Here is a 57,671-nt window from a genome sequence, read left to right as displayed (position 1 = left end):
ATGTAATTTTAAAGTATTAAAATCATATAGCTCTATATTTTGGGACTATATGATTTTTAATATTTACAACTTGGCAACTTTGTATTTTTTATGTTTTTATTTCATTTCATAAAATAATGCTTTAAAATATTTCATATTTTAAAAGTAAGGAATCATATGAAAGATAAAACCCCTATACAGAAGATTAAAATTTTATTTTGAAGTGTACTAAGTTTTATAATTGCTATAGTTTCTATCATATTAGTTAGTTACAAGTTTTCAAATCCATTTAAGCCTTCATTTTATAATTACAAATCTTACATGTCAAAAAATAATATAAACAAAATCGAAAAAGATTTTACTTATAAAGTATTTGATGAAATCAATGAATTTACTAATGCTTTAGTTAATAATAAAACACTAGCAGGAATCGGAAGTGATTTCCAAGCTGTTAATTTAATTAAAAAAGGATTAATTAAGGAAATAGATTTCAAGAAATTATTTAGAGCTTCTAATCCTAATGAATTTACTAATGAAATTTTAGCTAAATTGGATTCCAATGAATATTTAAAAGAAGTGTTAAAAAATACTTATACTCCAATTGTCTTTCAACATTTAGAATCTTACGATGAAGCTTTGAAAACTGATTCAAATGGAAAACCTTTTACACAACCGAAACATTTATGAAAATATTTTATTCCTTACTTTGCTCAAGATGGAATGGTAGCATATAATACTAACAAAAATCCTAATGTTAATCATGATATTTCGTATGAAGAACTCGAAGCAAATACTAAAAAATTAATGGTTAAATATGATTTAAATCAATCTTCAGAAGATAATAAAACTCCAGAAAACATTAATCCATATTCATTACTTAATGAACTAAATTTGTTACATGATAAAGGTTATAACAACTTCATTGTTACTGATGCAATTAGAACAAATATGCTATATTCATCAGGATATAATTTCCAAAATAATAAATTAGATTTAATACCTTATACTGGTCATACTACAGCACAAGATTACAAGAATCAAATTGATCAATTTGGGGAATTAATTGCTCATGCTACATCATTTCCAATTAAAGATTCTAAACATATTTCACTTGATGGTGATGGACAAGATATCGTATTTAAGATGTTAAATCCTAGTAATCATCAAACTGATGCAGCTATTGTTTATAATGGTGATATGTTAGATATGTATTATTCTGAAGATAATTTTGCTAGTGTAAAACAAGGAACTGTTAAAGGATTTAAAATTGCTCAAAATATCTTGCTTGTTGATGGATTAGTAGTAGCAAGTAATATTAATAAAGAGTATGAAGATAAATTATATGAAGTAATGAGTAAATCAATTTTTCAAAATATTCAATTACCATTTCTAAATATTATTAAAACAGATAATTTTAATGATGAAGATGGCTTTAAGAAATATGCTACAAAAATATATGAAGATTATTTAACTGAAGTGTTAAAAAGACCATATTTTAATGATATTAAGCTATACGAAAAATTATCTAAGAACTTAAGAGTATTATACGAAAAGACATTAGATGATATTAATGCTCTGGATTTATATAATGATTTTGTGCATCAAAATATTATTGAAAATGAAGAAATATATAATATTTTCAAAACTTATAGTCAGGATTTATTTGGTGATACAAATGAAGCAAATTTAAAGGATAATATTATTAATTTATTAAATCATGTTGATTTAGATAATGAAACTTTTAAACATAATGTAATTGATAAATCTTATAGTAATATTGATAATTTTACTTTTATCAATTACACGCCTTCAAATCTATATGATTATAAATTTATAAAAAGAAACTACTTTATTGAAAATAATGCTGTAAATCAAACGGCTTTAGGTATTTTTGAAATTGAAGATAATGAGCAATTAGGTATTCAACATAAAAGAATTGAATTTGTTGATGAAAAATTACTTTCATTAATTACAACCTATTACTTTATAAAATACAAAGGGTAAATATCATTAGCAATTTATTGCTAATTTTATTTTGCTTTAAAAATAGTAGATGATATAAAATTATTATATGAATTCAGCAAACAGAGATAAAATTGAAGAAAAAATAAAAAATATACCACATAAACCAGGTGTCTATTTATGAAAAAATAGTGCAAACGAAGTCATTTATGTAGGTAAAGCTAAAGATTTAAGAAAAAGGTTAAGCAATTACTTAAATGGTTCTTTAAACTCATATAAAACACCTAAAATGCTACAGGAAGCTATTGATTTTGAAGTATTTATAACTAATACAGAAAATGATTCTTTTCTGCTAGAAAATAATTATATTAAACAGTATTCGCCAAAATATAATATTAAATTACAAGATGATCGACATTATCCATATTTAGGAATAAAAATTCAAAAAAACGGACTATTAAGTATTGATAAAGAATATCGAATCAAAAATAAAACTAAGGATACTTATTACTATGGGCCATTTTCAACTAATAGCAATTTAGAAGATTTAGTTGATATTTTGCAAAGAAACTTTACTTATCAAGATGGGTTAGTTATTAAGCAATCTCCTTATGCTGAATCATTAAAAAAATATAAAAAAATAATTCATATTTTAAAATTCTCAGATAATGATTTTATTAATCAATTAACTGTTTTAAGAGATAAAAATAGTAAATTAAATAATTTTGAATTAGCACAGCAATATCACAATACTATTCAAACTTTACAAAAAATAAAACAATCTCAAGTTGTTGAATTAGAAACATATAAAAATATTGATGTATTTTCATTTAAAAAGATTAATGATGATTTTACAATTCAAATTGTATTTTATAGATATGGAATTCAAGTTGGTTCACTTCATTTCTTCTGCGATTCTCTAGATTTACAAATTCAAGATTTTATAGCTGAATATTTAAATAATTATTACCGAAGAAATATTGTTCCAAATAATATTTTGCTAGATGAAGAATATAGAGATTTAAATTTTGAAGATGCATTCATTAATAACATTATTATCTTTCCAAAAAGTGGTATTTTAAAAGAAGTAATAACACTTGCTAATATTAATAACGAAAACAATATTAAATTAAATTACAATGAATGAAAATACAAGCATTCAAATACTCAAGATGCTTGAGATGAATTAGAAAGTATATTAAATAATGGTAATCCTATTAAAGAAATATTTATATTTGATAATTCACATTCTGCTTTAAAAAGCTCTGGTGGAGTAGCTTGTTGCTGACAAAATGCTAAACAAATAGAATACAAATCATTTTCATTTAATCATGAAGTTGAGTTTGCTCAAATGAATAAACATTCTGATGTACAACTTATGTATTTAACTGTTTTTAAGTTTATTAATGAATATTCTTCAAATTTAGATAAAAACACCATTTTTATTGTAGATGGAGCAATAGCTCAAATTAATGAAGCTAAATATGCTTTAAAAGAAAATGAAATAGATTACATCAAGGTATATGGCCTAGTTAAAAATGATAAACATAAAACAAGTTATTTAATAAATGATGCTAATGAAATACTTGAAATATCCCCAAAAGTTTTTACTTTATTATCGCTAATGCAAAAAAATGTTGATGATTTTGCAAAAAGTGCTATGCATAAAAGATATAAAGCAAATTCTCGTAAAAATTCTTTACTTAATATAAAAGGAATAGGACAGCAAACTGAAAGTAAATTATTAAATGTATTTAAAAACTATGCTGATATTAAAAATGCTACATATGAACAATTAGCACAAGTGATTGATAAGAAAAAAGCAAAAATGATTTATGATGAATATCATAAATAAGTAATTTTATATTTATATCTCTAGTTGAATACTGGGGATGTTTTAAATAATAAAAAATGCAATAGTATAAACTATTGCATACAAAGTTCTCTTTATTATTTAGAGTTCTTTTTTTCAAGTCTTCTGTTGAATCTATCAATTCTTCCAGTTGCTTTAACTTGTGCTCTTGATCCTGTGTAAACAGGGTGGCAACCTGAACAAACGTCTAATGTAAAGTTTGGTTTAACAGATTTGAAAGTAAATGATTTTTGACATGTTGAGCATTTTGCTTCAACTGTGTGGTATTCTGGGTGAATGTTTTTTTTCATAATAATTCTCCTTATGCTTAGTTACTATTTTGAGTAGAACTCAACAACTAAAGCATCCTTGATTTCTGGGTGTAATTCATTTCTTTCAGGTAATCTATCTAATTTAACAGTGAAGTCTTTTCTTGTTAATCATGAAGCAGCTTCACGGTTTTCCATAGCTTCTTTAATTTGTACATTTGTTCTTGATTTTTCTTTAAGAGTAATTTCTGATCCTACTGAAACAATCATTGAAGGGATGTTAGCTTTTTTACCATCAACAACAAAGTGGTTGTGGTTTACTAATTGACGTGCTTGTCTACGTGTTGCAGCATATCCAGCTCTGTAAACTAAGTTGTCTAAACGTGATTCAAGTAATTGAAGCATGTTTGTCCCTGTAATTCCTTTAGCTTTAACAGCTTTTTGGAATACTTTATGTAATTGTTTTTCGTTAACACCATATAAATGTTTAACTTTTTGTTTTTCGTATAGGTGTAATCCATATTCTGAAAGTTTTACTCTTTTATTTCCGTGTTGTCCTGGAGCATAAGTTCTTTTTTTACCTTTAGCAAATTCTTTTCCTGATTCAAGAATTGAAAATCCTAAACGACGTGATTTTTTAAATACAGGTCCTGTGTATCTTGACATATGATTTTCCTCTTTCTGCATAATTTAGAGGGTTTATTTCTAATTGGTTAAGTTTAACTTAATGTTTTCAGTTAAGCAGCTAACCTACTTGCAAGAAATAAATTGTCAAATTTAATTCCAATCATAATAAACTGCTGTTTTTATGCTTTTTAATTTTAGCAAATTACTAAAATAACCATATTATAAAAAGAATTTTTATATGTCTTGTATATAGTAGCAAAAGTATTAATGATTATAAAGTATAGGTGAATAGAAAAATATTTTGAATAATTATTACAACTAAAAAATGTTATTAATATATTTAAGTAAAAATATATCTAATTTATAAAAAAATAAACAAATAATATAGATTTTTTAAAATCTTATTATTTGTTTATGACTTATTTATTGAGTTAAAAGAGCTTTAATTTAAGTTTTAGTTATTCTTATTTCTTTTTTTATTTGTATAAAAGTATGCAAACATTCCTGAGAATAATACAACAATTGAAAGGATTAAGAATGATAATCAATATCATAAAGTATTGTTTTTACCATTAGCCTTATTTACATCACCATTTAATGCTTTAACATCATTTAATAGTTTATTAGTCATAGCTTCAATAGTTTCACTTGAAGCATTTGCTAAACCATTTGTTAGTAATGCTTTGTATTCAACCAAGTCTTTTACAAGTTCTGTTTGATTATTTAATGTAGCATACTTGAAGTTATCTGTATCTTGTACATCTTTAGCTTGCTTCATAGCATTAATTAAGTTCATCATTGATGTATTAATTGCTGTAGCATTTTGCGAATCGGTTACTACTTGTTCTGATGTAGTTGCACTATTAATTTGGTTTGTTAATGCTTCAATTTGTTGTTCGGTTAAGTTTGTTAAGTTACTTAAATCTTTGATAGCTTTTTCTTTAGCTAATTTTAGAGCATAAGCTTTTTGTGCTTCAGCATCATTTCCATCTAAAACTTTTTCACTATTACTTAAAGATGTTGCTAATTGCTCAATTTGAGAAGCATTTAGGTTTTGGTAAGCATTTTTTACAGCATCCTTAGCGACTTGTAAAGCTGAATCAAAACTAGCTTTTGAATCAGGTGTTGCATTTGTATAGTCAGTTGAATTCATTTTAGCTTCAGCATTTTTAATAGCTGAATTTAATGATTCAATTGCATTATTAAGCTCGCTAGCTTGTGTTTGAATTTGACTTATAGCTTCTGGTGTAGTAGCTTGATTAATTTGAGTTACATAAGCATCTTTTTGTTCTTGAGTTAAGTTGGCAAGAGCATTAATTGCATTAGTTGCATTAGCTTGTGCAGTTTTTAGTTCGCCTATTTTTGCATTTAAAGCTTTAGCATCATCCAAAGCTTGTTGTACAGCTTCTGGTGTAGATGCAGAATTAATAGAGTCATCAACTTGTTTAACTTGTGCTGGTGAAAGATTTGTAAGCTTTTCTAATGCGTCTAAAGCTTTTCCTTTAGCTATATTTAATGCTTTATTGATTTCGTTTAATTTAGTTGCTTCTGTAACTATATTATTAATTTCTTCAATTGTTTTAGCTGAATTAATCGAATTAATGAAATTAGTTTTTTCCGCTTGTTTTAAACTTGATAATTTGTTAATTGTTTCAATAGCTTGTTGTTTCTTAGTACCTAATGTATTTTTTTCAATTGTTTCAATAGCACTTTGTAATGCTTTTGCTACTGTATTTATATATTCAGATGATGTTAGATCATCACTATTTGATTGCGGTGCAATTAAATGACTTGAATTTTCATTTACATTCATTATTTCTTTAGCATCTGTAAATGCTTTTTCAAATACTTTTTTATCTTCTTCACTAGCTAGTGAAAATAATGAATCATCTGATTGTAATAAAGCAGCATTTGTCATTACATCACTTAAGTCTTTTGCATCTTTATTAAGGGTTGGAAGAGTAGATGAAATATTATTTAAAATAGTATCAAAGTCATAATCAACTGTGTCAGTTCTATTTGCTATAACTTGGATAAAATCTTTTCCTACATATGGGTATTTAGTTGCTAAAGTATTAACAATGGTATTAGTTAAGTTATTTTGAATAAGATTTTTAGCCACAATTAATTTTGGTAATGATTCAATATTAGATTCATTTGGAGTTTTTAAATCAGCAAAATTATTTAATTGATTATTAAGGTCACTTACTAATTTATTTGCAACATCTTCATTATTATTAGCTTTTATATAAGCAATTAAATCATTAACTTTAGTTGTTTCTTTATTTCATGCGGTTCTAATACCTTGATTTAAGTAACCTAGATTCTTATTGTATTCGTTATATGCATCATTATATAATTTTGCATTATCTAAATTAATTACAGTAATTTCTTTTTGTCCTTCATCTTCTGAATTAATAGTTTTTGTTACTAATGGTGCATTTGATTTATTTTCTGCACTTAATTCAGGAAACATTTGTTGATTGAATTTATTATTAATATCTTCAATAGCATCATAGAAAGCACTGGTTTCTAAGTCTTGTTGATATTTTCTTAAATCTTTTTCAGATTCGATTGCAATAGAAGGATTTTGTTGATTTCAATCATTTTGATAATTATAATCATTTAATTTAGAAATAAATTTAGCATATGTATCACTAGAAATAATACTTACAATATTGTTTCTTGCATCAACTAAGGTATCAACCTTATTATTTAAATCAATTAAAGCTTGAGGTGAATCTAATTGCATCATTTGTTTTTGAATAGTAGCAATTAATGAATCAGAAAGCGCATCAGATACTAATGAATCACTTAATTTTTCTTTTAAACCTAAAAATGGTTCTTTACCTGATAAATTATTTTTAGCATTATTCATATTATCTAATAATAATTTCATTTGTTCAGGTGTAACAACTTGAGAACCAGCCTCTTTTTCAAACTTTGTTAATGCATTATATGCATCATTATAAGCTTTCTTACTTTCAGGTGATGAAACATTGAAAATCACTTTAGTTGATAAATTCTTTTTATCATCTAAATTATAAGTTGGTAAATTAACAGTTATTTTTTGTTGATAATCTAATAATTGAGAAACATTTTGTAATGTTGTCGTGTTATCAGTAATCAATTTACCTAATGAGTCAGCATTTAAATTAGTTTCTAAATTAGCTTTAGTTTGAGCTAAAAAAGGAGCTGTTAATTTATTAATTTCTGTTGTTAATGTATTTTTAGCAAGTTCAAATGCTTTATCATAAAAATTAGTTTTTAAAGTATTTAATGCATTTGAAATTTCTGTTGATTCTTGATTTTGATTTAAACTATTTTCTTTAGCTTGTTTGATAGCTTCTTGTAAAGAAGTAATAAATTCAGAATTTGAATTTTTAACTTCATCAGTTAATAAATTTGAACTTAAGTAAGTTTCTAATTGAGTTACATAATCATTATATTTATTGATATTTTGTTGATTTGTAATAAAATCATTTGTTTTCTTTAATGAATCAGTTATTTTAGTTAATGAATCAGTATTAGCTTCAGTTAAAGCATTAATAATATTATTTTGTTCTTCTTGGTTTGATGATGATAATAATTGTTCATTGTTATATGTGTTATTACTATTAACTGCTAATTCTTTTAATTTATTTAAGGAATCAGTATTTGATTTCTTAAGTTTGTTAATAAGATCGGTTAAACCGCTGTTTGTTGTTACATTTGCATCAGCAAAATTTGGAGTGTAAGTTCCATTTTTTAGTGCTGTTAATTCATCTTTTTGAGATGGATTAATGTTAATATCAATAGTTGATAATTCTTTTGCAAATGCAGCATTATTATTTAAGTTAGTTAAATTAGATAAATATGTTTCAAAATCAGATGCACTCATATCTTTAGTTGCATCATATGTAATTTGATTTAGAATGCTTTCAGGTAAGTTTGTAAGTTGTTTTTTAATTTCTGTTAATTTTTCTTCTCTATATGCTTTATTTGCATTTTCAGCATTTGTTAAAGCCTCAGATAATGAATTGTAACCTTCTAAAAAGTTATTATAAGATGTTTCAAAGCTACCTGGTTCAGCTTGATCAGCTTGCATACCATTTGTAATTAATGTTTGTGCATTTGCAATAGCATCATTTAAAGCTTTATTATTTTCATTTGCTTCTGTGTTAGCAAATTTTGGTTTATCTAATTCAGCTTTATTAATTAAAGCTTGCAACTTAGCTTCTTCTAAAATAGCTTTAATTGCTGATGCTTTTTTAGATGAATTACCTGTAAGTGCATTAATTTGGTTAGTAAATGTTTCTAGTTGTTCAGCTGTTAACTCTTTATTTGGTGAAATTACAGTTTTTAGTTCGTTAATTGCTTTGTTTCTAAGTCCATTAAGTTCATCTTCAGCTGTTTGCAATCTTTCCAATAATAATTTTGAATTTTCTGTAGTTAAAACAGGAAGTTCTGATGAGGTAGGAATAAATTGTTCTCTTTCTGTAGAAAAACTAATACCAGCATCTGTATATACTGTTTCACCTTCTTGATTTGAAACTATGAAATATTTTTCGATTTCAGTAACAACGGCATCATAGTTTTCTTGCTTGTCTTGAGAAGCTAAGGTATACAATTCTGTAGCTTTTAATTGTGCAATAGTTTGATATTTGTCAATAATACTCTTATAAGCATTTAATACAGGTGTAACATTATTCATTAAGTTAGTAATTTGTGCAGTATTTGTTTTTGCTTTTATTAATTTTTTAATAGCATCAATATCAGTTTGTGGTAAATTAACAAAGTTTTGATCGTTATTAATGGTACTTCTTTTTAAACTAGCTAATTTTTCATTTCCTATTTTTTGAATATTTTTAAATGAATTTAGCATTGCTGAAATTTGTGAGTTGTTAATTCCACCATTTTCAGTACCAGCTTTACCAAAATTATAAATAAAGTAATTTTTAGATTTACCTGATGTTCTGCTTAAACGTCATTCACCAGTATCCAAACCTTTAATTGTGTTAAATTTGTTACCAAAATCTGTAAATTGGGTAATTAGATTATCAATATCTTGATTATTTTCAGTATTATAAACATAATTAATGTAGTAATCAGTTGTTTTATAATCTACTGGATTTGATGATTTTAACACATCTGTGTTAAATACATAACTGTTATAGATTTCTTTTCATTGTTCAGCTGATGCTTTAATAGCTGTTGTAATATTACTACTTGTAATACCTTCAACATAAGCACCACCAATATTACCTTGCAATCCTAAAAACATTAATAAATACCCAATAGCATTACCTGATGTTGAGTGAAGTTCATCATCAACTTCTGTATTTCCGTTTGTGAAATCAGAATTAAAACTTCACATTGTATCTACAATATTGAAATATGTTTCACCATTATAATTAGCTGTTTGTTTTTTTAATGCTTTTTTAAAATCATCACCTAATGTTTTAATTGCTGTTTTTAAAGATTCTTCATCACTTGGTGATGTAGCGCTTGCATAAAAATAATCTTTATAAAGTTGGTAAGCTTAACCAGCAAATGATTGTGGATCAGTTAAGCTTCCTCAAGCACCAGCAGAATATTGCGGACTTTTTAGTTCATTATTTGGTGTTTTATTATATTCTGGATCACCAAATGAATTTACCCCAGCTATAAAGTAATATTTAACCATTCTTTGATAGTCTTGTTGAGCTTTATCATATGCTTGTTGCAATTTAGGTTCATTGTTTGATGTTGCATTTTCATCAAGACCTTGAATCATTTCTTGAATTTGTTGAACTTGATCATCTCTAAGACCACCTATACCAATTTGGAATTTATGAGATTCTAAATATTCTTGAATTAGTGCTGTAGTAACAGGAGTAGAAGTTTCGCTAGCAACATTTACATTGTCTTCTGTAGATGCTGAAAGCATAACTAAAGGTGCAGAAATAAATCCTGCTGAAGTTATTAAAGGTAATATAACTTTCTTTTTCATATTAATCCTCTTTTTTGTTATTTAATTAATTTTTAAAATTTAAGCACTAAAGAGTGCTTTTTTCTTGTGCTTCTATTATTATATTAAAAAAATATAGGTATTATATACCTATAATTTTTTGAGATTATAAAATTATTTATTGCTTAAAATAAGGTTTGCTATATAAAATTAAATTATTAAATTTAAGTAATTAATATCTATATAAATCTTAATTTAGATAACAGACTAAATCCGGTGTAAAAGCTCTTTCTGAAAAGAAAGGGTTTTTTGTTATGATTAAAATGAACAAATATTTTATAAGACAAATTGTTGAGCTAGGGATACAGATGAAAAGTATATTTGAAATAGTTGGACTTATACAAGAAAAGATATTTGAAAACATAAATAAAGCTTTAGAAAATGAAGTAGAAGCATTTATCGAAGAACAAAAAAGCGAAAATTAAAAACTTGATACTCCGCTAATTTGTGGAATATCAAGTTTTTTATAGTTCCTTATAGTAAAATTAATGTGCAAAAAACCAACGAAAGGAACCACTTTTATTATATGATAACTGTTAAAAAATTTCACAATAAAAACATAATTTGTATTCAAACAATTAGGAGAATCGACAAGGATTTTATAACAAAGAAACAAATTTCAAAATACCAACATTTTATTTTAAGACCTTATCAAGACAAGAAAGAACAAGCTAAACTGGAATCAAAATTAAAAGAACAAAGACATTTAAGTATTGGATTTTTCCAATTACAGGATCTTATTTATGTCTTTAATCTAATGATTGAAAAAGAAAGTCTAATTGAAATTTCAAAGCTAACAAATTTTCATATTAAAACTATTAAGGAAAACCTTTTCACAGCAACCGAACAAAGAAGTTATGGAGCTAGAATTACTTGTTCTAACTGCAACCACATAATTACAAACATTCATTATTTATCTATGCATGAATTTGCGATTAATAAAATTAATGTTTTTCAAAACATTTATGACGGACACTGAATAAAAAGAGAAAAAAGATTAAAACCAGTTGAGGATTTTATTGTTAACTGAAATCATAAAAGAATTAAGTTTAAACAATTGCTAAGAAATAATCGTAATATAGATTTAGGTGAAAATATTAAATATATTGGTAAAGTCTCAGATAGTCGTTTGTTAGATGAATACATCAAAGAAAATGAAGGTAAAAATGTGTTTATACCTACATTACAGACATTTTATAATGCTATCGAGAATTGTTTAGATAGAATTGATCATACGATGTTTGTAAGTAAAAGAGGTATAAAAGACTCAATGTTTAATAAAAATTATAAAAAGAAAAAGAAGAAAATAGCAAAACGAAAAATACCAGGATCTAAGTCAATACACTTTAGAGATGAAAACATTAATAACAGAAGTGAATTTGGACATTATGAGTTTGACACAGTAGTTTTCAACAAAAGCTCAAAGCTAATTTTGGTTACATTATATGAAAGAAAATCAAGACTAGGTTATGCGATGCTTTCAAAAAGAGACTCAAAATCAGTAGCGAAAACACTTGCCAAAATGGTTGTATTATATAAGTTAAACATTAAATCATTAACTATTGATAATGGCTTCGAAAATTATTTATTATACACTGTTTTAGGAGAGAATGTGATTTTCAATTGTGACCCATATTCATCTTGACAAAAAGGTGGAATCGAATGTTGACACAAAGAAATACGAAAATACATTCCTAAAGGTAAATTCTTTTCATTCATTGATAATAACTTCATATTCAGATTATGCGAAGCTATTAATAATTCAAAAAGGAATTATTACCTTCCTAACAGAAAATATCCAGTTAGATTAAGTCCTAACGAATATTACAATTTATATTCTTAATAATTTAGCGAAACTTATTATCACCATTTGAAAATAGTTATTTTTCTATTGCATTTTCAGAAAAATATTAATAAAATTTAATCAACATTAATTTCGATAAGGAAATTAAACATTTAGTGGAGAATCAATATTTTAATTACTAGGCATACATAAAATCAGATCGTGCATTTAGAGTACAATTAGCAATGGTTATAATGAATCTCGTTTGCATTCTTTCAGGAATAATATATGTATTTACATTATCAGCATCAGGATCTGTTAATGGAGCTACAATTGGGTTCTTAACATTTGAGGTATTGCAGGTTTTATTACATTTATTATTTGAGTATTATGTACAGTATTTACAATAATGGCCGTGATACAAACACCATATAACGAAATGCATAGATCTGCTATTACAGTGATTTGAATAGGTTTTGCTCTTAGTTTCTTTTTAGGAATAATTGACAACATAATAGCTATGGTAGGATTAGCTAAAGCTAAAAGGGCATCTCAAGAAGTTTATTCAGAATAACATATTCTATTATTATGTGCCAATTGGCACATTTTTCTTGCTTTTTGTGGTAAATTACTTTGCTCTATTTATATAGTTTCAATGGTATGTATAATTAAATTATATTTTAAGGAGTTAATATGAACGAAGCATATAAAAAATGTGATAGAGCTATGAAAACACAAATTGCTATGACGGTTATGAGTATTCTAATCATTATTTGTGCAATTGCATATTATGTTACAACTTTTGTGCAAATATCTGCATTAGATACAAATAATCCGAATTTAGATACCGAATCATTTACTTGATCATTGATTATTATGGGAGCAATATTTGGAGTTATAGGTCTTATTACTTTTCCAATAGCAATTGTTAATCTTGTTTTTACAATACAAGCTGCAACAGTTTCTGAACAAAATTCTGAATACAGCTCAGCTGTAACAATAATTTGAGTTGGATTTGCTTTAAGTTTTATTGTAGGATTTATAGGTAATATTGTAGCAATTGTTGGTTTAATTAAGGCTAAAAAAGCTGTAAGCAATACTTATACTGAATGATAAGAATAAAATAATGTGCATTATGCACATTTTTTCATGCTAAAACAAGTTATTTTAATATAATTTGAATAATATTTTAAACATCTAGGAGAATATATGAAGAAAAGATTAGTAAGTGGTATTAAACCAACAGGAGATTTGACATTAGGTAATTATATCGGTGCTATTAAAAACTTCGTGCAATTACAAGATGAATTTGAATCATATTTCTTTGTAGCTGATTTACATGCTTTAACCACCGGAACAGTTGATCCAATTGAACTAAGAAAAGCAAGAAAAACAATAGTAGCCTTATACATTGCTTGTGGGCTAGATCCTGAAAAAGCAACTATTTTTTATCAATCACAAGTGCAAGAACATGCAATGATTCAATGATTATGTGCTTCAGAAACAACATTGGGTGAATTGCAAAGAATGACTCAATACAAGGATAAAGCTACTAAATTAAAGCAAGATAATGGAACAACTAAAATACCTACTAACTTATTAATGTATCCCACATTAATGGCTGGTGATATATTACTATATAACCCAGATTTAGTACCTATTGGAGAAGATCAAACACAACATTTAGAATTGACTAGAAATATTGCGGAAAGATTTAATTCAAAATACAATACTTCATTTACGATTCCTGAAGGATATGTAGCTAAAGTAGGGGCTAGAATTAAATCTTTAACCGAGCCAACTAAAAAAATGTCAAAAAGTGAACATGGTACTAAATCAACTATTTACTTACTAGAAAATCCACAACAAGCTTACAACAAGATAATGAAAGCTGTAACTGATTCTGAAGGTAAAGTTTATATTTCTAATGATAAACCTGGAATTTTAAACTTATTAAATATTTATGCAGCTTTGAAAAATATCACACTAAAAGAAGCGGAAACACAATTTCTAGATAAAGATTACAAACAATTTAAAGAAGCTGTAGCCGCTGAGGTTAAAAACTTACTAATTGATATTCAAACTAAATACGAAGATGCTTTAAAAGTAGCGGATCTAATTACTGATCAAGGAGCATTAAAAGCTCAAAAAATTGGTTCATATAATCTAAATAAATTAATGAAAAAAATGGGATTATATGCTAAAAAATAGCATATGAATTAAGTTCTCAATACCATTTTAAAATGGTATTTTTATTAACTGAATGTAAATATACATATATCTTACTTAAAGTAAGATATACAAGCAAAAATGTAATATAATTTGCTTATCTTTAAGGAGAAATAATGAAAGCTAATAAATTATTAAATCATACAACAAGCCATTTGCTTGGAGCAGCTGTTGAAAAACTATATCCAAATGTTAAATTAGGATTTGGCCCAGCTACAGAAGAAGGCTTTTACTATGACTTTGAATTTGAAACACCAATTAGTGATGCGGAATTAAATAAAATTGAAAAATATATGAAAAAACTTGCTTCACGTAATTTGGTAATGAAACAGGTTTCAATTGATGAATATGATTTTACAAATAAACCTTATAAACAAGAACTTTATGATGAATTAGTTGCCAAAGGACAAGAAGTAACTTTTTATGCTTTAATTGATCCATTAAGTAAAGAAACAATTTTTGTTGATTTATGTGCTGGTGGCCATGTTGAAGATACTAAGAAAATTAAACATTTTAAATTGCTATCACTAGCCGGAGCTTACTGAAGAGGAAATAGTGATAATATTCAACTTACAAGAGTTTATGGTACTTCTTGAGATACACAAGAAGAATTAGATGAGTATTTAGCTATTTTAAAAGATAGAAAAGAAAGAGATCATAGAAAAATTGGTAAAGAATTAAAATTATTTATGTTTAATAAACTTGGTGGACAAGGATTACCGTTTTGATTAGAGGATGGAATGTATATTCATAATGAAATTCGTAATTTAGTTCTTAAAATGGACCGTAAATATGGATTTACAGAAGTGCTAACTCCGCATTTTGGTGACGAAGAGTTATACAAAATTTCAGGACACCTAGCTCACTATAAAGACGATATGTTTGCACCAATGGTAGTTGAAAACGAAAGATTAATTCCGCGTCCAATGACATGTCCACACCACATTTTATGCTACAATGCTGAAAAAAGATCATATCGTGATTTGCCAATTAGATATTCAGAACAATCACAGTTATATAGATATGAAAAATCAGGTGCTTTAACAGGGCTAGAACGTGTTAGAGGAATGCTTTTAACTGAAGGACATTTATTTGTTAGAAAAGATCAAATTGCTGATGAATTTAAATCAATGTATCAATTGATTAAAGAAACATTAGAAATTTTCAAAATCCAGATTTCTTATGTATCACTTTCTTTAAGAGATCCTGAAAATAAAGAAAAATACTATGAAGATGATAATATGTGAAACGAAGCAGAAGACCAACTTCGTAATGTATTAAATGAACTTGGTGTTAAATACGAAGAAAAAATTGGTGAGGCTGCATTCTATGGGCCTAAGATGGATATTCAGATTTTCACAGCTTTGGGACATGAAATTACTGTTTCAACATTACAATTAGATTTCTTACTTCCTGAACGTTTTCAAATAACATTTACTAATAAAAATAATGAAGAAGAACGTCCGGTTATGATTCACCGTGGACTTGTTGGGACATATGAACGTTTTGTGGCTATTTTACTTGAACAAACTAAAGGTGTTTTACCATTTTGACTAGCTCCAAAACAATTTACAGTAATTCCAGCAACTAATAATGAAGATGATGTAAATTATGCAAGAGAAGTAAATAAAATCTTATTTGATGCTGATTTTAGATCTAAATTAGATGATAGAGATGAACGCTTAGCTAAAAAAGTACGTGAAGCTCAAATGTCTAAATCTAAATTCCAAATTATTCTTGGGGAAAATGAAAGAGAAACTGAATCCATTTCTTATAGAGAATATGGAAAACAAGAAACAGTTACAATGCCACTAAGTGATTTCATTTTAAAAATGATTAGATTAAGAGATTCTCGTGAGTAAAATATGAAGAAAACAAATTTTTGACAAGCATTTAATTTAAAGAAAATGGATAAAAAGAAATTATCCAATTTATTATTTAATATTGGCTTTACCTTAATTAGCTTACTTTTAATTTTAATTAGTGGTACTATTGTTTCTTGAAAAACTATTGTTCCAAATTCAAATTATCATTTAGTTGTATGAGCTAGAATAGTAATTTCACTTATTTATGGATTTGGAGTAGTAATAGCAGTATTTTTAATGATATGATACGATAAAATGTCAATATATCGTTTCTCAAATTATGTATTTATAATGGGAATATTTTTAACTCTATTTTGAGTTCCTGAAAGTGTTTCAAAAGAAGTAACATCAGATACAGGTGAAAAATATAAATCATATTATGTAAATTGGTTAGTTTTTCCATATGATACTGTATTAGTATTTGGATTATGCGCAATCGGATATTTCGCTTCAATATATGTAGCTAATTCGACTAATTTAGCTAAATTACAAGATAGATTTAAAAATAAAAAATCAGTTCTATTAGATGAAGAGTTGTGAAATACATCTCAATATAATAAAACTACAGCCATTGTTCCAGTGAATGATAAGAAAAATGATAAGGATTCGCTTAAATAGGCGAATTTTTTTGTAAAAAAATTCCCAAATAGGGAATTAGAATTTGTAACCAGTAAAGATATCGTCTAAGTCCTAAGTTTCCAAGTTATAACGGAATAAAAACGAACATTTCTACCGTATAGACTTGTTCGTTTTTTCATGCTCTAAATTACTTGTACAAATTTATTAAATATCGTTTTTATTAGTTCAAAATCTTGTATTAATGAATTATTTTCACTATTTTTTATGTAAATTTCGTCTACAACATTACCATCTACAACTTTTACAAATTTTTGTGCAGATTTTATCGCTTCTATTGTTCTTTTATTTGTAAATTTATCTATAACACCATAATCATTTAATGATTTATTTATTGTATACAGCAAATATTTGAAAATAACTAATGAAATAAAACATAACAAGAAATGTCCATTTATATGTGCATCAGTTCATACATACATAGGTCTAACTTCAAGTGAATTTTTTAAAGTTCTAAAGTTTTCTTCTATTTGTCATTGCTTTGCATAAATTTCCACTATCTCTTGTGCTGATAAATCTCTTCTTGATGTTTCATAAATATAAAATCCATCAAATTGTTTATCTTCATTTAGCTTGATTAAATCTAATTCGTATCGTGCATCACCATTTCTTTTAAAGAATCTATATTTTTTGTGGCCTAATAACTTTGAACCTTCTACATAACCATCTTTATTTTTTAATTTATTGAAATTATTAATCAATATATCTCTATCAGCTTTATCTTTTAAAGCTCGTTTCCTGCTATATGTTATGATTTTTTCTTCTCTGATGACCATTAGGTCTCTTTTGTTATATAAAGATGCTACTGTTTGTTCCTTATATTTAAATTCTTCAGTTCCTATATAATCAGTTTCGTTTAAAACATATTCTTTAAAATCTTTTGGACCTGATTTTAATCTGTATGAAATAACATAATCTATACCTTTTTGTTCTAAAAATCTTAAATTTGCAGTTACAGACATTCCTTTGTCAGCAACTATTGTTACATTTTTTATGTTATAAATTTTGCTCATTTCTATTACAAAAGGAATAAATGTTTTTGAATCTGTTGTATTACCTTTAAATAATTTGTAATGAATCGGAATCCCATTTTCATCTGTTGCTAAACCAATAACAACTTGATCTTCTTTAAATTTACCATCTTTTGAATAACCAGGATATCTCAAACCTGTTCTTCTAAAACTTTCAAAATAAGCTGTTGAAGAATCATAAAAAACTAATTCAATATTTCTAGATGTATTCTTTGTTATTTTTTCGTTTAATTGTTTAAGAATTTTGCTTTCATTGTTGTTCAAAATATCAAGCAATGTGTAATAACTAGATTTTTTATAATCTGGTGTATTTTCGTATTGAAACTTATTTTTATATGTAGAAATTAAGCTATCTGCATTCAAAATTCTTGATGAAACTGTGTACTTTAGTAATCTGTTTAAATCTTTATGTCTTGTTTTTGGTAATGCACTAAATATTTCAAATTTATCAATTAAATCATAAAGAAGATTAATTCCGTAATTAATATTATATGTTTCAGACTTTGAACTATTTAAATCAAACATAATTGCTTGTTTAATTTTGTCTTTTGATTCACTTATTGATAAATTCTTTATTGAATTTTTAATTACATTAATAGGATCTGAATTTAATTCTTGTAATTTTTCCAATCTTCCTAATCCTATTTGATTACTATAACCTTTTCCATATCCATTTGATGTGGCTATCGAAATATATGTATGGTCTTTTCTTTTATGTTTTATGACTATAAATTTACTTTCCATACTCCTATTTTATCATATTATACAAGTAATACAAGTAAAAAAATGAATAATTTATGGGATATGAAAAATTCCATATACCAAAGGTATATGAAATCTTATTTAATTTCTAAAATCAATATTTTGAGTCCGTAACTTGGAAACTCAGGAAAAATGATAAGGATTCGCTTAAATAGGCGAATTTTTTTGTAAAAAAATTCCCAAATAGGGAATTAGAATTTGTAACCAGTAAAGATATCGTCTAAGTCATCTTCATCCAATAAATCTTCTTCAAGTTCTTTATCATGAGGTGAGTTCATTGAATCTGTAAAACTTCATGCATCAACTTGATATGCACCACCATTATTTGTGGTTTGGTATTTAATATTATTTTTATCTAAAAATGTTTCTAGTGCTGATTTAAGTGTTCCTGTCCCATTACCTGTAATAAATAAAACGGAATCAACTTTATTTCTTCTTAAATCATATAAATGTTTAACAACTTCAATCATTGCTTCTTCTGATGTTAAACCGTGTAAATCTACATTTCTCATTCTTTTATTTTAACTCCTGCATTTTTCATTAAGTTTAAAGCCATATCATGATACAGTTCTGCTTGATGATCTGGTGAATCATATGTTGCAACTGCATTGGAATAAACAATTATATTTTTATCAGCTTTAATGCTATTTAAATAAGTTCTTAGAGATAAAACTAATTGCAATATACAAATATCCGTACAACATCCTACTATATGAAATTCATCATACATATCTCAAGTTTTTATTGGTATAGCTCAAATAGAATCTGTCGTGTTTTTATAAACTATATTTTGCACAAATGGTTTTAATTCATCTACAATTTCGGATTCAGTATCATTACCTAAGCAATGCAAAGGATATATTTTCATTTCCAAATCATCTTCGTAATGATGATCGGCTACAAATAAATTGTGATCAAATTCTTGTACCATATTTGCAATAGTCGGAATTACTTCAGCAACTTTTTCACTAGCTAAAGGTCCTTCATAAGCAAAGCCTTTTAACATATCTACAACTATTAATAGTTTTTTATTCATTTTCCTCCGGCTGGCAGTTAGGACAAAAACTGGTGCCGCGACCATTTTGCTTATAATCTAATTTTACCTTTTTTATTTTTGATTTCTTACATGTGGAACAAAGTTTTCCACATTTTCCATATACTTTCAATTCATTTTGATATGTACCTTTTTGTGAATTAACAGATGTATAGGTATGAACTGAAGAACCGCCCATTTTAATAGAATTATTCATAATTTCACCTGCATATTGTAATAATTCCTCTAGTTGGTGCAAAGTGATTTTATTACATTTAATCATAGGATTAATTTTAGCTTTGTGTAAAGCTTCATCAGCATAAATATTACCTATTCCTAGTACTAATGATTGGTCTAGTAAAATTGATTTAATACTGATATTTTTCTTTTGAATTTTATTAAATAAAGCTTGTACATCAACATCTAAAGGCAGTTTTCCTAGGTTTTTAATTTGATAAATATCCCTATTATCATTAGCTGGAATTATTTCAAAAGATCCAAACATTCTCGAATCATTATAAATAAGTTTTAAAGGTTTGTTATAAATATTTAGTAAGTCAAAAATCATGTAATTATGAGTTTGCGATAAAAAGTAATTATCGTTTGAAGGATTTCAAACAAAATATTTACCCGACATTCTTAAATGTGAAATCATTCTTGAATTATCATTAAAAGTAAAAACTATAAATTTACCATAGTTTTTTACATTTAAAATTATTTTATTAATTAAGAAATTCTTAAATTCTTCTGCTGTAGCATTTTTAATTAATTTCTCTTTAATAATATTTACATTAGTTATTTTACAATTGCTTACTAATGAATTTAAGGTATTGGTTACAACTGTAACTTCAGGATATTCTGGCATTAAATCTCCTTGCTTAAATCTAATAGTATTTTTTCTACTTTATTAATTGTTTGAACTGGTTTTAGTTTAAATCCTAGTAATTCTAATGCTATTTTAGCAAGTTCATTATAACTAATTTCACTATTGAATTCTTTAGCTTTAGTTATAAAATGTTTTCATTCTTTTGGATGTACAAAAGTTATATCTCTTCTTTCATCATCATATGAAGTTTTAAATTCAATTTCCTTATCAATAGCATTTCTGTTTCATAAGAAACCATCTTTTGATAAGAATGTACCATTTTGAAGCACTAAATCCATTTTATTTTTAGGATTTGCAAAAACTTTAGATACTATTTTATTTAATTCTTTATAAGAAATAACATCTAAGTTATTTTGTAAGTAATGAGCCTTATCACCGATTTTGGTATTTTTTCTAAGCTCTTTCATATTTAATAAAGGTTTGAATAATGATTTAAAATCGATTTTTTCAACTTCTACAATATTATTTTGTAATAATTCTTCAGTTTCCTTAGTTACATCTTCTCTTGGAATTACTTGGCCATTAGGAGAAATATGTTTTTTAATAAATGTTTCTAATTGTTTTAATTCGGCTTCTTTATTTTTGAATCAATCAGCTGATCATAAGCGATATATGATTCAACCACGTGATTGAAGTACAGAACTTCTTAAGTAATCTCTATCTTTAGCTACACGAGAAGACATAAATGTTGTTCCATCACATTCAATTCCTAAAACATATTTATTTAATTTAGTATCATAAATTGCTAAATCAAGTTTAAAATCACTAGCACCAACATTAGCATCTACTTGATATCCTAAAGCTCTTAGAGAATCTTGGACATCTTTTTTAAATGTTTCTGAAGGTGTATTTTTGAGATTGATTATATTAACACCTAATTCAGCATTTTTGAGTAATTCTTTCAGAAACATTGCGCCTTTAGAATGAATTTTATTTATATTAATATCAGTATGTTTCATTGATGATATTATATACATAGCTTCTTTAGCACGCGAAGCGGCAACATTTAGTCTCTTGTATCCTGAATCTTTTCTATTTAAAGCTCCAAAATTATTTGATATTACACCTTTTTCATTTGGGCCAAAACCAATTACTAACAAGATAATGTCTCTTTCATCACCTTGTACGTTTTCAATATTTTTAATAAAGAATTTAGTTTTGCTTTTCTCTGATAAGAAAGAATTATATTTTGGACTTTTCTTCAAGAATGCTTTAAGTTCTTTTTCTAAATAATTAGCCATAGTGATATTCATTGTAATTACACCAATAGTTTTGCTATCTTGGAATTTATCAACGATTTCAGCTAATTTCTTAATAGTATATTTAGCATCAGCTTCATTGATTCTTTCGTCATATGTACCTTTGGTATAAATGAAGTTTAAACCTGTGTATTTAGAATCTGATTCAGTATTCGGGAATGAAACCAGAGATGAACCATATACATTCATATTTGATGAATAAATTAAAGATTCATATTTAGATCGATAGTGTCATTTTAATGAAATGGTATTTAAGAATGAAGCTGAAGCAGAAAGAATAGATTCGTATGCATTAAGATCATAAATTGCTTCATCATCAGTATCTTCAATATCAATTTTTTCTTCAAAGAATGTAGTAGGTGGTAATTGTTCAGTATCACCACAAACTATATATTGGTTTGCTCTAAAAATAGAAGTTAAAGCATTTTCGGTTTTAATTTGACTAGCCTCATCAAAGATTAAAACATCAAATTGTAATTCGGAATCTTGAAGGTATGTAGAAACTGATAGCGGTGACATCATTCAACAAGGTTTAATTCTAATTATAGCATCACCAGCTTGTGCAACAACTTTTTTAACAGGTTTATGACGTCTTGTTTTAGAAGCTTCAGCCTTAATTATTGAATATCCTTCTTCAGTACCAATAAACTTAGGTATTTGCTTGCAACATGCTTCATTAGCATATGTTGATGATAATTTATTTAAAGCAATAATATCATTTCTATAATCTTCGTGTAAGTCTTTTAATCTCTTAAAGTCAGAAATTAATCCATTTCTGTTTAAAATATCTCTGATATTTCATCTTGTATATGCTCATATAAATGATGAGGTAAATAAACTTGTGTAATTATTAGAATTGAAATGATCTAATAAACCATCAAGACCATATTCCTTAATTTTTAAAGTGTAATTATTTTTATTAACAATTACATAACCACTATTTTGATCATTTAATAATGTTCTAACAAAGCTAATTACAGAGAAATAATTTAAGTTTTCTGGATTTAATTTAAATAAATTGCTAATTAATTTATATGAATCATTTATTTCGCTTAAAGTAGTTTCTAATTGGTCAAAAGAAGTATTTTTAATAGGACTGCTATCTTTAGTGTAGTTAACTGCATAAACAAATGATGTTTCACTAAATTGTTTTGATAAATTATCAAAATTATTAATTAATTGTTCTAATAATGAAAGATTTTCAATATCAAATTCAAATGCTAATTTAGGTAAAATACCTTTTATTTCTTTAAATCATTTATCAGATTTTAATGCTGATTTATATAGTTTTTTAACTTTTGAATATGAAGATAAGTTAGCTTTAAATCCAAAATCATGATTGCCTAATTCCTTTTTGTTTTCTTTGTATTTCTTAGAAAACATTCTGAAAAATGGATTTTTATTTTGTTTAATTCAATTAGCAAGGAATTTAATATTTGTGTTATTTTGACTATATGTAATTTTGTTATAACCTTGTAATCTAATAACACGAGAATATAGTTTTAAAATATTTTTTAAAGTATAAATTTCTCCACTAAATGTAAAGTTAATATCCTTGTTTCATTTAGTATTTGTTAATATAAAAGCAATATTATCTATCTTATTTAATTCATCTACTAAATTATTATTTTTATCAAATATATATTCTTTATTTTCACCCATGAAGTAGTTTAATCTAGATAATGAACTGTCTAATGTTGTTAAAGCATTTAGTACTTGATCAAAGCTTATGGTGTCATCATCTTTAATTTCTAATCAAGATGAATTAGAAATGTTTTTAAATGAATTAAGAGTAAATTCATAGTTCTTTAATAAATTAGTTATATCTCTTATTTCATCTTCAGAATATGATCTAGAAAATGTAACTGATTCTAATCCTGGCAAATGGTTTTTAATATCAAGGTAATTATTAAATAATGTAAATAATGGAATTTTATTATCTGGACTATCAATTAATAAGTTTTCATAATTGTTAATAAAGTTAACATATTCATTAATTCTATTTGCGATTTCTGCTCTAGTTGAAGTATTCATTGAATCATATTTTTGTGTTGCTTCATAATCTTCAAGTAATTTCTTAGTAAATTGTTTATTATTATCATCGCTATGTAATCTAAGAATAAATTTATCAAATCCTTTAGCTTCAAGTGTATCATAAACTACATCAACAGCAGCTTTTTTCTCAGCAACGAATAAAACTTTTTTACCTCTAGACATTAATTCAGTAATTATATTAATAATTGTTTGAGATTTACCTGTGCCAGGGGGACCTTGTAAAACAAAACTATGTCCTTCAATAGCTGCTTGAATAGCTTTTTCTTGTGAACCATCTGATTCTAAACAGTGGTAAAAGTTAGAATAATCAACTGTTTCATCAATATCTTTATCATTTGTCAAGTTAAAATTAAAATTACTTGTTATTCCATTAAGTTGTTTATAAAATGCTGAACTTTCTAATTTATCTTTATTTTTAATTAAATCATTATAAATAGAGATTTTAGAATAGGTAAATACTCCAAAATAAATACTATTGTTAATTGTTAATGTATTATCCATTTTAGGTAATTTTTCATACATTGATTTAAGTAATTTATCTAGATTTGCAGTAACTTCTTGAATATTGTTTCATTGTTCCAAATATTCATTTAATATAGCTAATAAATCAAAATTATATTCAGTTTTAAATTTAAAAGCTAATGTGTAATTAGGTTCAATATTATCAATTGAAGCATCTAGATAATATTCATCTTTTTCGGATGTTAATGTAGAGTTGATAATGAAAAGTGGGGATAATAAATCATTTTTATCTTTATCTTTTCATCTTAAAAATCCAATGGCTAAATTTAAAATATTTACACCTGTTTCTTCTACAGACAAGCGACCTATTTTGTTATATTTCTCCATTTTCTTTTTAAATTCATCATCTTTTTCGTTAGCAAACATATAATTGCTTTTTGCTTTTATATCACTTTTGTCATTTGTGATTAAAAAAGAACCTACATTTTCTTCATTAATTTCTGCTACATGTAGATATTTCTCTTTTTTAAATTGAACTAAATAGTTTTTTAATGACGTATCCAACAATTTATTTAAAATATTTTCAAACATATTTTCCATTATTTTGTGTCCTTTATAATATTATTTAATTAATAATTAAATAATATCAAATAACAAAATTAAAGGCTGAAAAATTATAAAAAAAGCATCACTTAAAGTGACACTATTTAAATGAGATAGATAATACTTTATGTGTTTCATTTGGCCCTAAATTATTGATTATATTTGTTAGATTATCTAATTCAGATTGTGTTAAAGGTTGATAATTCTCAACAGATATAAATTCTAAGTGTTCAAAGAAACTTTTAATCATTTCCTTATATTGGTCAAATGCTGTTGCAATAGCCGCTAATGTAGGATCATTATTTGCTAAACTAGGCAAGTTTTTTGTTAAGTCATCAAAATATTTTTTAAATAAATTAAGGTTCTTATCAATATATTGTTGAATTGTCAAATCCTTATCTATAGTAATTGTTGCGATAAGATTTATATTTTGCTTTAAATAAACATTTTTACCGTTATATTTAGGATCGTTATTTGTAATGATTTTTAGATAAATTTCATTCAATTTTTTAGCAGATTCAAGACTTTTATTTAATGATTCTTTTGAAATATTATTTAAATCAATTGTAATAGGTGGAATATTTTCAATTACAGATTCTTCATAATTATTAACTTGAGAATTAAGGAATTGAGTATTTTCAGTAAATAATTTAAAAATAAAATTTGTAAAGGCATTGTCATTTTCTGATGGCAAGTTGTTAATTAAGTTTGTACCAAGGGCTGCCATATTTACTCTAAGTAATTTAGCAGGAATTGTTAATAATGATTTATAAATATTTTTTAGATTATTAAAAATTTGATCATTATTTATAACCCTGTCATTAGAATTAAGTACATTTAAAATTAATTTAATTTGATCGGCTAGATTAGGATTAGTTAATGCTATGTTAACATCAGAATCTTTTGATTTTAATAGACCTATATTTAATATATCAACATTAACAGGAAAATCTTTCTTTTTAATGTTGTTATCTTTTACGAATTCATCAATATTTTTGAGGGTACTTGATAAAACTTGTCCGCTATTTTTAACTATATTAGTTTGTTGGTTATTATTGTTATCATCTTTTGTTGTTTTCTCATCTTTTCCTTCAGTATTACATCCTGCTGCAGCTACAATAGGCAACATAGTTGCTGTTGCACCAGATAATGCAAGGAATAAGGTTCTTAATTTTTTCATATAACTCCTTTATGAATATATATTTATAATTATATTAATATTTATAGATAATAATTACATTAATATAAAATTATTTCTAATAAAAAAGTACATTATTTTACAAATATTTATGCACAAATTGAGTCACTTAGCTTTTTTAAAATTTTTAGACAGTGAAAAATGTATTTTCTATATAATATAAAAGATAAATACAGATAGTATTTTTTCAATCATTTCAAGATTATAATAATAAAATTTTCGCATCTATAATGCTCTTTTTATATTTGCTTTAAGGAGAAACTATGAAACAAAAGCAACCTACTGAAATTTTTGCTCTTGGTGGAGTAGAAGAAATAGGTAAATCGACTTTAATTATCGATCATAAAGACCATATTTTCATTATTGATTCAGGAATTAAATTTGCTGATACATTTAACACTGGTGTTAAAGGAATAATCCCTGATTATTCATATTTAAATAAACCTGAAAAAACTATCGAAGGATTATTTATTACACATGGTCACGAAGATCATATTGGAGGAGTTGTTTATTTAGTGCAGCAAACTAGAGTTAACAAAATATTTGCTCCACGTATAGCAATTCAATATTTAAAACTTAAATTTGATGAACAAAGAATTCATAGAGATATTGAATTTATCGAAATTGAAAAGAATCATGTATATAATTTTCCACAAAATTGTAAGGTGGATTTTTGAACTGCTCAACACTCGATTCCTGATGCTTTTGGTGTTAGAATAACAACTCCAAATGGTTCATTAATGTGTACCGGGGATTTTAGATTTGACTATACACCAATAGGAAATTACACAGATTTTGCAAGATTAGATGAAATAGGTAAAGATGGTTTAACCGCTTTATTATCAGATTCAACTAATGCTATGAGACCTAATCACTCTCCTAGTGAATCAGATATTTTAACCGATATTGAACGTCACATGAGAGCAGCAAAAAGAAAAATCATTATTACTGCATTCGCTTCAAACCTAACACGTGTTAAAGTTATTATTGAACTAGCTGCTAAATTAAATAAAAAAGTTATTACTTTTGGTCGTTCAATGATTCAAGGTGTTAAAATTGGACGTAAATTAGGTTACATAAATGTTGCTAATGATGTTTTGATTGATAAGAAAGATTTACCCAATGTCAAAGAATCTGATTTGGTAATCTTAACAACTGGATCACAAGGGGAACAATTAGCAGCTTTATCAAGAATGAGCTATGGAAAACATGCAACAATTAAAATTACTAAAGGTGATGTTGTTATTTTCTCATCTAGCCCTATTCCTGGAAACAGAATGGTAGTTGAATTACTTGTTAACAGATTATATAAATTAGGAGCAATCATCAAAGAAAATGGTGTAGATGGTTATTTACATACTTCAGGGCATGCTTATCAATGAGAACATGACAAGATATTTGCATTAACAAAACCTAAATATTTCCTCCCATACCACGGTGATTATAGAATGTGCTTAGTGCATGGAAAAACAGCTATGCGTAATGGTGTAAAAGAAAAAAATGTTTTAATTCCACAAAAAGGTCAAGTGTTTGAAATGCTAAATAATGTAATTACACCAACTGATAGATTTATTAATTATGGACCTATTTTTATTGATGGGAACACTGTTTTATCAGTTTCTGAACATATTTTAACTGATAGAGCACAATTAAAAGATAGCGGATTTGTTAATATCATTTTTATCCTTGATAAGAATAAAAATTCAATTGTGCAAAGACCACAAATTGTAACTCGTGGAAGTTTTTTCGTTAAAACATCAAAAGAATTAGTTGAAGAAGCCAAAAGAGTTGCTCATGGTGCTGTTCTTTATCATATTAAGAATAATGAAAATTGAACAACTGAAGAATTAGAAACAATTATTAAAGAACGTTTATCAACTTTATTCTATAAAGAAAAACGTAGAGACCCAATTATTATCCCTACAATAATTTATACAAACGAACCACAAGAACCTAAATTAGAAAAAGCTAAAATTAAATTTACAAATAATAAAAGTGATGTATCTGATGCTGTAGCACCAGATGGTAAAAAACTTCGTAAAACACTTGCTAAAGAACTTGAAAAGACAAGAAAATCAATCTTTGGTGATGTTGAAAACGATGAATTAGATATTGATGAAGAAGATGAAATTTAAAAAATATCCATTAGCACTTTTGCTTTGGGTATTTTTTCTTTTCGCCTAGAAGCAAGGGATAAAACTAATAAGTAATAGTTCAATATCAATGTATAATATACATATGTTAAATATAGTTTTATATCAACCAGAAATTTGTCCAAATACCGGAAATATTATTCGTACCTGTTTTGCAATAGGTGCAAAATTACACATCATTAAACCAATTAGTTTTGATCTTCATCCAAAATGATTAAGAAGAGCTGGAGCTGGAAGAATGCTTTCAGATATTGAACATGAAGTTCATGCATCATATGAAGATTTTGCTAAAAAATACGGTAATAAAAGAATTTTTTATATCACAAGATATGGACTTAAATCTTATACAGATGTTAATTACAAAAAAGAATTTGAAAATACTGGTGAAATATGATTGATGTTTGGTCGCGAATCAACAGGGATTGATAAAAAGGTGCTGCAAGATCATTTAGATGATTGTTTAAGAATACCAATGGTATCAGCAATGAGATCAATTAATTTAGGTAATTGTGTAAGTATTCTTGGATTTGAAGTTATGAGACAATTAGATTTTCAAGATTTATCACTTTACGAAGTTGAAAAGGGAAAATATTTCTTAAGAGATTATGTTGAAGATAACGAGCAAAAGTAATAATCAAATAGTTAGATTAAAAAAACTAATTGAAAATAAAAAATATCGTCAAAAAGAACAACAATTTATTGTTGAAGGATATCATTTAGTTCAAGAAGCTAAAAATTCAGGATTATTATTAAGCACTTATGAATCTAATCCTGAAAAAATAAAATATGATGATTCGATTTTGATTACAAAAGAATTAATGAAATATCTATGCGATACAATAACACCCCAAGATATTATTGGAGTATGTAAATTTCCTAATAATAATCAAATAGGAAGTAAGGTTCTATTTCTTGATGAATTACAAGATCCGGGTAATGTAGGAACTATTATTAGATTAGCTCAAGCATTTGATATTGATACTGTAATTATTAATAAGTTTGATTATTTTAATCCTAAAACAATTAGATCATCACAGGGTGCATTTTTTAAAACTGACATCATTGGAACTAAAGATGGATTTAATTTATTATCCAAAATAAAAAATAATGGTTACAAGATTTATGCTACTGTGCTAAATGAAAAAGCTAAAGAGTTAAATCACGTAGTATTCAATGAAGAAAAATTTGTTTTAGTTGTTGGAAATGAAGGAAATGGTATTACATCAGAAATTCAATCAATTAGTGATGAGTTTATATATATCCCAATTTCATTTGAAAGTTTAAATGTTGCTTGTGCAACAGCAATTGTTTTGAACAAAATTAGAAATGAGAACTAATATGGAAGATAAATACAAAATATTAAGTGAATTAATTAAAAATAAAAAGTTTAATCTAAATCTAGAGGGATATAACAAAAGTGAAGTAGATGATTTTTTACAATTTATTTTTACCAACTTATTAGACGGAGAAAACGAAATCAAAAGATTACAACAACAACTAGATGAATATAAAGATTTGTATCTTGAAGAATTAAAAAAGAATCAAATGTTAGAGGAAGAAAATAATAGATTATCAAAAGAAGTGGAAAAAATATATGAATAATGAATTAGAAAAAGACAATAAATACCAAAATTTAATCCAATGATATCCTGGGCATATGGCCAAAGCAATGAAAGATTTACGTGAAAATGCTAATTTGGCTGATCTTTTCATTGTTGTTTTAGATGCTAGATGCCCAATTAGCTCATATAATGAGGATTTTGATAAAATAGCACCACATAAGCCTAGATTATTTATTATTACAAAGTCTGACTTAATGGACAAAAGCAAAAAAGCCATGATTCAAACTAGATTTAAAGGTGAAAATCTATTATGACTTGATTTAAGAAAGCAAAGTTCAAAAAAACCTATTTTACAAGCTATTAAAAAGGTTATGAATGAAAAAATTCAAAGAAATAAAGCTAAAGGTATGCTGATTACTAGAATTAAATCATTTGTTGTTGGAGTTCCTAATTGTGGAAAAAGTACTTTAATCAATCTAGTTTCAGATAAAAAAACATTAAAAGTAGCTAATTATCCAGGTGTTACAAGAGAGAAAAAATGAGTAGTCAATGGAGAATTTCTATTTTTAGACACTCCAGGGATTTTACTTCCAAAGTTTGATGATCAAGAAAATGCAATTAAATTATTAGTTACTGGAGCAATTAAATTAGAAAACTTCCCACAAGAATTTTGCGCTACTAAAATTTATGCCTTAATCTCCAAATATTATCCTGATAAAATAATTAATTTAGGTTTACAACCTTCTATTGATGATGTTGAAATATATGCACAATTTCACAAATATGCTTTATTAAATAGTATTTTAAAAGATAAAGGAAAAGCTGATTTATCTCGTGCTTACACATTATTTATTAATTGAGCTAAGAATTTAAACGATGTAACTTATGATTAAAAAATTACCAACCATAACAACATGGTTGGATTTTATTTGCTATTTCGTTTTATTGCTATCTTTTTGATGACATATTCTACATCTAGCTTCATATTCAGCATCACCTAATAGATGTAATTGTTCTGATTTAACTTTTCTATAAGACATATTAGCTTGACCATAACATTTAACACAAACAGCTTTAAGCTTTGTTATTTCATCTGCTAATGCTAGTAATTTACCTGTAGTATTAAAGCTTTTACCTCTAAAGTCCATATCTAATCCAGAGACAATAACTTTAATACCACGATTTAATAATTCTTGAATATGATCAACTATATTTTCATCAAAAAAGTGTACTTCATCAAATGCTACAGCTTTCACACCAAAATCAATATGTTTTCAAATATCTTGTGGTGATTTGATTTTGATGCATTCTAATCTTGAGCCCGTACGAGATACAATTTCATCACTAGAAAAACGAACATCATATTCTGGTTTAAAGACAACGAATTTTACTTTTGCTATTTTTAAAGTAGTTAATCGTTTAATTAATTCTGCAGATTTACCCGCAAACATAGGACCTGTTATAACAGATAAATATCCTTGTTTCAATTTTCAAAACATTTATTTATACTCCTTAATTATTATGTATTTAAACTATACATTATTAATTTTAAATACCGCATTTCCATATTGTGTTTTTAGCTATTAGCAGGTAGTTTTATAACTTAAATCAATATGGAAAATGTATTTTTCATATCTTGCTAATTGGCTTATTAAGCTTGTTTTAAGAAAAACCATAGGATTAAACCTATGGAATTTACTATTTATTAAATTTATATTCATCAGGTATTATATTAACACCATTAGGGAATAATTTAGTTTGATATGAATCTCCATATATTAATTGTAATGCTTGACGGTATGAAGTTCTTTGGTCTTGACCACCACCATAAATTAAGTCATATTGTTCTAAATTATAATTACCATATTGGCCATTGTAATTATATCCAGGTGATCTTAATGCTTGGGAAATAGAAACTAATGAAGTTAAATTGGTATCAGCAGCTAAATAAGTAATACCAATTATATTTCCGTTAAGATCTCTAACTGAAGAACCTGACCCACCAGGAGCAGGTTGTCAGTTTTGAAGAACATAACCTAATCCATAATTTATATAACTATTACCTTGATATGGAGAATTTTTTTCTTTAAGATATTTAACTTCAAACCCTTTATGGTCAGTAACATTTATTATTGGGTTCGAAATCATAATATCTGTAAGACCAGGTTTATCAATAAAGGTGCGAAGAGCTAAGTTTTGAGATAATCCTGATCCTAGTTGTGAAGAGTTTTTATTATCTTTTCTATGTTTAGAAGGTTTATTAACTCACACCGAAGAAGTAAATGCTAATGATGGAATATCATTTTTATTGCTTAATGAATTTACTAAATCATCATCATCTTTAGCATTTGGGAATCCTAGTGCCAAGAAGTTATAATCAACTTTAGTTACTTGTTTATTATCAACAGTTAATTTTTCTTTATATAAGTCATCATAAGTTGTTAATAAATCATAATTAGCTGGTTTAGATTGATTATCTTTATTTTGATAAGCTGATGTTAAATACAAGATATAGTCATTGTAATTATTAAAAGAGTTGTAATCTAAACCTTCATCATCATTAGGTGTTAAATAGTTATAAACGTTTTGATTTGTATTTAGATTAAATTCTAATACAGCAAAATCAGCCATTTCTTCTAAATTTTTATAAGGTAAATTTGCATCAAGATATGATGAAGGCGATGAATTTAAAAAGTTAGTACCAGCATATATTATTTTGACATCTTTGGGATCAAATTCAAAGATATCTGCGTGTGTATCTTTATTAGTTTGTTTTAATTCATTACCAATTGGCGTTGAAGAATTAAAGTGCCCTAAACGAATTAAAGTGGTAATTCCAGTAATATTACCTTCAGCTTGCTTAAATGCTTTAAGAGCATCATTATAAGGAACTAATGCTTCTTCGAATTTTTGATTTAATTCTTTTCACTCTTTAGAATCTTTTCCATATTTTTTTTCTATATCTTGCAGTTCTTGTTCCATTTTAGCAACAGGGCCTTCAATTTGATTTAATTTAGTCTTGGCTTGAATTACTGAATCAGCATTTGCTTTCATTGCTGAATCACTTAATACATTAGTATAAATTGAATCATTAGGCTGTGGAGAAATGATATCTGCAGCCACGTGCAAGTTAGTTGCTAAATAAAGTTTATCAATTTGATTTTGTGTATTTGTATGATAATCAAGTATTCATGCGGTACCTTGAGAGAAACGATTGTCAGCAATTTGACCAGAAGCATTACTTAAATATTTATTAGCATTAGAAATCATAATTGAATATGATTCTGCTAAAACATTTTTATAGTACTCATTAGGAATATATCTAGCAGTACCACGATCTCCTGTAGGATCTGCTCAATATTTACGTCTTAAATATTGTCCTAATGGATTAATAACTAGTTGATTATTATTATTTGTAACAGAGAAGTTTTTAGCATAAGAATCAAGAAAGGCTGGATATTTATCAGAAGCAGAATTATCAAAGTTTTGAACATGATTTCTATCATATGTTTGATAAATTTCTTCATATGCACTTTGATCATTACCTCATAGATATCTAACTAAAGCATTTATATATGGAGTTTCATCATAGTAATATTTGTTTAATAAGCTGGCATTTATATAACTATCGCTATCAGCATTAGATGGAGTTGTACTATCTGGAATATTGTGATTATTACCACCGCCATTCAAAGGTGGAATAACTGGTCCCGGGTCAACTGGATCACCTTCGTGTGGATCTTTTTTAGGTGGCTCTACTGGTTGGGGAACATTTGGGTCCTTAGGGGGTTCTGTCGGTCTTTCGGGATATGTGTGGAAACATGAAACAGGAAGAAGTGTAATTGAACTTCCTGCTAGCATTAATAATAAGTTTTTAATAGTTTTAATTTTCATTATCGATATCATCTACTGTTGCAATAAATGAGAATTTTTCAGGATTATTATTTATAAATTCGCCTAGTACAATTCTTTCAACTGATCTAATTGTATCTTCAAGTGGAACATATACACCTGGTGATTGTGTAAAATGTTCAGTTGTATGGAAGTATTGAGAGAAGAAGTTTTGCAATTGTAAAGCTTTTTTAACAATAATTTTTGATTCTTCATCTAATTCTTCAATACCTAGAATTAAAATAACATCTTCTAATTCTTTATATCTTTGTAAAATCCGTTTAACTTCAAAAATTGCATCATAATGTCTTTTACCAATAATATTTACATCGACTGTTGCTGAAGTTGATTCTAATGGATCAAAAGCTGGATAAATATTTTTAGCTACCACATCACGAGAAAGAACAAGGGAACCATTTAAGTGGTTAAAGACTGCTAAAGCTGATGGATCTGATAAATCATCCATTGGTAAGAACACAGTTTGGAATGAAGTAATAGAACCATTTTCATTTGAGAATAATCTATTTTCTACTGAAGAAATTTCGGTATTTAATGTTGCTTGATATCCACCAAGTGATGGTTTTTTATCAAGTGAAGCTGAAATTTCGTTTCCGGCTTGTAAGAAACGGAATATATTATCAATAAATAATAAAACATTTTCTTTTTCACTATCTCTTAAATATTCAGCTGCTGTAATTCCGACAGGAACTATACTCATTCTAGCTCCAGCACTTTCGTTCATTTTAGAAATAAACATTATTGAGTTTTTCATTAAATCAGATTTAGTTAAATCATCATATAGTTCTACACCTTCTCTAGAACGCTCTCCTGCACCGATGAAAATTGATGAAGTATTTTTAGCTTTCTTAGATAGGTTGAAAATGATTTCTTTCATTAAAACTGTTTTACCAACTCCAGCTCCTCCGAAGATTCCGATTTTTGAACCTTTTAAGATAGGAATAAAGAAGTCAATAGCTTTAATACCTGTTTCTAGTATTTCTGGTTTAAATTCAAAATCATGGTTTGCAATAATTGTTGAATCCATTTCAACTGTTTTGAATTTTGTGTCAGGATTATTTAATGAATTCCCCATTACATCAAAGATATTATTTTTAGCACTATTACCTACTGGTACCATAAATGGTTTTTTACTATCAATGAATTCTTCATTTATAGTAACAGGCTTATTAGATTGAATAATAACTGCATAGACAACATTTTCATTAATTATTTTTTTAACTAATAAATGAGTATCGTTTTGTGTTGATGAAAGAATGTTATTTATTTTAGGTAATTCATCATTTGTAAATTTCAACTCTATAACATCTGTTCAAATTTTCGTTACTGTACCTTTATTCATTATTTATCTCCTATTTTGTGATCGATTGATTTTAGCATTCTTTCATCTAAAGCAATAAATTGTTGTGTTGTATTAACTTTTCAATCTAAGTTTTTATAGCTAGCATATTGTGCTAAAGCAAATGCGAAGAATTCTTTTGCCATTTTATCATCGTATGGTAAATTGTTTAACATTCTGTTTAATGTATCTTTAGCAATTTCGTTTTGCTCACATAATTCTTCAATGAATTTTAATCCTTTTGGAATGTTTGTAACATTTTGTAAGATTCCTCATGAAATCAATTTAGCTGTTAAAAACATGATTGATTCAGAATAAATTGAAACTCCTTTTTGAATAAACATTTGTTCAACTAATGAACCATTTTTTAATAATGAAGAAGTTTCATCATTTAAATCATATTTCAATGATGCGAGCTTAATTTGTCTTTTATAAGCTTTATAAATTTTTGATATTTTTCCTGATACCTTAGCGATATAAGGTTTTTGTACAGCTCCACCAATACGAGAAACTGATAGATCGATATCAATCGCAGGCAATTTACCCTGTGCAAATAAATCGGTGTTCATTACAATTTGACCATCAGTGATTGAAATATCATTTGAAGCAACTAATGATGTAATATCATTTTCAACACTTTGCAAGATTGGTAAAGCAGTAATTGATTTTCTACCTTTAAATTTACCGCTGCGTTCAAGTAATCTAGCATGTGCAAAGAACATATCTCCTGGAAAAGCTTCCTTACCAACTGGTTTATTAGTTAGGAGAGCAATTTCACGATAGATATTAGCGTGTGATGTTAAATCGTCAAATACAATTAAAACATCATTATCGTGAGATAAGTTTTCAGCATGTGCCATTGCGATATAAGGGGCTAAATATTGATCATAAGGTTGCTCAGCTGAAGCATTAATAATAATGGTGTAATCTAAAGCATCATTATCATATAAGGTTTTGTATACTGAAGCAATATCAGCTTGTTGTTTTCCGATTCCTACATAAATACATTTAACATTTTTATTCTTTTGATTAATAATAGTATTTAAAGCAAGGAATGTTTTACCAGTTTTACGGTCTCCAATTATTAATTCTCTTTGACCTTTTCCAATTGGAATTAATAAGTCAATTGACATATAACCAGTATTTAATTGTTGTTCTAATGGCTGATATGATAATAAATCATTTGGTTTATTAAATGCTAATGATGTATATGATAATTTAATATCAGAATCCTTTACATTAGCTGGGAAAAGAACTTGTCCTTTAATATCAATAATTTTCCCAAAGTAACGAAGTGATGTTTGGATTTTATCTTCACTAGTAAAAGGAATAACACTTTGTCCAACTAAGAAATCACCAACTTTACCTTCAGCTAATAAATATGCTTTACCCTCGGTGGCTGAAATTAAAATTAGATTAAGTTCTTCATTTGAGTCAAGTTTAAATACTTGATTTTGAAAATATGGATATTTACCTGATACCTCGACAACATAGTCAAATATACCTGAAATTTTTGGATATATAGTTTTACTCATTATAGACCTCCGAGTCCTATTGTAAATAGAATAATAGCTAAAATTAAGAATAGCGAAGCTAATGATCCTAATAATATAATTTTTGTTTTAGTGTTTTTTATCTTGTATTTTTTATTTGTTAATGTTAATGTAGAACCAGCTAAACTTAATAGAATAAATAATCCTAATGAAATACCTGCAAATGTATATAACAATGTTTTATTCGCGGCTGGCTGAGTATAAGGAATTTGTGGCATTGCAAAGATTGAATCTCTTAATTGTGTAATTTGTTGTTTATAATCAGCCGAATTTGCAAGTGGTTGTTGATTTAGAATAATGTATAAATCTCTAAAAGTTTTATTAATTCTTTGAGTTAAATTCGTATATTCTTGATATTGTGAATACAAGTCAAATGAATTATTAATAGCTAAACCTTTTAAAAATGAGATATCATCGTTTAAAACATCTAACCCTTGATTAATTCAATCGAGTCCAAAATAATTAACTTTGTAATATTCATTTAGCACTAAGATATTAGCTTTAACAATATCTAGTTTATTTTTGAGTCCTTGAACTATTAAATTGTAAGTATTAACAAAAGCATTTGGTAATAGAGCAAAGTAATAAACATTATTAATTAAAGTATTTTTTAAAGTTGATAATATAAAATAATTAATTTTTTCGCCAAAAGTTGAATCTAAATTATCTTCTAATTTTATTGAGCTAACTGATGATCCATAAGTTGCAATAATTTCATTTAAATCTTTTAAATATTGCGCTTGGAATGAGTTTCTTACAGCTCTTGAAATCATATTAAATAGCACATTAGCAAGTTCTTGATCGACTAATTGTTGGTAATCAATTTTAGCCATAACACCCATAGCATTATATAGTTGAATAAAAATGTTTTTAATTAAATTATAAGCTGCTTGAGTTGCAAGAGTATCTTGCTTACTTGGCAAAACATTTACTTCGTAGCTATAAGTACGAATATTATTTGTAGCTATTTGGTCTTGTATTTTAACATCAGCAATTAATTTATCTTTAACTAATTTAAGTTCTGTAACTGAATATTTATATCTAGTATTAATTGAGTTATAGAAGAAGAAATAATTATCGGAATTTTTGTTTGGATTTTTATTAAATTTATTAATAAAGTTTTGTTTTGCTCCAGCACTAGTTAAAGAAGTATATGTATCAAATACAGTAGAAGAAATAATTGGATTTAATGAAGGGATATTTTCAATTTCATTATTAGAAATAGCTGGATCTACTACTTGTGGTAATGGCGGAATTATAGGTGATGGTGGTTTGTCTTGGCTATCATCTTCTTTTGAGTTCTGTGATAAGTCAAACATTAGAAATCTTTGACTAAATTTTGATTTAATGTAATCATCTCATGAAGAATATCCTTTTGGATTATTAAGGTTAAAATCTCCATTAGAATTAAATGTTATAGAAGTATCTTCAAAAGTTGGGATATCATCATCATTATCAAAAATATCTGTAAATTCACCTTGCAAGTTTTTAAAATAATCATCAATTTTTGCTGTGAATTGATCTTTGGTTAATGTATTAGTCAACACTTCACTGGTATATTCTTTTAAATCGCTTATTTGTTCAGGTACTAATGGTAAGTTTAGATAAGGATTTTGTGCATTAGTATCAGAATTTATTAATACTTGCTGAAATGATTGAGAATCAAAATTAAGCACCATACTTTTAAATGATTTAGAAGTAGCTAGAATTTCTGGATAAAACATAAAGAATCCGTTATCTCTTGGGTTAGCTATAATAGCTGCTTTATTTTTTTCAAGATAAGTAGCTACTTTTTTAATGTACATACCTTTTAAGATATCTGCAGCTTCTTTAGCTGAATCAGATAAATAGGAATTAGCCTCATTATGTAAATCTAAAATACCTTGATCAATTATTTTACCTAATTGCTCGCTTTGAATATTATCTTTAATGCCTTTAAATTGGTCAAATTCAGGAGAAATATTATTATTTTCACCACTATCACCATTGTTATTATTATTAGTTGAATCTGAAGTTGTAGAAGCAGACATTAATGCAAATGGAACAGTTGTGGTAACTGGACCAAGCAATAATCACTTACTTATTTTTCGCATGATGTCTCCTCTTTGTTTAGATTAAATAATACAATGGCTTTATTAATAAATATTTCATTTCTTAATTTATAAATTTCTATTTTATCTATGTTGCTAACATTAAGTTGCTCGCAAGCATTAAGGTATTTTAATCTTTCTTCTTGTTGTCTAAGAAGTTTTTCAGTTTGAATGATAAATTCATTAGTTTTAGCAACTTGCCTGTATTTTCTACATGCTCCACGATATGAAATTTTAATTTCATCATTTAAATATGTAATAAAAGCATTATCTAGTATGTAATATATATTGTTATCATCTTCTAGTTTAATTTTGATAAAAACTTTATTAAAACTTCCAACAGAATTTGATTTAATGTTATCTCATTTGTCTTGTAAATTAATATTTAAAGCTAAGTTAGAAATATATAGTGTGCTTTGAGAATTTTGCGAAGCTAAAATGCATTTAATTTTATTCATGACTAGCTCCTTTAGAATTCTCGTGTAATAAGTCTTTTTTCTTAGAAAGAATTGAAGTTTGTTCCACTTCTAATTCACGTTTAGCACGAAGAACTTCTAATTTATATCTCTTCTGTTTCTTCTCTAGATCATTAATTTTTTGATTCAAGGATACAAGTGAGTATTTTTGATAAATCAAGTTAGATTCACTAAGTAATGCTAAACACATATAGGTTAAATATGATTTAAATTCAGCTTGAACAAAGTTTTCAACATCTGGATAAATATGCTTATTGTCTAAATCTAAATATTGTGTATTCTTTTGATAAACATCTAACTCGAAGTTTAAATCATTTAATGGAACAATATTTAGACTTAATTCTTTGGTTTTAGCAGAGTTAAGTACAAATTTAATGTTGTAAAATCCATTTGCTTCAAGATAAGCCAGTAAGTAATCTGGCAAAATATCTGTTAAAGCAAGCACATCATTAAATTCACTTTCAAATATGACTGAATATTGATTTTGTGTAGCAAAATTAATAGCTCTTTTTCCGATACAAATAAACAAGTCATGTTTATTAACATTATTAGCTAAATAATCTTCATATTTTTTATATGAGTTAGTTTCGTATTTTTCTTCTTCGGTAACATAAATTCAAATAGTTTTATTTGAGTTTGTTTTTTTGTTTAAAAGTTTTGTAAAGATTCAATAATATTGATTATTTACTGGTTGAATTAAAGGGTTTGATAATGAATAATTATTAGCTAAGTAATCAATAAATAGTTTTGATTGATTAGCTTTTTGAAAATAACTCCCAATTTGTTGTGATAGTCTTAATATATTGATTAAGACCATGTTTTTTTGTGATTCAACAATTTTTAGAATTTTTTCAAGAGATTGCGCTTTTTGCTTAATTTTCTTGATTTGCATAATTTGTTATCCCTGGATTAAAGAAGATATTAAACACCCTTAAATCAGCATTATATTTAATAATAATATTTGGAATGATTTCAACAGCTTTCTTATCTAAAACTAGATATTTAGTTAAGAAATCATTATAAAGATTTAGTATTTTATCAGTTGCTAAATCATTAGATATTTTTCAGCTTAATACATTAACATTAGTATCAATATTTTTATTTAAGGTAGGAACTAGATTAGTTAAACTAAATCTAGGATTAATAGTTCAACTAAGAGTAAAATCACGATACGCAATTTGATCTTTATTAGATACAAAAGCATCTCTGCGACCAACTAGTTCAATTCATTGTGCATTATTTTTACTAATGTTATTTATGATAAGAAATTGATTAGTAAAGGCTTCATAAGAAATGAAATCAGCACTATTTTTAGTTTCGTAAAAATCTTTAGCAATAACGTCAAAATAAGCTTGTTGATCATTACTGATTGATTTATTTTTATTTGGATGAAATATTTTGCATAAGATATTAGATTTCATTTCTAACTCCTTTGTTTTTATTAAATTTATAAATAATATATGTTGCTCTTGTTCAAATATAACCTTGATAAATAATTTGTAATAAACAAGCGACAGCTGGAATAATAATAAATGTATCAACTAGAGTAAATTTAAATGGAATTGAAGCGGTTAAATTATTTCCAGCAGATTGTAATTGTGCATCTAAAACAGCGAAGAATATTGCAATAGTTAAAGATGATAACATAACAATTAATGTATATCTTGAAATATATGAAACTTTATAATTTAGTAATCTTCACAATATCATTAAAGATAATAATGAAAATACTATTATCATAACTACCATATAGTTATTAAATTTATCCACATTTAACATTCTTATCACAAGTAGTGATATTAAGTAAATCATACTTATAATTATTAATCCAAATCCACGAGTGGCTTTATTAAAGTTTTTAATCGTTGGATTTTTCAAAATAAAGTAAATAGGAATTAATAGAACAAAAGCTATTACTAAGGTAGTTGCTCATAAAACATGAGCTGGTTTTCTATCCAATAATGGTCCATCATTAAGTTTCATCATAAATACATTAATAAACATTCATAATGTAAATATTAATAATACTCAAAATGAGAAGCTAAAATATTGTTTAGATAAAGCTTTAACATCTTTTTTATCTTTATTTAAGATAAATAAATTAGCTATTTTACATACTAAATATAATGTGAATAATGTACTCCATACAATTAGCAATAAGATTGCAATCAAAATATTATTAACAAATAAGTCTCTAAATCATACTTTTAATAAATTAGCTGATGTAAATAAGCTTTCAGCAGTATTTCCTAGAATGAATACTAATAGTAAGACACATCCAGATATTAATAGTAATATTTTTGAAATATTAGCAATAATGAAGTTTCAAGTATATGTTTGTGTAATGCTATAAACTTTTCTTACATACAATAAGTAATAAATATCAAATCCTATATTTATTAACATCAATAAAGTAAACGGAATTGTATTAATTAATATTCTATTTATCGAATTCTCTTCAGTAATTTGATTATTAAACAATAAGATAACTGAAAGAATTGATATTCCTAAGTAACTTATTGTTCATGGTAAGTACTTCGCAAAACTTAATGTAGTTTTAGTACTGTTGCGATACATCCAAAAAACCGAAAGAATCATTGGAACAAGTAGTATGACAAAGTTATATATAACTATAAAATTATGTCCTTGTAAATCAGGAGTGGAAACATCGAGAAACTTATCAATTGGCATGAAAGCTTTTGGTGTTTCTAATCCTGTATTTTTAATTTCTCATCCTAATACATTAGATAAAGAGAATAAAGTTAATAAGACAAGAATGCCAAGTAAGATATAACTAAAAACATTTTGTCAGAAGAATAAAGTATTCTGTTTAAGATATTTTTTCATTTTAGTTATTTCCTTCCTTAACAATTATTTTATTTCCAAATTTTGAGCCAAATTGACCCCAAGCTTGTGAATTTTGTATTAATTGTTTAACTTCTAATGAATCCACTACTAAAGTATCTAATGAAGCACTTCCTGCTTCAAGTAATCCATATAAGTGAATTCCATAATTATCACCGATATCGTTTGCTTTACCGGTTAAATGTAAAATATGTGTTGTTGGATTATCAAAATACATCTTAGCTCTATCAGGACCTTGAACAACTAGAGAACCAAATTGTCCTGATACAATTTCGCCAATTGGTAAACTAAATTCCTCACCATCAGCATGAAGAGTTAATTTTCTAAATACTCTTTCATATAATGGAATACCTTTTAATGATTTAAGATTATGGTTTAGGGATAAATCAATTCCAGTTGGATAACCACCTGCTCCAAAATTACCGTTAAATATTTTTCATGAAGCTTTGGTTTTTAATGCTATTTCAAATCCATCTTGTATATCTTTGAAATTACTATGTTTTGCGGGACGAATTGTATTGAAGTAAATTGAAGCGGCTCTTTGACCTTTTGCTGTATCTTCTCATGATTCTAATGTTCCGCCTTCAAATGAAACAAACTTGGTATTTTTAAGTCCAACTGGATCAATACCTCAATCAAGCCTATCATTTCTCTTGTCAATATTCGGAATAGTTGTATATATACCAACCTCATCAAGTTTTAAGTTTTCTAATCCGGCAATAGCAGTTGTGTCTCTTGAAGCAAAGAATAAGTTAACTACTTTTACTGAAGAAGGTAATTGTGATAATAAGTTTCTAAGTGATTCGTTTTTATCGCTATATCCGATTTTATCTACTCTAACCATTGTAATATCTGGGTGAGCTTTAAGTACTTGTAAGAATTTATCATATCCATTTTTGTTAGATGCATCAACCACCAACATCTTTTGACTTGGTTTATCTTTGGTGTAATTATCTTTTCCATCGGGTGAATATTGATATATTCTTAAACCATCATCAAGACTAACTTTTTGTCCTGTTTTAGGATCAATTTGTGTTTTACCTCTTTGAGATTCAGGAGTTAGTTCTTTGTAAGAACCAGAAATATCAAATTTCTTTCATCCAATGTAATCACCATCTAATATACCGCTAGGTTGTCTATTGTATTTACCATCATTTCCAAGAACTCTATTTTTATTATTTTGAATATTGCTTTGCACAACTGGATTGTATTTATCATCCATATAATCAAATTTGATTGTTACATCATATCCAAATGTATTACCTGTGACTTCAAATACAGGAATTCTACCAGCTTGCAATTCTTGTTGCATAATATTTTCAGCAGCAGCAATTTGAGCTTTAACAATTTGTCTAATTTGTTCTTTAGGAATTAAAGGTCTGCCAGGCATTGAAATTTGTCCATTTAAATATTTAGCAAATACTTCAAGTAAATCAGGGTTCTTTTCATAAACTTCTTTAAATACATCTTTTAAATCATCAGCTGTAAGATCTTTATTTGAATTAATTAATTTATCATAATTCTTAACTCTTGCAGTTACATCTTTAACTACTTCAGCAGGAACTCTTCCTTTTGGAACTTCAGGAAGATCTTCGGATTTAGTTGGAATATTTAAATTATTAACATCAACTGGTTTACCTTGTTTTTTGTCAATTATTTCTTGAACTTGTTTTTCTTCTTCAGGAGTTAAATTAGGTTTAGTAACTAAAGGTTTTTTAACAGGTTCAATTGGTGTAATTTGGTAAACACGCTCATTATTTTGCGGAACAATATTAGCTTCAGATGGATTAACTAATTTATATCCAGCTGGTATAAATTGAATAATATTAGGAATTGAATCATCATAGTATGTACCACTAACTTCTTTAATGATTTTTCCATCATATTTAAATATTAGTTTATATGTATATTCAACTTTATCTTTAGCAACTTGAATATAATTCGTTTTTCCTCTAACAATTATTGGTTGAGTTGTGACATGATATCCGTTTGGTACAAGTTTTTCTCAATCAATAGGTTTAGTGTCATCTGATGTTGTCGTTATTTCAACTGGACTTCCTATTTGATTTCCATTATCTTGGAATATTATTGTTGTTTTAATGGTTTGGATTTCTTTTTGAATTTGAATTACATTTTCTTGGCCTAACTTGATAGAAATAGTTTTATTAACTAATTTGTATCCATTAGGAATTAATGATTCAACTTGTTGAATAGAAATTGTGCCATCAGCTGTTGTAGTAATTGATTGAATTAATCCTACTTGTTGATTTCCGTCTACATTAACAAATTTAAATGTGGTTACTATATTTTTCTTTACAACATTAATTTCGTAAGTGGTATCTTCAATAGGAACAATTAATTTTTGATTTGAGGAAGAATCAATTTCATAACCGCTTGGTAAAAATTGTGATGAACCTAAATCAATATCAGTTCCTTTTTCTCCGGTTACTGTTCTTGTATCTACAGCTCTACCTTGTCATTTATAAATAATTGTGGCAGTAGCTGTTACAGATATTTTTTCTACTGAAATATTATTAATTTGTCCAACATTAATTTTAATTTTATCTATATCTTCAACTGTTTTATATCCTTGTGGAATTCAGTCTTGAGAAAATTGTAGTGTTTCATCATCATAACTTTGAATAGTTAAAGGTTGTCCAATATTTTGGCCATTAGTAGAATCAATGAATCTAATAGTGGTGCTAACTAATTTCTTGATTTTAGTTACATAAATTGTATTAACTTCTCCTACTTTGATTTCCAAATTATCTTGTCCATCAGCTAATTGATAGTTTTCAGGCAAGTAATCTTGATATTTAATAACTGCATCATCTTGAGTAGTGACTTTTTGCTGACTGATTATAACATTTGCTCCATTTTGCTTTTCGACAAAGTTTAATGTTGTGGTAACTGATTTAGGAATTTTAACAACTTGTATTTCAAATGTATTACTGCTTGCTGTAACTGTTTCAGATTGTCCTTCTGCTAGTTTATAATCTTCTGGTACATATCTAAGAATATTAACAACATCATTTTCACTTGCTTCTACTTTAACTAAATCTCCAATTTGAGTACCATTAGCTACGAATTTCAAATTAAAGGTAACTTTATTAATAATTTTTTTAACATTGTATCTATTTGTGTAACCAACTAGATATGTTTGAGTTTGACTATCCACAAAGGTATATCCTTTAGGAAGTATGGCAGAAATATCAAAATTTGAATCTAATTCATCATTATTCTTTTCAACAGTTTCAATTTCAACTTGTTGTCCATCATCCCCTTGTGTGTAGAACACGAATGTTGTTTTATTAATAGATTTAATTTCTGGAACAATATAAATATTATTTTCGGCACCCAATGAAGCTGTAATTTCACCATTTTCACTATAACGAGATTGGTCAAAATTATATCCGTTAGGAATTAAATTTTGAATTTGCATTTGCAATACATTATTATCAGAAGTATATAATTCAACTTTTTTAATTGTTTTTCCTGTGGAAGAAACAACGAAATTAAGCACAGTTTTTACTGTAGACTGATCATTATCATCTTTTTTACCACTATCTGTATTAGCATCAGAGCTAGAAGCTTGCTGTGGAACTAGTTTAATGGATACATTTGTTAAATTAGCTTTATTAATATCACTATGTGTATAGTTATAATCACCATTTTGTTTATTAATGACACCAAAGGCAATACCAAAAGATGATGCAGATAAAATACCCACACCTCCTAGGATTAATGCTGCTTTTAGTATTCTATTTCTTCTTGCTTTTATCATAAAATAATTGTTTTATACATCCCTTTATATAACTAAGTTTTGATATTAATAATTATAATTCTTTTATTGCCTTGTAAAAAAAAAAAAAAAAACTAAAATGAGCGAAAAATACCTTAAAAAATGGTACTTTTTGAACTTTTTAGTTTTCTTAGATTTCACTAATTTTGCATATGTAAAATAAAGTAATTATTACATTTACTTATTAGTGTTTTCATCTGTATAATAACATGCAAAAACACGAGCTTTTTCTATTATTAAGTTATCTAAATTTTTTGGTGGATTTTCGTAAATAACTTTAATATTATTATTAGCAGCTAAATTAATTATACTAATGCAATCAAAGTATACTCTAGTGCTATTTAGATGTTTTGTGATTTTTTCTCCAATAACAATTGCTTTTAGCTTAGTGTCATTAATAATATTAATTAAAGCTTTATCAATTTCATCTATATATAGAGCTGTAGGTATTGAATCTCTGAAGTTTTCATCAATTTTTTTCTTTAAATTTAAGTGATCAAAGACATTATTATACGCATATATTAAACAAATTGGAGTATCTTTAGTATTTTGCAATTCTTTATTAAGATACACTTCTTGTGAAATTTTAACTAGTAGATTTTGATTATTTTTATCAGTAGTTTTTTCTACATATTGATATCAATATTTTTCGTATTCATAATTTAAAATAGGGATATTTCTAAAAAATGTATTTCAATTATTATCAGTTACATCATATGAGTCATTTGATACTGAAGCAACAGTTAAATTAGATGGTTTATATGATTGATAATTACGAATTGGGAAATAATCAATATGCATATTATTTAAATCTTTATTTAATAAAGAGTTTTCGTTTCGATAACGAATTAATTGATTATTAAATTCTTTAAATTCCTTAGTATTAATGAAATCAAGAGATAAATTTATATATTTATCTGAATTTTTGCAATCGTTCAATATATTAAATAATGAATATGAAATTTTAGCTATTAGCATTTCTCTAGCATATTCAGTTGATAATCTAGTATTTTTAAAAATAGTAGCAGCTATAAAACATTTATTATAGTTTATACCAACATTAATTTCTTTAATTTTGGTTAAGTAGTTATTATATGTATATTTATTTTTATCTTTTAGAACAATAAATAAGAAGCCATTTTGTTTAAAAATAGGTGTGTTTTTTCAATTTAAATCAAAAGATTCAAATAATTGTTCAAGAAAATCAGTTTCAATATGTCGATTAATATAATATGGTTTAAGTGCAAATGCAATAATAATATTATTTTCATTCTTAAAAGGTACTTCAAAGAAATTATTTTCTTCGACAGATATTTTCTTGATTAAAGCAGGATTTTGTTTAGTTCTTTTTCAAGTAATACTACAATTATATTCACCATTATCCATCGGATAAATTTTTAATATAAAATTATTTTCTGCATTTGAAATCTTGTCATAATAATGAATTAATTTTTCAAAAGGAGATAGTAATCCTTTCAATGATTTTTCATTAAATTTAAATGAAATTCTTTGTTTTCTTTTATTACCCTCGTCAATAAATTGTTTAATATATGCTGAAGATTCAGGATCAATAATGTTTAAAAATGAATCTTGCGGAATAAAAGTAAATTCCTTGAATTTAAGTTTTTTAGCATCGAAAACAGTAGAGAAAACATAATTTTTTTCACTTAATCTTAACACTCTTTTATTAGCTGGATCTAAACGAAAAAGAATTATTCCAGATGAAGAACGAGCATAAAAGTAATATAGAACAGCAAAGAATAAAATTGTAAGGAAAATAATAGCAACAAAAACACCTATTACTACTCCAATAATAGATGAAATAGCCATTATTTAGAAATCACCTTTATAGATGGATGATTCTTATTAAGTGTTCTTGTTTTCTTATCTTTAATAAATTCCACTACAATTTCACTCGGAGTTACATCAACAACTTCTCCATCACCAAACATAATATGGCTAATAATATCACCAACCAGAATTTGGCTATTTGAAACATTATCTTCTTCATCATTAAAATTACTAATATATCCATTTTTTGAGCTAATAATTGTTTCATGAATATCTAGTCCCATTTCAGTTATAAATCGAGATGGTTTTTTATCAATATCAGTTCCAATAATTTTTCCACGTGAATCCGAAAGAAAAAGTTTACTTCTAGCACGAGTGGCGGCTACATAAGCTAAACGTCTTTCATCTTCTAGTGTATTTGAATATCTACCTTTTGCGGAAAATTTATTTCCATTATTATCTAATGAACGTCTATTAGGGAAAATTCCTTCAGAAAGACCGACAAGGAAAATATTATCAAATTCTAGTCCTTTTGCTGAGTGAATCGTCATTAAAGATACATAGTTAGGAACATTATCATATTCATCAGAAACTGACATTAATGAAACCATATTTAAGTAGTCGGTTACAGTTTTATCTTTGTTTTTTTCTTCTCAGTTAGCAATTGAATTAATCAATTCTTTAACATTATCTTCTGCTGAACCACGAAGGTTTTCATTCAAAGCAATATGGTCAAAGTATTTAATATCTTCTAAGAATTTAGCTAATGTAACAGAAATTTTGTTATTTTGTAATGCTTTAGCATATTTAATAACTAATACCATGAACGGATAGATAGATTCCTTAATTTTTGATGCAGGAATTGGTAATGTTTTAATATCTTCATGTAATGTTCTAAATAGAGATTTGCCTTGTTTTTTAGCATATTCTTTTAATTTACCTAATGTGACATCACCAATACCGCGATTAGGAACATTAATGATACGCTCTAAAGCAATATCTTTTTGTTCAGCTATAACTCTTAAGAAAGCTAAAGCATCTTTAACCTCTGAACGTTCGAAGAATTTAGTTCCATTGAAAATCTTGTGATTGATATTTTCTTCAATTAGAGCTTCTTCAAATGGACGAGAATAATAATTAGAACGGTATAAAATAGCCATTCCTTTTAATTGATTTTTTTGCTTTTTAAGTTCATTTATTTTTTGAATAACTCATCTAGCTTCTGCTTCTGGAGAAAATCCATGATAGAATTCAACGTCATCACCTTCTTCGTTTGAAGTAACTAAATCTTTATGTAATCTATTAGTATTTTGAGAAATAAGTTTGTTAGCTGAGTCTAAAATTTTTTGTGTTGACCGATAGTTAATATCTAGCACAATTGTTTTTGCATCTTTGAATTCTTTATCAAAATTTAAAATTAAATTAACATCAGCTCCACGTCAGTTATAAATAGTTTGGTCAGGATCACCTACTATTGTAAAGTGAGTATTTGGACCTATAATTAGTTTAATTAATTCGTATTGTAAGTGAGAAGTATCTTGAAACTCATCAACTAAAATGTATTCAAATTGTTTTTGATAAATTGCAGTAATTTCAGGATGTGTTTCTAGCAGCATTTTAGCTAAAATTACAAGGTCATCAAAATCCAGAGAACCTTTTGCAGTAAGTTCATTTAAATATTCTTGATACACATCAGCAATAATTTTTGAATGACCTTCACGTTGTAGTTCTTCGCAAAGATCGTTGTAATTTAATTCCATATTTTTAGCATATGAAATATACTCAATCATAGTTTTATAGCTTATATCATGTGATGAAATATCTAATTTTCTATAAATATTACCTAATATTTGATTTTTATCAGGTTCATCAATGATTAAAAAATCGTTATGATAGCCAAGTAATCTAATATGTTTTCTTAAAAATTCTGCACAGAAAGAGTGGAAGGTAGAAATTTTTAATTCATTTTTGAGACTTTTATCAGTATACTGGATTACTCTTTGCTTCATTTCATTTGCTGCTTTATTGGTGAATGTTACAGCTAAAATGTTTTTAGGTCTAACACCTAAATCATTAATTAAATAAGCAATTTTACGAGTTAAAACTCTGGTTTTACCAGAACCAGCTCCTGCAATTATACGAAGTGGTGAATCAAAATATTTAACAGCTTCACGTTGTTTTTTATTTAAGTCACTTAGTAAATCTACTTTAATTAAATCCATATTATTCTCCTTCTTGTTCTTTAAAATATTTAAATGTTCTTTCTGTGTAGTAATAAGGAATTAGAATAACATCTTTTGAAGATATTTTTTCTAATAATTTATCTTCTACAATACGAGAATTAAATGCAATATCAATAATGGTTAATTTTTTCTTAGAAAAGATCAATATCACATAATCGAGTGTGTGTAATAAAAATCAAGTCCCCATTAATGCAGTAATAATAGCAGTGACAACTTGAATTTTATAATCAAGGTTTTTAACATTATCTGTATGATTTCGCAAATTTGATAAATCTGTTGCTGATGTAGCTGATAATATAATAATAAAATTAATTGTCACAAATAAGCAACCAAACATATTCCGCTTGAAAATTAAGGAATAATGAAAAGTTTTATCTTTTGAGGAAATTAATTTGAGATTAAAAACAAACATCCCAATTGTTTTTCCTCTTCATAAAAGTGGAAAAACAATATAGTAACAATTCATTCATATAGTTATTAATGAAATAGAAGCATAATAATAACCTGTTGATGTTTGCTGTGTAATTAATGTTGGTTTAACTGTAAAAAATATCGCTAAAGCAAAAGCAAAAAAGATAACAAAATCAATTAAATTAGAAAAAAACCTTTTGAAAAAACTGGCATTTTTATACATTACTCTAGATTATCCAAAATCTTAGTTTTAACTAGTTTTTTATAATCTTCTCGTAACATTTGTGTTTCTGGTGAATCAACCATCATATATATATTGGTGCGTAAGAATGTTTGAAATTCTTCGCTACTTTCAATTTTCTTTAATAATTCATCGTGTTTTTGAATTAATATTTTGCTTCTTTTCTCTTCTAATTGTTCTTTATCGTTTTTCGAAAAGTGTCTGTAAACAAAGTATGTTTCAGATAAAAATCCAGTTAGAAGTAATTTAATAAAATAGTATTTAGCATATTTTAATTCTTCTTGAATTTTTAACTCCAATCGTTTTGCATTATCATCAACTACATTAAAAGAATCTAGCAGAACTTTTGAATTAAATCAGGTGTCTGATGGAATGTATTGGCGAATAATTCTAAAGTCTAAGTATTTGTATTTTTTAGCTTCCATTAAAAGTAAGTAATTTAATTCTAGACAAACAATTGAATCATTAGTTATTCTTGGTTTATATTTAGTTATTTTTTTAACAAGTGATTTTTTAAATACTTTATTAAATATAAATGGATATGTGTAAGCAATAATGTTTGGATTTTTAGAAATGTCTAAAATCTTATCAAGCTCTGTTCTTTCTTTTGGTTTAAAACGAATTGTTCCAACTAGTCTAGGTTTAAATTCTAATACATCGACATTGAAACGTTGTGCTTGTTCAATAATATCTCCGATAAAATATTTTTTAATACTTGAATCAGAATTAATTACTGTTACATAATCACCTTTAATGATTCTAAAAGCACTAACTAAATTATGTTGATAAGAATTATCCTTTGAATTAGTAATAATAACTAATCTGCTACCGAAAAATTCATAATATTTTTTAGCTACATTAAAGATATTTTTTGCTTCGGAATTTTTATTAATGCATAAAATAATTTCAAAACTTTGTGTTTCTTGTTCTTTTAATGAATATAAAAATGTGTCCACATATGTAGCATCTTCACCAACAAGTGAAATAATTGATAATCTCATTTTTGCTCCTCAAAATTTAATAATTTAATTTTATCATATTTAAATATTTCATATTTAAACTATTTTACAAAAGCATAAAAAAACCTAGTAATAAACTAGGTATAAATATTATTTTTGTGTATTTTGAAAGAATGTTTCAATATATTTATTTGACACTTCCGTTAAATATTTAACTATTGGTTTTGCCATTGTAACTACTGCAATTGTGCTAAGTGGGAATGGTAATTGTTTAAATAATAAAACAACAGATAAAGCAATTAAAGTATTTGAAAGTGGTTTAACTATTTCTGCACCTTTAGGTGACATTGCATAAATAAATTCTTTATAGTTAAAAACTTTTTGAGATACAGATTGTTTAACTTTTTCAAATTTTGATCCTTTTAAGTTTTCTTCTAAAATTTGTTTATCACTTCAATCGGCTTTTGGTTTTTTGAAATCTAATTTCACACCTTTAGCTTTTAAATCACCTTTTTGTAAAGTTAGATTTAATGATCATCCTTTGTGGATATTTTGATCTAATTTAGTAATTTTTAAATCGTCTGCAAGTTTTAAATTAGCATTATCTAACATGAATTTTTTAATTTCATTTACTAATGAATTGTATTCTGCTTGCTTACCATTTTTAATTGCTTTTTCTAGAGTAACTGATCCTGTTAATGTACTTGCTCCTGCTGCTTTGAATTTGTCTTTTAAAGTGCTTTCAAATCAATTTGCATTAACATAATAATTATTAAATGCATGTTGAATTACTTCTTCAGCTTTTTTTAATTCTTCTTGATTATTTGCATCAAGAGTTAAAACCCCTAAATCAACATTTGTATCAATCTTAGTTTTATCAAGTTTATCTTTTAATTTACCAAATTGTTCTCTCGTGTATAAAATTGTATCGTTGAATTTAAAATCACCTAAATTTATGTTGTAGACTAATTTAAGGTTATTGTATGTTTGGTCGTTTTCAAATTTAGCAACATCAGCATTATAATTATTTACTGCTTTATTTAAATCACCAATGCTTGCTATAGTAACATTGTGTTTTAAAGTTTTAATTGCTGGTGTTAAAGTACTTGCAGGAATGCTTTTCTTTACTGATTTAACTACTGGTGTTGGTGTTGTTATTGGATCTTGAGGTTTTGACTCTTGAGTTTTATTTCCACCACCACATGAAGCGGCAACAATAGGTAAAGTAGCTGTTCCTATTGTGCCTAAAGTTAATAAAAATTTTCATCTTTTCATATTATCTCCTTTTGATTAAAATTAATATTATTTGAATTGTAAAGAAAAAAAAAAAAAAAAAACTGGAAGCATTTCGCTTCCAATTATAAGACTAAGATATATTAATGTTTAATACTTGTATATTGATAAATAAGTGTAATTTTGATACTTGTTACAACAGTCATTAAATAAAAATATTCTGTCATCTTTGCAATTATTTAACTGCTTCTAATAATTTATCAGATAGATGTTCCTGTAATTCATCTAATTTAATATCTGCAGTAGGTTTTACTTTTGTTCCATATCATTTGATGTGTTTTACTTCTTGAGCTCCTAGAAATTTAAATGTTCCTTCAAGCCATGTAGCGTGATCCCCGAATGGATATCATCCTTCTGGTGCTCCTTGAGTTGATATAATAATTACTTTTTTGAGATTTGTTAATAATCCAATAGCATCACCTTTATGTGAATATTTGTAGCTAAATGTTTTATTAGCTACTGCAATTGAATCAATGAAATTTTTAACTAATACTGAACCCGAAAAATTAATCATAGGATTTGTGATAACTAAAATATCAGTATTTTTCATAAGTTCGATTCATTTATCTGATTCAACATCTGTTCAATATGTAGCAAAATTATTTGCAGTCATAAATACTTGCGCATGTTTAGTTGTATTTAAATCAATTTTAGTAATTTCATTATTTGCATCAGCTTGATAATATTCTTGTACTAAGTCTAGAATTTTGTGTGATACTGAATTACCTTCGGCAACAATGTGTCCGTCTAAAAGTGTTATTTTTTGCATATTTTTTACTCCTTTTTTAACTTTTTATAATTATATTAAATTTATAATATTTACTAATAAAAAAATCAAGTCATTGACTTAATTTTTAAAAGTAATTAAATTTGGATTTGCTCTATAACTACGACCTTCTTTAGCTTGCTTTTGACCATTTAAAATAGTTGCATCAGCTGAAAAGGAATTATTTAATTTAAAAATACTTTGACCAACTCCGTAATAATCAACAGGTGTATTTAAATCCTCAAACATTTTAATTTTGTCAGCATTAAAACCTGAAGAAACTACAATTTTGTAATTTGTAGCTCCTGCTTCATCTAATGCTTTTCTTAATCTAAATATTTGTTCAGGATTTACACCATATTGAGGTTGTTCGCCATCAAACATATGGTCTACCATATTTTTGCTTGTATCAATACGAACACCTCAAACTTTATTACCTAAAGCATTTCATATTTTGAGTGAATCTCCAATTACATCATTGTGATAATCAACTAAAGCAATTAGTTTATTGTTTGGGAATAATTCATGATAAGCTTTGGTTGCTTCAACAACATCCCCATTAAAACCTTGAATTAAAACATGAGGCATTGAACCAAATACAGTTTCTTCTTGATGATTAGCATCTTTTTGTGCTAGAGTTGAAACTAATTTAATTCCACCTAATCTAACTGCATATCCATCAATTTCTTGATTGATATAATGATCAGCACGATCACCCATAAAAATAACTTGTCTATTTTTAGCAGCTTGTACACAGTGATATGCATTAGTAGCAATTGAAGTATTTCTAGATAAAATACCATCAATCAGCCCTTCTCAAATACCAAATTCTTGATATTGACCTTCAAGTTCTAATACAATATCTAAATTATTTATATGTGTACCGTCAGGTAAATATCTAATAATGTATTTAGATGTATCTGTTTGAGTTTTTAAAATATCTAAAACCTCATTCATACCACATAAAATTGCATCATCTTTTCTTTGGAAAAACTGCATAATGATTGTATTATGTGGTTTTTTTGTAGCAAGAATTTCTTTAGTTTTGTGAAAGTAGGAAGCAATATATTTTTCTTTATCTTGCATTTTATCTCCGATTTCTTGTAGTTATAGAAAACAAACTAATAACTTAGTTTGCTATAATTTTTATTTATTTATTTAATTTTTAGCCAGAATTTCTTCCTTGCTATTTTTTTTCACTTTCTTAAATATCATTTTTTCAAGCTTAGCTTTTTGTTTTGTTTTTAATATATCTTTTTTTGTTCTTGGATGAATAAAATAAATTGGAGGAAGTTTTCTTTGCTTAGGTTGTAGTATTCTTAGTATTTTTCTTAATGTAAATCCTATAATTGGTCCTGCGAATATAGCACAAAGAACCATAATTATATCTAGCACAACTACAACAAAAATTGAATTCCCTTGATATCCTAATGGATGATAAAATGAAACAACTCCGTAAATAGTTACCCCACGTTGTAATTCAGTTCCACCAAAAGGTTGCATAAATTTATAACCTATGAAATATATAGCAACTGTAAATAATAAATATGCAATAGGTCAAGCCATAAAGGCTCATATTGATTTGGTTGCTATTCTAATTCTTTTTCTTTCATAGATAAATAAAGTTGATAATCCTAAAAATGGAGCTACCGCATGCATAATTAAAGTTTTACCAAGTTCAAACGGACGATTAGAGGTAATAATTGAGTGATCAAAAATAACACCTCCTCAATAACCTAACATAACGATAATTATGTAAACCATTGAAGCAAAATAAAATGTTTGTGCTCTACGAGATTTTTGATATATCGGATATAGAAATAATGTAACTCCCATTAAAACATTTGACATAAAGGTGAATCAATATGTTGAACCACCTCAAAATAAATATGTAGCATTCGGATAAACTAATTCTGTAATCACACGTTTAGTATCAGGATTATTTGTATCAGCTATTTCTTTTATATTTTGAAGTATGCTTTGACCATCGGCACCTTTTAAATTGTAAGCTTCTAAAACCCATAAACTTCTAAAATGCCATTCTAGTAATGTAACGATTATATAAGTTAGAATTAAAATTAGCCCAATAGTTCAAGTTACTCAATCTTGTGCAGTAAAATGTCCGAAATATTTCTTAAAAAAACTTGAGATTTTTTTCTTCATTTTTCCCTCTATTTATATATTAAATCCTATTATTAAACCAACAACTGCTAGAACGATAAAAATAGCTAATAATATAACATATGGTCTAATTGTAAGCAAAGAATGTTTTCTTTTTAAAGAGCGAAATAGTACTTTGTTTGAAATTAAATCAGCATCTTTAATTTGATGCGTTCTTAATTCTTCATAAAGTTTATTAATTTGAACTAAGTATTCCTGAGTGTTATATTTATCTTTTTTATATTTCTTTTGACTTCACTTTTCAATTTCTGATTTGACTTCATTAGCAAATAATTTACGATATAAAGGCATTTTGTCTTTAGGAAATTGAATTTTAGACATTAGTATATATCCATTAAAACAACTTGTACATTTTTAGGTCTTTTATCAATTAAAGATCTAACACCTTCTTCAATTTTAAATGTTAATTCCTTAATTATTGCATAGGGATTAATATCGTTTTTTTGAGAATTGCGAATTTTAACATCTATATATATTTGAACATTAGAGTGATTATCATCAAAACTTAATCTCATATTTGATGGATTACTTTTGACATACTTTGTACTTGCTATAGCATTATTTACAACATCAACAATTGCTGATTCTTGAACGATATAGCTTTGATTTGAGTTATATGGTACTGTAATTCAGTTCATTATTTATTTGATTTTCCAACGTATTTTCCTGTTTCTGTAGAAACTGAAATAACGTCACCTTCTTTTATAAACATAGGTGTTTCTAATTCGAATCCTGTTTCAACAACAACTTTCTTTTGTGGGTTTGTAGTTGTATTACCTTTTACTGCGTCTGGAGCTTCAGTTACTAGTAAGTCAACATTAGCTGGTAATTCAACATCAAGAACTTCTTCTTGGAATTTTCTAATTTGAACATCTTGTCCTTCTTTTAAGAAGTTTAATTCTCATTCAACATGTGAAACTGGAATTTCAACTTGTTCAAATGTTTCATTATCCATTAAAATAATATTTTCTCCATCTGAATATAAGAAGTTCATTCTTCTTTTATCGATGTGAGCTGGTTTAACTTTATCACCACCTGTGTATGATTTAATAGTTGTAGATCCTGTTCTTAAGTTTTTAACTTTTGCCTTAACGTTTGCTTGACCACGTCCTTGTTTTGAGTGCTGAGCATCAAGAACTACAAAAATTTCACCTTCATCTTCAAATGTGATTCCTGGTTTGAATTCGTTAACATTAATCATATTTTCTCCTTTAAATTAGCTGAATTTAATTATTAATTTAATATTGCTTTAAATTATATAGAAATTCCCTTATTTTTTTATAAAAAATAAGGATTAAATGTTAATTTCTGTGATATATGATTTTTGCGGAAATTTTCTTTAAAAATTCATTTTTAGTTCTATTTTATCAAAAGTAATATTCATAATAAAAAGGGGATAAAATGAATAATGAAGTAAAATTATTTGAAATTTATGAAATAAATGATGAATTAAAACACGTTCTTTTTCAGAAAAGCAATTGTGATTCCAGATATGCAGTACCTATATTTAGTTCGAATGATGAAATATTATTTTGTGAAGTAATAAGCAAGTCTTTA

Annotated in this window: 45 protein-coding genes (1 of these 45 cut by a window edge); 14 read left to right on the top strand and 31 right to left on the bottom strand. The window is 26.4% G+C overall.

The annotated features are described in order from the left end of the window. The first annotated feature begins 300 nt into the window (after positions 1 to 300). Positions 301 to 1,983 carry a hypothetical protein gene (locus SAM46_RS02425; RefSeq protein WP_159442407.1) on the top strand — a complete coding sequence of 561 codons (1,683 nt, stop codon included), beginning with the start codon at positions 301 to 303 and terminating at the stop codon, positions 1,981 to 1,983. A 67-nt stretch (positions 1,984 to 2,050) separates the two neighbouring features. Beyond that, positions 2,051 to 3,796 (top strand): GIY-YIG nuclease family protein, encoded by a 1,746-nt coding sequence (locus tag SAM46_RS02420; RefSeq protein WP_078747141.1) that lies wholly within the window; start codon positions 2,051 to 2,053, stop codon positions 3,794 to 3,796. A gap of 95 nt (positions 3,797 to 3,891) precedes the next feature. Here the strand turns inward: SAM46_RS02420 and rpmE are convergent, their stop codons facing one another. From rpmE to SAM46_RS02400, 4 genes are all read right to left on the bottom strand, one after another. Then, positions 3,892 to 4,104 (bottom strand): 50S ribosomal protein L31, encoded by a 213-nt coding sequence (gene rpmE, locus SAM46_RS02415; protein ID WP_078747140.1) that lies wholly within the window; start codon positions 4,102 to 4,104, stop codon positions 3,892 to 3,894. Between the two features lie 24 nt (positions 4,105 to 4,128). Further along, positions 4,129 to 4,728, bottom strand: a complete 600-nt coding sequence (gene rpsD / locus SAM46_RS02410) for a 30S ribosomal protein S4 (RefSeq protein WP_078747139.1) — start codon at positions 4,726 to 4,728, stop codon at positions 4,129 to 4,131. A 415-nt stretch (positions 4,729 to 5,143) separates the two neighbouring features. Then, a complete protein-coding gene (locus SAM46_RS02405; protein ID WP_078747138.1) occupies positions 5,144 to 10,045 on the bottom strand; it encodes a GA module-containing protein in 4,902 nt (1,633 codons plus the stop codon). Between the two features lie 165 nt (positions 10,046 to 10,210). Further along, positions 10,211 to 10,660 (bottom strand): hypothetical protein, encoded by a 450-nt coding sequence (locus SAM46_RS02400; RefSeq protein ID WP_078747137.1) that lies wholly within the window; start codon positions 10,658 to 10,660, stop codon positions 10,211 to 10,213. 544 nt (positions 10,661 to 11,204) lie between these two features. Here SAM46_RS02400 and SAM46_RS02395 point away from each other — a divergent pair. From SAM46_RS02395 to SAM46_RS02370, 6 genes are all read left to right on the top strand, one after another. Next, positions 11,205 to 12,521 (top strand): IS30 family transposase, encoded by a 1,317-nt coding sequence (locus tag SAM46_RS02395; protein WP_078747136.1) that lies wholly within the window; start codon positions 11,205 to 11,207, stop codon positions 12,519 to 12,521. A 349-nt stretch (positions 12,522 to 12,870) separates the two neighbouring features. After that, complete coding sequence (locus SAM46_RS02390) at positions 12,871 to 13,035, top strand: hypothetical protein (RefSeq protein ID WP_159442406.1); 165 nt, start codon at positions 12,871 to 12,873, stop codon at positions 13,033 to 13,035. A gap of 119 nt (positions 13,036 to 13,154) precedes the next feature. Beyond that, positions 13,155 to 13,577 carry a hypothetical protein gene (locus SAM46_RS02385; RefSeq protein ID WP_078747135.1) on the top strand — a complete coding sequence of 141 codons (423 nt, stop codon included), beginning with the start codon at positions 13,155 to 13,157 and terminating at the stop codon, positions 13,575 to 13,577. 93 nt (positions 13,578 to 13,670) lie between these two features. Continuing rightward, positions 13,671 to 14,672, top strand: coding sequence for a tryptophan--tRNA ligase (gene trpS, locus SAM46_RS02380; protein ID WP_078747134.1), 1,002 nt, complete (start codon positions 13,671 to 13,673; stop codon positions 14,670 to 14,672). A 134-nt stretch (positions 14,673 to 14,806) separates the two neighbouring features. Further along, the gene (gene thrS, locus SAM46_RS02375) at positions 14,807 to 16,552 is read left to right on the top strand and encodes a threonine--tRNA ligase (protein ID WP_078747133.1); all 1,746 of its coding nucleotides are present in this window, start codon (positions 14,807 to 14,809) and stop codon (positions 16,550 to 16,552) included. A 3-nt stretch (positions 16,553 to 16,555) separates the two neighbouring features. Further along, a complete protein-coding gene (locus tag SAM46_RS02370) occupies positions 16,556 to 17,173 on the top strand; it encodes a hypothetical protein (protein ID WP_078747132.1) in 618 nt (205 codons plus the stop codon). A gap of 143 nt (positions 17,174 to 17,316) precedes the next feature. Here the strand turns inward: SAM46_RS02370 and SAM46_RS02365 are convergent, their stop codons facing one another. The 6 genes from SAM46_RS02365 to SAM46_RS02340 form a co-directional block, all read right to left on the bottom strand. Continuing rightward, positions 17,317 to 18,966 (bottom strand): IS1634 family transposase, encoded by a 1,650-nt coding sequence (locus tag SAM46_RS02365; protein ID WP_318635559.1) that lies wholly within the window; start codon positions 18,964 to 18,966, stop codon positions 17,317 to 17,319. Between the two features lie 209 nt (positions 18,967 to 19,175). Further along, positions 19,176 to 19,496: a Smr/MutS family protein gene (locus SAM46_RS02360; RefSeq protein ID WP_078746877.1), complete on the bottom strand. Its 321-nt coding sequence runs from the start codon at positions 19,494 to 19,496 to the stop codon at positions 19,176 to 19,178. After that, positions 19,484 to 20,020, bottom strand: a complete 537-nt coding sequence (locus SAM46_RS02355) for a cysteine hydrolase family protein (protein ID WP_078746876.1) — start codon at positions 20,018 to 20,020, stop codon at positions 19,484 to 19,486. The genes SAM46_RS02360 and SAM46_RS02355 overlap by 13 nt, the downstream gene beginning before the upstream one ends. After that, positions 20,013 to 20,882: a bifunctional DNA-formamidopyrimidine glycosylase/DNA-(apurinic or apyrimidinic site) lyase gene (gene mutM / locus SAM46_RS02350; RefSeq protein WP_078746875.1), complete on the bottom strand. Its 870-nt coding sequence runs from the start codon at positions 20,880 to 20,882 to the stop codon at positions 20,013 to 20,015. The genes SAM46_RS02355 and mutM overlap by 8 nt, the downstream gene beginning before the upstream one ends. Then, on the bottom strand, positions 20,882 to 25,279 hold the full coding sequence (locus tag SAM46_RS02345) for a PDDEXK-like endonuclease domain-containing protein (protein WP_078746874.1): 4,398 nt from the start codon (positions 25,277 to 25,279) through the stop codon (positions 20,882 to 20,884). The genes mutM and SAM46_RS02345 overlap by 1 nt, the downstream gene beginning before the upstream one ends. Positions 25,280 to 25,382: 103 nt before the next feature. Then, positions 25,383 to 26,462, bottom strand: a complete 1,080-nt coding sequence (locus SAM46_RS02340; protein WP_078746873.1) for a hypothetical protein — start codon at positions 26,460 to 26,462, stop codon at positions 25,383 to 25,385. A gap of 281 nt (positions 26,463 to 26,743) precedes the next feature. Between SAM46_RS02340 and SAM46_RS02335 the strand changes: the two genes are divergently transcribed. From SAM46_RS02335 to ylqF, 5 genes are all read left to right on the top strand, one after another. Further along, positions 26,744 to 28,615, top strand: a complete 1,872-nt coding sequence (locus SAM46_RS02335) for a ribonuclease J (RefSeq protein ID WP_078746872.1) — start codon at positions 26,744 to 26,746, stop codon at positions 28,613 to 28,615. 103 nt (positions 28,616 to 28,718) lie between these two features. Further along, positions 28,719 to 29,264, top strand: a complete 546-nt coding sequence (locus tag SAM46_RS02330) for a tRNA (cytidine(34)-2'-O)-methyltransferase (RefSeq protein WP_078746879.1) — start codon at positions 28,719 to 28,721, stop codon at positions 29,262 to 29,264. Further along, on the top strand, positions 29,239 to 29,970 hold the full coding sequence (locus tag SAM46_RS02325) for a TrmH family RNA methyltransferase (protein ID WP_235645888.1): 732 nt from the start codon (positions 29,239 to 29,241) through the stop codon (positions 29,968 to 29,970). Before SAM46_RS02330 ends, SAM46_RS02325 begins: the two co-directional genes overlap by 26 nt. 1 nt (position 29,971) lies before the next feature. Next, the gene (locus SAM46_RS02320) at positions 29,972 to 30,235 is read left to right on the top strand and encodes a DivIVA domain-containing protein (protein WP_159442399.1); all 264 of its coding nucleotides are present in this window, start codon (positions 29,972 to 29,974) and stop codon (positions 30,233 to 30,235) included. Continuing rightward, positions 30,228 to 31,088 carry a ribosome biogenesis GTPase YlqF gene (ylqF, locus tag SAM46_RS02315; RefSeq protein ID WP_078746870.1) on the top strand — a complete coding sequence of 287 codons (861 nt, stop codon included), beginning with the start codon at positions 30,228 to 30,230 and terminating at the stop codon, positions 31,086 to 31,088. Before SAM46_RS02320 ends, ylqF begins: the two co-directional genes overlap by 8 nt. A gap of 39 nt (positions 31,089 to 31,127) precedes the next feature. Here ylqF and SAM46_RS02310 read toward each other — a convergent pair whose 3' ends face one another. From SAM46_RS02310 to efp, 21 genes are all read right to left on the bottom strand, one after another. Continuing rightward, positions 31,128 to 31,694: a thymidine kinase gene (locus SAM46_RS02310; RefSeq protein WP_078746869.1), complete on the bottom strand. Its 567-nt coding sequence runs from the start codon at positions 31,692 to 31,694 to the stop codon at positions 31,128 to 31,130. Positions 31,695 to 31,893: 199 nt separating this feature from the next. Further along, entirely contained in the window at positions 31,894 to 34,089 is a 2,196-nt protein-coding gene (gene mip / locus SAM46_RS02305) for an Ig-specific serine endopeptidase MIP (protein WP_143826103.1), read from the bottom strand. After that, on the bottom strand, positions 34,079 to 35,446 hold the full coding sequence (locus tag SAM46_RS02300) for an MSC_0618 family F1-like ATPase beta subunit (protein ID WP_078746867.1): 1,368 nt from the start codon (positions 35,444 to 35,446) through the stop codon (positions 34,079 to 34,081). Before SAM46_RS02300 ends, mip begins: the two co-directional genes overlap by 11 nt. After that, entirely contained in the window at positions 35,446 to 36,978 is a 1,533-nt protein-coding gene (locus tag SAM46_RS02295) for an MSC_0619 family F1-like ATPase alpha subunit (protein WP_078746866.1), read from the bottom strand. The genes SAM46_RS02300 and SAM46_RS02295 overlap by 1 nt, the downstream gene beginning before the upstream one ends. Continuing rightward, a complete protein-coding gene (locus tag SAM46_RS02290) occupies positions 36,978 to 39,089 on the bottom strand; it encodes an MSC_0620 family F1-like ATPase-associated subunit (RefSeq protein ID WP_078746865.1) in 2,112 nt (703 codons plus the stop codon). Before SAM46_RS02290 ends, SAM46_RS02295 begins: the two co-directional genes overlap by 1 nt. Continuing rightward, a complete protein-coding gene (locus tag SAM46_RS02285) occupies positions 39,077 to 39,544 on the bottom strand; it encodes an MSC_0621 family F1-like ATPase epsilon subunit (protein ID WP_078746864.1) in 468 nt (155 codons plus the stop codon). The genes SAM46_RS02290 and SAM46_RS02285 overlap by 13 nt, the downstream gene beginning before the upstream one ends. Then, positions 39,537 to 40,454 (bottom strand): MSC_0622 family F1-like ATPase gamma subunit, encoded by a 918-nt coding sequence (locus tag SAM46_RS02280; RefSeq protein ID WP_078746863.1) that lies wholly within the window; start codon positions 40,452 to 40,454, stop codon positions 39,537 to 39,539. Before SAM46_RS02280 ends, SAM46_RS02285 begins: the two co-directional genes overlap by 8 nt. Further along, complete coding sequence (locus SAM46_RS02275; protein WP_078746862.1) at positions 40,435 to 40,983, bottom strand: MSC_0623 family F1-like ATPase-associated protein; 549 nt, start codon at positions 40,981 to 40,983, stop codon at positions 40,435 to 40,437. The genes SAM46_RS02280 and SAM46_RS02275 overlap by 20 nt, the downstream gene beginning before the upstream one ends. Next, positions 40,973 to 42,409 (bottom strand): MSC_0624 family F1-like ATPase-associated membrane protein, encoded by a 1,437-nt coding sequence (locus SAM46_RS02270; RefSeq protein ID WP_078746861.1) that lies wholly within the window; start codon positions 42,407 to 42,409, stop codon positions 40,973 to 40,975. The genes SAM46_RS02275 and SAM46_RS02270 overlap by 11 nt, the downstream gene beginning before the upstream one ends. Position 42,410: 1 nt before the next feature. Beyond that, on the bottom strand, positions 42,411 to 46,211 hold the full coding sequence (locus SAM46_RS02265) for a putative immunoglobulin-blocking virulence protein (protein ID WP_078746860.1): 3,801 nt from the start codon (positions 46,209 to 46,211) through the stop codon (positions 42,411 to 42,413). Between the two features lie 195 nt (positions 46,212 to 46,406). After that, positions 46,407 to 48,059: an MHO_4530 family protein gene (locus SAM46_RS02260; protein ID WP_078746859.1), complete on the bottom strand. Its 1,653-nt coding sequence runs from the start codon at positions 48,057 to 48,059 to the stop codon at positions 46,407 to 46,409. Beyond that, on the bottom strand, positions 48,059 to 50,242 hold the full coding sequence (locus tag SAM46_RS02255) for an ATP-dependent helicase (RefSeq protein ID WP_078746858.1): 2,184 nt from the start codon (positions 50,240 to 50,242) through the stop codon (positions 48,059 to 48,061). Before SAM46_RS02255 ends, SAM46_RS02260 begins: the two co-directional genes overlap by 1 nt. Position 50,243: 1 nt before the next feature. Then, positions 50,244 to 50,897 (bottom strand): RDD family protein, encoded by a 654-nt coding sequence (locus SAM46_RS02250; RefSeq protein ID WP_078746857.1) that lies wholly within the window; start codon positions 50,895 to 50,897, stop codon positions 50,244 to 50,246. Further along, complete coding sequence (locus SAM46_RS02245; RefSeq protein WP_078746856.1) at positions 50,897 to 51,916, bottom strand: glycosyltransferase; 1,020 nt, start codon at positions 51,914 to 51,916, stop codon at positions 50,897 to 50,899. The genes SAM46_RS02250 and SAM46_RS02245 overlap by 1 nt, the downstream gene beginning before the upstream one ends. 108 nt (positions 51,917 to 52,024) lie before the next feature. Beyond that, positions 52,025 to 53,149: a variable surface lipoprotein gene (locus tag SAM46_RS02240; protein WP_078746855.1), complete on the bottom strand. Its 1,125-nt coding sequence runs from the start codon at positions 53,147 to 53,149 to the stop codon at positions 52,025 to 52,027. Positions 53,150 to 53,342: 193 nt separating this feature from the next. After that, on the bottom strand, positions 53,343 to 53,936 hold the full coding sequence (locus tag SAM46_RS02235) for an FMN-dependent NADH-azoreductase (RefSeq protein ID WP_078746854.1): 594 nt from the start codon (positions 53,934 to 53,936) through the stop codon (positions 53,343 to 53,345). 78 nt (positions 53,937 to 54,014) lie between these two features. Next, on the bottom strand, positions 54,015 to 55,019 hold the full coding sequence (locus tag SAM46_RS02230; RefSeq protein ID WP_078746853.1) for a nicotinate phosphoribosyltransferase: 1,005 nt from the start codon (positions 55,017 to 55,019) through the stop codon (positions 54,015 to 54,017). A gap of 72 nt (positions 55,020 to 55,091) precedes the next feature. Further along, positions 55,092 to 56,096, bottom strand: coding sequence for an MAGa3780 family membrane protein (locus SAM46_RS02225; protein WP_078746852.1), 1,005 nt, complete (start codon positions 56,094 to 56,096; stop codon positions 55,092 to 55,094). A 12-nt stretch (positions 56,097 to 56,108) separates the two neighbouring features. Further along, positions 56,109 to 56,435: a hypothetical protein gene (locus tag SAM46_RS02220; protein ID WP_078746851.1), complete on the bottom strand. Its 327-nt coding sequence runs from the start codon at positions 56,433 to 56,435 to the stop codon at positions 56,109 to 56,111. After that, entirely contained in the window at positions 56,435 to 56,752 is a 318-nt protein-coding gene (locus tag SAM46_RS02215) for an MMB_0454 family protein (protein WP_235645887.1), read from the bottom strand. Before SAM46_RS02215 ends, SAM46_RS02220 begins: the two co-directional genes overlap by 1 nt. Continuing rightward, positions 56,752 to 57,315: an elongation factor P gene (efp, locus tag SAM46_RS02210; RefSeq protein ID WP_078746849.1), complete on the bottom strand. Its 564-nt coding sequence runs from the start codon at positions 57,313 to 57,315 to the stop codon at positions 56,752 to 56,754. The genes SAM46_RS02215 and efp overlap by 1 nt, the downstream gene beginning before the upstream one ends. 200 nt (positions 57,316 to 57,515) lie before the next feature. Between efp and SAM46_RS02205 the strand changes: the two genes are divergently transcribed. Then, on the top strand, positions 57,516 to 57,671 hold the 5' end (the start) of the coding sequence (locus tag SAM46_RS02205) for a hypothetical protein (RefSeq protein WP_078746848.1). It continues 276 nt past the right edge of the window; the window shows 156 of its 432 coding nt (coding positions 1-156); its start codon is at positions 57,516 to 57,518; the stop codon falls past the right edge of the window.

This window comes from Mycoplasmopsis verecunda, assembly GCF_033546915.1.
Lineage (GTDB): Bacteria > Bacillota_I > Bacilli_A > Mycoplasmatales > Metamycoplasmataceae > Mycoplasmopsis > Mycoplasmopsis verecunda.
This window is presented reverse-complemented; position numbering and strand designations above follow the sequence as displayed.